Consider the following 57,671-nt stretch of genomic DNA (forward strand, 5'->3'; position numbering starts at 1 on the left):
TCATGTTCATCTGCCTATCCTTAACTCTCTATAGAGTAAATTGAGATAGGCAGTTACACAAAATTAGTTACAGTCTCAATTTTACATATAAGTCTTTTTAGTTACAGGTTTTCAAAAGGTCTACTAGGGTTAAACTTCCACTATTTGAGGTGGTTCATTGAAGTTAGATCGAACGACTTGATCCCTTCCACTGCGTTTCGCCTCATAAAGAGCTTGGTCAGCATCATTTAACCATTCGTTAAGAGACTTAAATCGATCATCAAATGCTGATACACCTATGCTTACTGACACTTTTCTTTGTCCAAGCAAAGTACAGTCCTCTAGCTCTCTAACTTTAACTCTGATCCTCTCTGCTATATCCATGGCTTGCGCAGCATTTAGATTATTAAGTATTACTGCAAATTCTTCACCACCGTAACGACCTGCATAATCTCGCTCTCTAATACAGTCCATCACTTGCCCAGAGACCATAGAAATAACTTTGTCACCCACTGTATGACCGAAGTTATCGTTAATAGATTTGAACATATCGATGTCAATAAAAAGCAGTACTGCCTCTTCGCTTCTACGACTCTTACTCAACATGGAGAACGTTTGCTCCAGTTTCATTTGCAAGAATCGACGGTTGAGCATTCCCGTTAATAAGTCTGTTTTGTTTGCGATTTCAAGCTTTTCGTAAGCTTTTCTCTTGCTTACAATCATTTTGACTAAAAATATCGCCATCAATGAAATGGAAACGATACAGAAAACAAGGAGTTGATTAGTTTGTTCTAGCTGACGTGCTTTGTCTCTTGAATCAAATAGTGCCTTACGCTCCTGCTCTTTCGCATTCGTTAGCTCTTCCAAGTAATTCAAACGGTCCATTGTTACGTCAAAGCGGAATCGCCTAAACTCGGCTTGAATCTGCTTTAATGCACTCGCAACGTTACCCTGTGACGATGAAAGCAGTGTGTTGGCAATTTTGAATTCTGAAGGCTCGTCCAAGCCATTCGAATTAAGTACGTTACTTAAATATTCTGACAATTGATTTGCTCGCTCTAGTTGACCAAGGGAGGCGAGTAACTCAACTTTCAAAAACTTACCTTGTAACTTCCAGCGCTCGGGTACTGAATTGTGGCCATTTTCAGCCTGCTCCAACAGTACGAGAGCTTCTTTGTTTTTGCCTAATAAAAATAATTGTTCAACTTTCTTTAGTGAGGCAAAGTAGATCTCGTTTTGATCCTCAGATGCGGTCGCGTAGGCCAAATATCGATCGGTGTAAGTGCCTACAATATTGGGGTCACCTATTTGCTTTAGAAAGTAGCTAATAACGTTGTAAAAATGAATGAAGTATTTAACGGGTATATCATGAGCTTCACAGAAGTCTATATACCGATTTAAAAGCTCAATTTTGATAGAGGGAACGTTTTCTACTACATAGGCAGCGTGTAAACCCATCATCAAATCCCCCACTCCAGAGTTATTTTCTGATAAATAGTTTACTTCCGTGCCAAGAAGCATGGCCTCTCGACTACTCCTTTCAGATAGTGCGACAAAAACAATATAGTTGAACTTGAGTGCGTCTTTTACCTGTGAAGAGAGACCGGAATAGTACCTTTTTAAATCATCACTTCCAGCGCGCTTCCCTTTGACCCTGTCCAAACGGCTGAGAATAGCGATTTCGGATAGCTTCGCAAAAGCGAGTTGGCTTTCAGACTTCGTATTCAGAGCGTTTTGTTCAATTGCCTTTACTTGCTCTAGAGCGAGTGAATATTCGTCGTAAGATATATAGTAATACATCAACAGTTTACTCAACTCGAACTTTGATTGAAGCGGCGAACTCAATGCACCGAGTTTATGGAGTTTATCTTGAGAAGATGCATCTAAATTATTGGCTAACCGTTCCAATAATTTTTCAGCGCTATCGGCATAAGTCCTATCAGCATTCAATTCAGAAAAATCATTGATGTTAGCTAACGCCTGTAGACTGAAAAGACAGGTGATCAATAGATAATGTTTGAGGCGCATTTGAGTTGACTTCATTTGAAGGGAATATAAGGACTGAGAATGCTTCACGACGTGCTCCCCTATTTTAGTTATAACTTAATGTATAGCACTAAAACTTCTTTAAGGAGCAAACGCTTACCTATACTTCAGCAAAAACGTCGAAAAAGAACCAACATTTTCATCCTTGCAAACTTTTAACTAGCCTCTAGGCTCGAAGCATCAGCAAACCCTTATATTACTCTAATTCGTCAACTTAAACAATTAAGTCATGCATCCAATTTAGTGAAGGCAACTGCTGCTCTGGTTGGTAAAAGAGCCGATTTAGTCTACCTAATAAATTAACCGAACGGCTGGGATCGTGCGCTTTAACCCTATGCTCACTTTCGGTTAGCATGAACTCCCAAGGCTGAAGATTGAGTTCGTCTACTTCTTCCTGACTAACGCCCAGTGATTGCAATGTTGACAAAATTCGCTCCGTTTTACTTTCGGCAATAGGAATGATTTCGTTGCCGTATAAATCATCGAGCGGCGCATTGATAGCTTCTAACGTGTGATTTATTGCTGCCCACACTTCATCGTGGTCAAACGCCCAGCCTCGCGGAGCATAGTACCCCTCTATTTCCCACTCAAACTCTGCGTTGCTTACAGCAATAGAGCTTTCTGCTTCAGGAGAATAAGCTAGATCGGGTTTAGCGCCAATGTTGTAGGCGTCTACACTCATGGCGACGCAAATTATCAAATCACCACAATGTTGCTTGTTTGTGTAAAGCGCTTCAAATGCTGCCCGCTTAACCCCCATCCAACCGTGTACTCTCGAGGGTTGTTCAACAAAGTGTCTTACATCATCGGGTAAGTCTTCGCCATAGGCATTGATGAGCAGAGGAAGCGGATTTTGATCTGGCGCTTCGTCTGGCATCCACACTTCGTATTCTTGTCGGTTGTCAGCTTTTCCGCGACTTTTAATTCCGAACGACAAATTCACAGGGCGGCAAATACTTCTATCTTCATCCACTTTGTGAAAATACTCAGAACGCATGCGTTTAATAAATGGCGCGTCTAGCCCAGCCAACGCTGCCGTTGGGTAGCGATAGCCTATTTCACTATGCTCAACCATATGTAACGTGGGAATAGCCTGTGTCAGCTTATTCTTCAAGCCCGACAACGCATGAACTTTAGGCAGTACAATGCTTCTCTCTGGCTCTATGGTAAGCCGACTTCCATCTTCGGTTACGAACTTTGGCGTTTTATGAAATTCATACCCCGTAAACCCCAAGGTATCTACAGCGGCGTTTCGATACTGAGAAAGCTCATTGAAAAGCGCTGTATGATTGCGAATATGCTTAAATAACGGTCTTGATGCGGTCATCTTCTCTCCATTTACGCTACTTCCATTAGAGCTAATTACACTTAGCGTTCTATGCGGCCAAATAATTACTTACCGTCTCATCTTTCTGACTGTTCTCACACAATACATCTATATGTGAAATTTACGCTCAACTGTGTGTAACGTATCTGTAACCCTCTTTTTGAGCTGTTTACCTTTAATCTCGCTTAGTTTTGATTTAAAAAGCGGTGCCAAATTTGTGCGCCAGCATCATCGTACCGTTTTACTAGATTACGATAGCGCTCACGCATTGCTACATCTGCAAGTGGCGATGGCAATAAGGGGTCAAACACCAAGTGGTATAACGCCCTGTCTCCTATCACATAAGATTCTTTGGTTGCTTCTTCAAGGGGTAAAGACGTTAATCGAGCAAGAGATTCCTCTATTTCGATGCATCCGTCTTTATAAAGTACCTCTAGGTTTAGGTGGCTCCATAATCCCATCGCCCTGCTGCGTGCTTTAGTGTCAAAGTCACTGGCACTAAACACGAGCGCCTTTCTCGATAGACCAAGCGTGTAAAGTTTGTCTCTTACTTCGCCTGCTCCGCCTGAAAAATTGTTCGGTCTGAGGTAAACGTCGTTTGTCAGCTTTCTCATCCCCAAAAGCTTCAGCGCTCGTTCATTATTTCTGAGCTGCTTTCTATCACTTTTAGGAAGCGTGCTGGTTTGAGCGACAACCCAATCGTTTTGCCAGGGTACAAGCCCATCCTCATCCTCTCGCCACTGATGAATTTCCTTTGCAAAACGAATGCCTTTGTCGCCCAGCTTGTAAAAACCGCGTTCAACCAAGCTAATAAGCTGTGCAGACTGTAAACGCGTGAGCGTTACCCGAATGTTATTTTCAGAAATACCAAACAGCGCCCCTACGCGAACTGCTGCGCTGGCATTCATTTGAATATTGTCACGGGAGCCCAATAGCTTTAGCAGTAGCTTTCTTGCATTGGGCTTTTTCTGTTTTTCTAATTGCAAACTCTATTTACTTCTTTGTCTCAGATAGGACGTAACTCTAATTAAAATATAAGTTGGCTTAAGGCCAAACATATACGCATTCATCATTATATAAACACGCGCTGCGCACAAACATTACATGAAATACCAATTTACAACTATTAGTGTAATGTTTTAAGGTAGTACTTGGAGATAGTGCTTTAACGTAGCCCTTTAAAGTAAAAGCCCATTTCAAGGGTACACCTTGTATATTCACCAAGTGGAAATGCCATGACTTCATCAAATCGATTTGTTACGCACGCTGTAGAAAACCAACCCACCATTTCCACGCCCTACAATTTGTGGCGTGATGACACCTTACTGCGCGTGTTAGTCGATCAGCATATGCCATCATCCCACCAACATGATGAAGGGTTATTAGGACAGTATGGTCAAATCGCGGGGGATGCACTTATGGCTCACGGAGAGCTTGCTAATAAGAATAAGCCAACTCTCCACACATTCGATCGCTATGGCCGCCGCATTGACGATGTTGAATTTCATCCCAGCTATCACGCGCTTATGGAAAGTGCGATGCAGCACAATGTACACAACTATTCGTGGAAGCATGAAGGCATTGAAGGCGCACACACCTTCAGAGCGGCGCTAATGTATATGCATTATCAGGCTGAGTCTGGCACGTCTTGCCCGCTTACTATGACCCACGCAGCTATTCCGGCCATGCGGTATGGAAAACAGCTGCCGCCCGTATACCTAGAGAAAACCATTAATGGTGTTTATGATCCTCGTTCCCTGCCAGCTAGTCAGAAACATGGACTGACTATTGGTATGGGGATGACTGAGAAACAAGGTGGGTCGGATGTTAGGCGTAATACCACTACAGCGGTGAAACAGGCTGATGGAAGTTACCATATCGTAGGGCATAAATTCTTTTTCTCAGCCCCCATGTGCGACGCTCATCTTATACTTGCGCAAGCGGAAGGCGGACTAAGCTGTTTTTTGCTACCAAGGTTGTTGGAAAATGGTGCACTCAATAACGTGCGAATTCAGCGTTTGAAAGACAAGCTGGGTGACTGGAGCAATGCATCGTCTGAAGTTGAATTTCAGGAAGCCACGGCATATTTGATTGGCGAAGAAGGCCGCGGTGTGCCGGTGATCATAGATATGGTGTCGCTTACGCGGTTAGACTGTATGATTGGCTCATCAGCACTTATGCGACAATCACTGATTCACGCCTTACACCACGTAAGTCATCGCGACGCATTCGGCAAGACCTTAGTCAATCAGCCTTTAATGCAGAATGTATTGGCAGACCTCACCATTGAATGTGCGGCTGCTACTGCACTCACTATGCGCGTTGCCAAAGCGGTTGATAGTGCATCGAGCAATAATCATGAAGCTGCACTGGCAAGGCTGGCTACCGCCATTGGAAAATACTGGGTTTGTAAACGCACGCCTATGTTTGTTAACGAGGCTCAAGAGTGTTTAGGCGGTATTGGTTACGTTGAAGAAAACCCCATGCCACGATACTATCGCCAAGCGCCTCTGAACTCTATTTGGGAAGGAAGCGGAAACGTACAATGTTTAGATGTACTGCGCGCACTCGCCAAAGAGCCCAATGTTAAAGAGGCTTTGTTTAGTGAGCTTAAAACACAAGCAGGCAAAAACAAGCACTATGATATTCATCTTAGTAAGCTATTCGACGAGCTATCAAACACGCAGAATATGGAAACGCGCAGCCGATATTTAACAGAACAAATGGCGCTAGCGCTACAAGCATGTTCACTTCTTGCTACGTCACTTAATAACGACAACGCCCTTATCGACATTGCCCACACCTTCTGTGAATCAAGGCTTGGCAATGCATGTGGTTTTGCCTTGGGGACTCTGCCAGACACCACGCCGTTTGAGAAAATTATTGCGTTTGGGCAGGTATCGTCTAGGGCCTGTTGACCTTTGGTGTACGAATTTTGGTCTAAATGGAAGCCTTTTAATCGCGAAACAGTCCTGCAAGCCTAGCGGGCTAAGTTAAAGGACTGTGACAAAGAGTAAAAGGCTTCCATAACGACCCCTTCGGGCAGCGCCTTTGTGCCATCTATACTGCGTTGAATGTTCTCGATTTAGAACCACTAAACCGTCGAACATTCGCCTTGTCTAGATGGCACACAGACCGCTGCAAAAATGTACAGCAAAGGTCAACAGGCCCTACCTAGCCAATGTACAGGAGCTATAGTTAAGCTCCTGTGCGCAAGAGGAATTAACCCACAACTTAAAAAGGGTTAACCGAATACCCTTTTTGTGCCAGGCGCGCGTGGGCTGTCATGGCTGACAAATCCATTTTCACTCCGTCTATCAACGCATTTTTTTCAACGCCATGGGCAGCGGCAGACTGCCCACACACTATTACGTCTACACCTTTCTCCATCAACGCTACAAGTAGCGTTTCGTTTCCATTAGGTAAGCCCTTACGCTCTTTGAAGTTTGCAGTTTTAAGCACTTCTTCTGTGGCAGAGCCGTGAACGACAAGCGCAAGCGAAAGATTTTCCTGCTTAACGCCGTTGGCTACGTGCATATTGATAAACCGTGCCAGCGACTCAAACTTGCGGTTTACCTCACCAGGGCTTGCCGATTTGGCTACGTCAAACGCAACCTTGAACGTCTGATTTTCAGGAAAACTTACGCCCTCAACATGAGCATGCTTGCCGAAAGTGTCAAACACAGGGCCATAATCAAAATCTGATTTAGCTGAAGCTTGCCCGGTTACTAAGAGTGCTGCTGCAAACCCCAGTGACGCGCTGCCAATCCCTTTTGTGATGCTCATTGCTAATTCCTCGAACTTTAACGCGCAGGTAGCGCTGTCTTATACACTTCAAATGTCATGTCGCTAACATCACTACCCGCATCTTGTATTTTGCTATTGGTATAGTAAAGCGCATTATTGTAGATACTAAAGGTATCAGCCCAATTCACCACATCACCTTTCACAAGGGTGCGAAGGTCTAGACTTGGCGTAAGGTACTGTACTTCTTGCTTTTCCAGGTCAGCTAAATAAACATTACCTTGATGAAAAATCATGCCATCTGGTGCGCCTGTCGTCGCTACTTTTCGCACTTTTTCTGCCAACACGTCATTTGACGATTTCTCGATGTCAGATGTGTTAATGGCATACAGCGAATAACCAGACAATGCGTGAAAATATAGAGTGTCGTTTAACGAATCTAGCGCGATCCCGTCAGACTGAACAGGCATAGTAAAGGGTTTGCCCTGAATACTTAACGCATCGACTTCAGCTTTAGTGGTTTTATGGTTATCTAAAATACGATAGCTGGTATTGTCATCAAGGTTATATACCACTAAACCCGCGTGAGCCGAGTCGGTCATATAAATGCGATTCGTTTTTTCGTCTACTCGCAAGTCATTAATATACGAATCTGGATGATAAGCGTCTTCGCTAAGTATCAAGGTCCCTTCGATTTCGTTTGAGGCTAAATCAACAACAAATAAGCGAGGTGCATCCACTACACCTTTAAACTTAGGGTTTCGGGTGTCCAACACATACAGCTTATCCTTGTGCGCAACCACTGACTGCACCGCTAAAAAGCAGTCTTTTCTTACTTCGCTTTGTGCCACACATTCATTTGTTTGGCTATTAGGGTAAGCGACAAATTCTCCAGTGTCGGTAACCTGAGCTACGGAAAAGCGAACGCCGTCACGCCAGTTGGGCGCATTCACAAATACACGACCATCATTACTTACCGTAACACCGGTAATTTGCGTGCCCTTTATGTCACCCACTAATTCAACATTCGCGTCTGGTGAATGTTGCGCGATTGCATTTACAGAAAAAAGTGCGGCGACACTCGTGGCAAGTACCCCTTGTTTTATACGCTTTGTATTCATGTCCTTTTACCTTTAATTAGTGGCTTCGCTTGTCAGCACACACCACAAAGCGGTGCGCATTAACAAAACTGAATGGAATAAAGCATACGGTCTTATTGTGAATGTGGAAAACCTTTTAGCGGCTTATCTATGCAGGCTGACGAAAATCAAGTGATGAAACTAGCTTTACCACTTATGAGATCCAAAACACGGTATGCGCTCGTTTAAGTTAAGAGCTAACAAACTTTACTGAAAATTATGCACAGCAGTATGATGAAAAAACGTGAAACTGGTTTAATGCAAAAGGCAAAGTATTTGAAAACAGTGCTACTTTTAACAGCATGTATGGTCGTGGTTGCCGCATGCAGTAGTAGTAAGCCTCAAGTAAATATGGATGAAACACAAAACTTTGCCGATATTAAAACGTTCTATATTCAGCCTCCTTTAAACCCAATCAACGCGACGCTGGCCAATCATCTTTCCTCAGCCATTACCCAGCGGCTCATTGAGAAAGGCCTCACCCCATCTTCGGAGGAGGACGCCGATATTGCGGTGGGATACCTACCTTCCACCACCACTAAAGAGGATGGCACCACCTTGAATCTAGGGCTGGGCACCGGAAGTTACGGTCGCTCTGGCGGCATTTCATTGGGTAGCATTTTTAGCATTCCGGTTGGAGAGCAAACCACGCTTCAACAAGGGCTTCAAATTGACATGGTTAAAGACGGTACATTTGTTTACAGCGCGTCGGGAGCGGTAGAGCTGGAGTCGAAAGACAGTATCAGCATTCAAAATAAACTTGATGAACTCGTCATCAAGCTCCTTGAGCAATATCCGTCGAACAGGTAGCTCACACCTGGGTCAACAATTAAGAACCGACTTCTTCGCTAAGGGCTCGCAAGAGCCCCTACTCCATAAAAACTCTTCATAACGATGAACTTGGCGCTGATTTTGCGTATGAATGCCTATATTAGGTCCCCCACTTTTATGCCCCACGCTATGAAGTGAGCTACACAGAGTCAGAAATGGATACCACATACAGCCACTTGTCATCTTCACCTTCACTATTCAATTACTTGGGCGACACAGCAAATGCCCAAAGCGCACTTCAAGATGTTGTAGAAAAATCCAAGCAGGCTAATGCTCTCGGTGATGCGTTCAGTGCGTTTAATGGTGAACTACAGGGCAATCAAATTGACACATATCTTGAAAAAATAGAAAGCGGCGAGGCCTCACTCAACGGCAACACAATTGCAAACTACCTCGATTTTAATCGGCAAAAGCTTGCCTCGGAATTAAGTGATTTAGCGGCAAAACTTGGTATTTCAGACGATACAAAGCTAACGGTGAGTAAAGGCGAGCTGGTGATTGAAAGCAGTCAGGGCGAGCAAGAGCTTGATAAAACCACGTTGCGCCTACAACAGTACCTAGAAAAGGACACCAACCTTACGTCACTTATTCAACAAACATCTCGTCTGTCTCAGTTCAAAGAATGGGGAGATGCCACGTCATTTGCATCAACACTACAAGAGAAAGGCACTGACGAAGCGACTATCCAGTCATTTTTAAAAGAAGCCCGAACGTCAGTGACGTCTGACAATACGCTGATATTCAATAAAAACGGGTTCGGCTTTTCTTCCGATGGTAAAACTGATGCGCTAATTGATGCATTTGATAAGCAGTAAGGGCAATCTTACAAAGTGAATAAGTCACTATTCATTACCTCCCTCTTACACGAGAGCAGATAAGTACGGAATATCACAAATTAAGAATCACTTTTTCTGTGCGAAATTAGAGGAAGTCGACGCGAAATAACGCTATGCTTGGCTGCATGATGAAGTGCAGATTGACATAATGGCAGCGCAACAGCCGCTTTCCGTTCAGCAAAACCTTACCATTAGGTTATTGCGCGTATTGCGATACAACAAAGCACGCATTGAGCGTGCACTCACGCTCATGCCTGAAAAGCACAGGCCGCTTTTTCATGTGCTTCCCTTTCTTGTACATGTTAACCACGAAGCCCTTCCAGGATATGTGGCCCCACTCACCTCGGGTGAAACCGTTCCATTTGGTATCAACAATTACTCGTTTAGACCTGATGTAGAACAAGCTTTGCAGCGCTGTTTTCCTGCACAGAGTCACTTGTTTTCAGACATTAAGCAAATTTGGCCAAGACAGCGGGCGGTTGATGCACTGGTTTTAATGGGTAGCGTGGGGACTATTGCTCAGACTGACGACTCAGACTTTGATTTTTGGGTGTGTATTGACGGTAAACGTTTTTCGACTACTGAGCTGACTTTACTTCAACAAAAGCTAACAGCCATTGAAAAATGGGCGGATAACACCTTTGGTATTGAAGTGCATTTCTTTTTATCTGAGATAGATAAAGTTAAGCAAAACGATTTTGGCGTCGCTGAAGGTGAAAGCGCGGGCTCGGCGCAAGCCCTGTTTCTAAAAGCTGAGTTTTACAATACCAATATAGTAGTAGCAGGCAAAGCGCCGTTTTGGTGGCTTACTCCAGAGAAAACAACAGAGAAGCAGTATCAGGCTATTTACAATAGTTTGGAAAAAGGCGGCTCACCAGACGTAGACTGGTTCATGGACTTGGGTCACTTAGAGCGACTAGACGCAAGCGAACTTTTTGGCGCCGCCATCTGGCAATTAGGCAAAGCCATGGACTCGCCATTCAAGTCCGTATTAAAAATGGCAAAGCTTGAAGTATACCTTGCCAATATCTCTCACGGACAACCACTGTGCAACCTTTTGAAAAAGCATGTACACCGCGGTGCTGAAGCTCCAGGGCATGTTGCAGATATCGACCCCTACGCACTCATGTTTGACGAACTCATCGCTCACTACAAAGCCAATGGTCAGGCGGAAGATATTGCTGTATTGCAGCAGTGTTTATATTTGAAATGTGGGTGTACATTGAGCCTCCCGCTTGTAGAAGGTGAGCAAGCGAATTTCAAACGCAAAATTATGGCCTCGTATGCAAAACAGTGGGGGTGGAGCCGCAAACTACTTGCCCACTTGGATAACCAACAAGATTGGACATTCAATGAACGTGTGCAGCTGAGCCGTCGAATTCACCGCTTTTTATTAAAGTGTTACCGCCGTATCTCCAAAGAGATCAGTCATCATCAACAGGTGATGGATCAAAAAGACATGACCGTTCTAGGTCGCCGATTAAGTACCTATTACGCTAAAAAGCCGGATAAAATTGAGTTTTTGCGACGCGCTTTTGATGAAAGCCTTTACTGTGAAAAGATCACCATTGCTATGCGTCAGCTCAAAAATGGTGATGAAGTATGGTCAGCTTATGCTGGTGATTTACTGAGTAAATCGGGCATTATCGACGATTCGCAAAAAGTTACTCAAGCGGCTAGCGCCATTGCACTGATGGTCTGGCTTGTGTCGAGCAAAATAATAGATACAAACAGTAAGGTTTATCTCGATTACAATTACGGTGAAGTGAGCGAACTAGACTTGAACGATTTGCTTAAGCATTTGTGCAAGTATTTTCCTCCTGTCAAAGTGTCGTCACTACCGCGTAATGACTTGCTGGCGCCAGAACGCATAACGGCATGTTTTGCCATTGTGAACTTCCCCACCCTACGCCAAAAAGCCACGGTAGAGAATGTATCCATTCTTTATACGACGTCTTGGGGTGAAACCTTTTTGAGACACGGCAGCGACGTGCTGGATACGCTGTGGTACGACTTACAAGAAGTAACCCCAAAGCCGCCGTGCTATGTAATGGTGCCACGTGGAAATCAACAAGCACGAATACTCGGCGAGTTCTTAGAAGCTAACGAGCTTAATTTCACCGTTTTATACTGATACGTCCAACGTAACGCTTTCAAAGAAGCGCCAAGCGTAGTACTCCATCTCACACTATCTCTCCGTTTAAAAAATATGCAGAAAAAGCTTGCGCTTTAGAATTACAAGTGTAATCTAAAAACATGGACTACAAATGTAATCAAAATAACAGACGTCGTAATTATGAGTAAAATGTCAGACAAACCCGAAATTTCAAACGCTGAATTTGAAGTGCTGGACGTACTGTGGGACGACCATCCTGCCACGTCGAACGAGGTTATTGCGCGACTGAATGACAAAAAAGACTGGCACGAAAAAACCGTCAAAACCTTGTTAGGCCGCTTGGTAAAAAAAGAAGTGTTAGGGTTTGAAAAGCAGCAGCGCCAGTATCTTTATTATCCACTGATTGCTAAAGAAGACTATACAAAGAAAGAAACCACGAGTTTTGTTAGTCGACTGTTTAAAGGCAAGATCGCCCCTATGGTCGCTGGTTTTGCAAATCAAAACTCGTTATCTAAACAAGATGTGGACGAGCTCAAAGCCCTTATCAAGAAATGGGAAGAAAACAATGATTGATTGGATTATTGCTCAGCAGGGTGTTTTGTCGCTAGCGCTTGTTTTACTCATGGTGTGCGAACACTTTTTCACTAATAAAATTGGGGCTTCGCTTACCTATAAGCTATGGGCGCTGATACCAGCTTGCCTCATAGTCAACAACCTTCCAATGTCGCTGGTTAACATTCCATCGAATAGCTTTGCTCGCTATGTGGTTGGCGTTAAGCCCACATTAAACACCGTAGCGTTCGAAACCTGGTTTACTGTATGGGCAATTGGCGTAAGCGCAATTACAGCCTATGTCTTAGCGCATCATCTTAAAATATGGGCATCGATAGGAAAGCGCAACGCTATCCACACCAATGCCTACTATTCCAGTAAAGCTACCACACCTATGCTATTTGGTTTTATCTTCCCAAAGGTGCTTATTCCCTTCTCATTTAAAAGTGCATTTTCGATTCAACAACAAGCACTGGTATTAGAGCATGAGAACGTACATCGCAAGCATTACGATCACCTGTGGAACGCGTTAGCGCTGGTTATCGCTATTGTATTTTGGTTCAACCCACTGGTTTGGCTTGCGCTAAAATCCTTCAGAATTAATCAAGAATTGGCTTGTGATCACGCAGTACTGAAAGACAAGACAGACAACGAAAAACTCACCTATGCAAAAGCACTCGTGCAGTGTGCCGAGCATGGTTCAGACGCCCTGCACTTTACACGCGGGCTTTACCCAACCTTTGGAGAAAAAAGGACTATGATCAAACGTTTAAACGCGATAAAGCAACCTATGCGTAACAATAAGGTACTGGCTGCAGGCGTACTTTCAATTGCCGCCATGCTCACCATCAACACGGCTTTAGCCAATGCGCCAGTAGCAGAGACCAAATCTGAAGCTAAGATTAACCAGGCATCGCCGGTTAAACGCGTTCCACCAAGCTATCCAGAAAAAGCAGCACAGCAAAATGTTGAAGGTTTCGTTGTACTCTCCTTCGATATTACTGAAACGGGCGCTACAGATAATGTAAAAGTAGTAAAATCAGTGCCTGCTGGCGTGTTTGATAAAAGCGCAAAAGTTGCCCTGAAACAATGGGAATACAAGCCTCGTATTCAAGGTGGCAAAGGCGTGAGGCAGACCGGCCTTCTGGTGCAGCTAGACTATCAACTCGGAGCCTCTCTTGATACGGCGAGTGTTGAAAAGAATGCTTCCCCTGATGTAGAGCGTATAATCGTTCCACCCAAACAGAGCAAGTAAGCCCCAAAATTATCAGAATACTAAAAGGAGCGTATCGCTCCTTTTAGTGTTTTGTCTAATTGACTTAGTTCCTGCCTACTGCACACTACCACTCGATCACCCAAGTCTCTTATAAAATGTAAAGTGCCTTTACAATTTCTATAGAGAATTTACGACCTCACTACGTTAGAATGTGAGTATTTACACACCTGAAAACTTCTAATTTATGGAAGGTTTAAATAGTCGATAGCGCAATTGCTATGGTTATTTTCAATCAAGTTACTCCAGACGGGCTTTCGCTGCTGGTGTACAAAAAGGAAATCTATAATGAATCGTATCGTTTTAGCACCTACAGTGCTTGCCCTTACTTTTTTTACTACTTGTGCTAATGCCAATATTGATCAGCTTAAAGGTCTGTTAGGCGGTAAGAAAGCGGAATCGACAGTAACTTCCAGTAGCCTAACTGAAATGGCAACCAGCGCAGCATCTAATATCGACTTGGCTAGCTTAGTGAGTTCAGTTGCAGGTAACCTTAACGTGTCTGAAAACCAATCAGAAGGTGGCATAGCGTCAATTATGAACTATGTACAAGGCAACCTTTCAGGCGCTGATTACGCCCAGTTGGCAAGCAGCATTCCAGGTATTGATAGCCTGCTTGAGGATGTTCCCTCTCTTAGTGGTAACTCAGCAGCAAGCTCAAGCTCTTCACTATCAGGCTTACTCAATAAGGCCTCTGAGTACAGCTCTACACTTAAATCGGTAAACGACTTAAAGCAACAATTTGAAGCGCTAGGCCTTTCAACCGATATGATTGCCAGCTTTGTCACTCAAATCAGCTCGTATTTAAATGTAAATGCAGATGAAGAAACACAGGCGTTGTTTAAATCTGGCCTAGATAATTTGCTAACCGCTCTGTAACCTGTCTAAGGCGTATTAATTCTCTTCTACAACCCAAATTAATACGCTTTAACTTTTTTGCAGGGGCTTTTAGCTTGGTGAAATAGCAACTCCTGTTTATCTTTTTACACTCAAATACACAGCCTAATCGCCTATGCAAAATGCAATGTCTCGGTTTTCTACGAAGCCCAAATGGTTTCGACTATCCACTTATCTTGTTCTCATCTACCTTACTTACGCGCTTCTTATCGGCGTAGTTACGCCTGCGGTATTAAAGGCAAAGTTACCCAACATAGTGAAAGAAAACACTGGAAGAGATGCTGCTGTTGAAGATATTGCAATCAACCCTTTCTTGCTAAAAATAGAAGTGACTAATTTTGTTATCTATCCAAATATACACTCTTCAAATGAAAGCGAAGATAACGCCGTAATCCAGAACCAAGAAAATCATTTTTTTAGCGTAGGCAATGTTTCACTGGACGTTGGATTCTGGCAATCACTTTTCACCTTCACTCCTGCCGTTGAATCGCTAACTATAGACGAACCTTTTGTTTCCATTGCACGTTTAAGCGAAAGTGAAGACACACAAATCTTCAACTTCTCTGACATTCTTACCCACGTAGAGAAACGCAGTACAAAAGCACCTGAAGAGCCTAATGACACTAGCGAAGGGCAAATTCCCCGAATTACGTTACGTGATTTTGCACTTAACGAAGGGCGAGTGGTTATTGAAGACAAGGTGACCAACACCCTACTTGATTACCCAGAATTGAGCGTTGACTTGCAAGATTTGGATACTCACGCTTTGATCAGTTCAAGCAGTGTTGGCAACAAAAACGCTAACCCTAAAAGCGATAAAAGTGAGAGTGCTCAATCAAAAGGTAAGTTAGCGTTCAACCAATATCAATTTAACTTGCTCACCGCAGAGAAAGGTAACATCGCCATTGATGGCGAGTTTCAATTATCTCCACTAAAAGTTACGACAGACATCACGATAAACGATGTAGCGCTTACGCCGCTTTGGTCACTTTCGAAAGATTTGATAGAAGCAGATTTAGTAGACGGCAAGGTTAACTTAAGCTTACATGCTGAAGTTTTTGAACAAGATACAGCCTTCCAGTTTATTCTAGAGCGTGGCGAATTTGGTGTTAACAACCTTGTGTTTAACGCTGATCCTTCGCCAGCCACAACAGGCACCGCCAAGAGTTCGCAAGAGATCATTGCCATACCCGCGTTTGCCATACACGATATAAACGTAAACGCATTAGAACAGCAAGTTAGCATTGCTGAAGTTGCTTTTGACAACGTTCGAGTGTCGGGTCTATTTGACAAGTCAGGGCTTGATTTACAGCGTCTGTTTACCCCAAAAAGCCCAGCGGCAGATGCTACATCAGCTAACGCTAACCCCAGCGCAGCGCAAGAAGGAAATAGTGAAACAGAAGATGAGGATGTTTCCAACGTAGCAACCGACAGCGCAAATGAACTAGCACATGAGACCTCGTGGTATGTTGAGCTTCACCAATTTGCATTTAATGACGGTAGCATTGATCTTTTAGAGCGTAGCGTAAGTGACGGGACCTACTACCGCATCAGCAACCTCAATATTAAAAGCGGAAAAGTCACTACTGACTTCTCTAAACCCATTTCCTACACCACAAGTTTGCATGTCTCTGCCAATCCACAAACGTTTAGCGATGCACCTAACGGTGTGCTAAGCAGCAGCGGCCAAATAGTTATTGCCGAACAAACCATAAAGGGCAAAGCAGCGATTGAGCAACTGGTGCTAAGTCATTTCCAGCAGTACGTTTCCCCCCACGCAAATGTGACCCTTGAAGAAGGGCTATTTAATTTAAACGTTGAGTTTGATGGGGCATTTATGAACGCCGCTGATAAAGAAAATATCGACTCACTAAACGTTAAGGCGAGTACTAGCATTAATAATTTAAGCGTACTGGATGACGACAGCTCTCCCCTACTACAGTGGCAGTCCTTAAATGTAGACAACATCGAATTTGACCACGCATCGAACCAGCTAAGCGTAGACAACATTCACCTACAAGCGCCATTTGCACGACTTATTATTGATGAAGCTAAACAAACCAATGTGAGTAAGCTGATTGTCGCTTCATCAGACAAGTCCGCTAACAGTGAAAGTGCCAGCGAAAATGGCAGCGCAACCACGTCGAAAGCATCAAACGCAAACGTGCATGCAAGCACTACAGCTGAGCCTTCACAAGCCAACGAATTGGCCATTGCCGTTAACACCATATCAATAGAAAACGGCAAAGCGTACTTTGCTGACCATTCATTAACGCCAAAATTTGCGTCTGCTATAGAAAGTTTAAATGGCAGAGTTTTGGGAATTGACTCTCGCTCAACTTCCCCTGCCAATGTTGATATCACCGGAAAGATAGACAACTATGCTCCGGTCAAACTAGCAGGCACTATTCATCCATTAAAAGATGATATAGACCTTGATTTAGATTTTTCAGTCAAAGGCGCCGAACTGACTTCAGTTAACCCTTACTCAGGCACCTACATGGGCTATTACATTGACAAAGGCTTGCTGTCATTGGCTGTGCAATACAAACTAAACGGTAAGGCACTGGAAGGTAAAAATCATGTTGTTATTGACCAATTAACGTTGGGCAAGAAGTCGAACTCTGATCAGGCATTAAGCCTACCGCTTGGCCTTGCTATTGCGTTATTAGAAGACAGAAACGGCGTTATCGATTTGGGTTTGGATGTGTCTGGCGATATCGATAGTCCGGACTTCAGTTTCGGCTCCATTATCCTCAATGCTATTGGCAATATTATTACAAAAGCTGTTACTGCACCCTTTTCGCTACTTGCGAACCTGGTTGGCAGTGACGACGAACTCGACAACGTTGAGTTTGGGTTTGGAGAGCATTCGCTAAATGCGGACGCTCAAGAAAAACTGAATACCCTTGCCAAAGCACTTAAAAAACGTCCAGGACTTAGGGTTAATATCGAAGGTACTGTCAACGCCATGTCTGATGCAAGTGCCCTAGCCCAACGTCAGTTAAACACTACACTTTTAACAAGAAGCGGCGATGCTGATGCATCTGCTACTTCCGGCAACGCTAGTACCAACGAAAATTCTCTTGCTGGCGGTGAAAATGAAAGTTCCAACACCCCTGGCAGCGTACAGCGAGACTCAATAAGTGGCAGTAATATCCCACTGGAAGGCCCGTTAGCCGATGCGCTTTTATCCTACTATGTTGAGGTGTTTACACCTGACCTTAATCAAGAATATGACAACATGGTGGCGCAGCTTTACCCTGAACTCGCAAATTCAGACAATGAACAGAGCCAAAAGAGTGCTGATAACAATAAGGAAGTCATTAACGAAGAAAGTGTAAACCGAGCATTAAGCATTGCCCGATACAACAAACTACGTAACAACATTGATATCCCTGAAAGTGACTTAATCCTTCTGGCTGACGCGCGCAGTAAAGCGGTGAAAGGTTATTTGGCAAATGAAGCTGAGGTAGAAGCGAATCGCTTATTCTTGCTTAATACCCAGCACGACTTACATACCGAATTTAGCGGTGTGGAATTAACGTTAGAAGCGAAGTAATGAACGGGTTGGCTTGAAAATAAAACCCTATAATTTAGGGTTCCATAAGGTCACTAAACAAAAAAGGGTAGCTTATTCAGTTAAGCTACCCTTTTTTGTAAACAGTGACTTCTGATACTACTTGCTACTTAAAACCCAGCTAGCAAATGGTACCGTAGTGCGTGCCTCGCCTACTTCTTCAAATGGGGCGCGCAAGTTGCGGATACGTTAGACGCGTTGAAAATTTCGATCCAATAGCCGTCTGGGTCTTTGATAAATGCGATCCCTTTCATAGAACCATCATTAAGCCCTTTCTGAAAAGGAACGTCTAGTGATGCAAATCGTGCACATGCAGCTTCAGCATCAGGCACATGAAAACCAATATGCCCAAAACCTTTTGGCTCTGTATTTCCGTTATGATAATCCACTGTTTCTGGTGTATCGCCCCAATTGTGGGTTAGCTCCAACATGGCCGGGCGACCAAAAGTTTGCTGAGTACGTTCGTCTACATCGTCAGAAATATCAGAGAAATCATCACCTGCCGCCAAAAAATAAAGGCTGAACTTCATTTCTTCAAAATCTAGACACTTAATTAGCGTCATTCCCATAACTCGCGTATAGAAATCTAGCGAACGCTTGGGGTCGGCAATGCGCAGCATAGTTTGGTTGAACACAAAACCTTGTGTCGCGGCATCTTTCTCTTCATACAGGCCTTCGGCCTTATCGAAATGTCGGCTCATAATAGTCGTCCTTAGCGATATAGATAATTAAGGCAAGGCAATCTTGCTTTGCCTAAAAACGAGTGCATAGAAGTGAGGGGTAATTTTCTTTTCACAACAGCACTTAGTCTATCCTCTTACGCGCTTTACCTCAGATGCGTTTTATTCAACGCCTATTTTTACAGCGCTTTTATTTTTTAGGGAGCTTTCCCCAAACCGAACCTGCATCACTTTTTTTCACTGGCGACACTTTAGTATTGGTGTTTTTGCCAGCCGCTTCTTTTTGTTTGCTAGCGCCTTTATTAAATGAGCTTGGCTTAGTACCAGAAGTACTTGAGCTATCTGATTTTTTATGCGAAGTTTGTCGCGTGGACTCCGGTCGATATTTTTTCACCATACCTTGCAACAAATTGCGAACCACTTGATCGCCAGCAGGTTTAAAGTTGCGATGGTCTGGCTTTCTAAAAAACGCCGACAGCTCACCTTTACTCATTCTAAAGTCTGCTAATTTAAGCACCGCTATCATATCGTCATCTTTATAACTCATCGCAATACGGATTTTGCGCAGTACTTCATTATTACTTAATCGCTCTTTTGGCCCCAGCTCTTGTGGCATTTGCCCTTCTTGACGACCACGATTTTTAATAATCAATCCATCTAGAAACAGCGCAATAATCTTATCGCGACACGGCAGATAGCCCTCTTCGCCTTCCCGCTTCATCACAGCATGTAAATAATCAATTTCCATGTCGTAGTTCACTAATTTAAAAATACTTATGGCGGCGGTATCGTTGATAGCTAATGCATAACGAAGGCGACGTAAAACATCGTTGTGGATCATGAAAATGGGCCTGAAAAGTGGAGTAGCCAATAATTGGTATGGATTACAGTGTAGCGCTACGTGCGCTTTCGCATATTTTACACTACTTGGCCATTTGCATCTATCGCTGGCTGTCGGGTGCGTAATTTCTACCAACACATAGTGAAACCAAATTAACGTACTTGGCGTAACGACATTGTACATCTGGTTTCGCTCATTTCATCGGCGTACCGAAATTGAGCTCATTGGTAGAAGGATACTTCCATGGCAACATTAAATCTCAACGGGAGAGACGTCAGTCTTCCCGATGATCCACGAACGACTTTGTTAGATTTTCTCCACCAGCATTTATCACTTTTTGGCACCAAAAAAGGTTGTGACCACGGACAATGTGGTGCTTGTACCGTTATCGCTGACGGCAAGCGTATTAATGCATGCTTAGTGTTTGCATTCCAGTTAGAAGGCGCTGAAGTCACAACTATTGAAGGCATCGGTGAAGGTGAGAGTCTTCATCCGCTGCAAAAAGCTTTTATCGAGCGTGACGCGTTTCAGTGTGGCTATTGCACATCTGGTCAAATATGTTCAGGCGTATCCCTACTTAGGGAAATGAAAAATGAAGACCCTAGCGCAGTTACTTATAGTCAAACTCGTCACAGTAAAGCTTCATTGAAAGAAGATATCAGCGAACGCATGAGCGGTAACCTATGCCGCTGCGGCGCCTACCCTAATATTGTGGATGCTATAACCGATGTCATTGCTTTGGAGAGACAATAATGCAGCCATTCACTCTTCATCATTATAACGGCGAAAAGCCGTTGAGTAGCCTGCCCCTGGACACAAGATCACGTTTTTTGGCCGGAGGTACAAACCTAATAGATTTAATGAAACTACAGGTAGAAACGCCTAAAACATTAGTAAGTCTTGCGAAATGGGATAAAGCTAACACTATCAGCGAAGATGACAATTACTATTATATTGGCGCCATGGTGACTAATTCTGACTTAGCGAAGTTCGCTCACACGCAGCCCAATGTGTCTTTACTTGCGCAAGCTTTATTAAGCGGTGCAACAGTTCAACTTAGAAATAGGGCAACCACTGCAGGCAATTTGCTACAACGCACCCGCTGTTATTATTTTTACGACACCACAAAAGCCTGTAATAAACGAGAGCCAGGCACTGGCTGTAACGCATATAACAGCATGAATAGAATTCATGCCATATTTGGCACTAGCGAGAGCTGTATCGCCACACACCCTTCCGACATGGCCGTAGCCATGATTGCGCTTAACGCACAGGTACATACGCAGCAACCTGATGGCAAAACGCGTCGAATCGCGCTACGAGATTTCTACTGTGAGCCGGGCGAAACGCCGCACATAGAAACCCAATTAGACGAAGATGAACTTATCACCCATGTCAGCATAAAGAAAAAAGCAAACGGTACTCAGTACTATCACAAAGTACGCGACCGTTCTTCCTATGCGTTTGCACTCGTTTCTGTTGCGGCTGGATTGAAAATTGAAGATGGTCGTTTTAAAGACCTTTCTCTCGCCTTTGGTGGTGTGGGCACCAAGCCTTGGTATCCGCAAAAAGCAATCAGTGTTCTTGAAGGCGCGGAACCAACCCAAGAAGTCATATTGCAAGCCGCGGAAGCTGAGTTATCCGAAGCAAAAACGTTTGGCAGTAATGACTTTAAACCAGAACTATTGCGCAGGACGTTAACAAAAGTGCTTTTAGAGTTAGCAGAACATCAGGTAAAGCACCCAGGACATGAAGGAGCTTTATATGACAACGCATAATGCCAAAACTGTAGGGACGCCAGTTAATCGAGTTGATGGTTCAGCAAAGGTGTCAGGTCAAGCAAGGTACGCTGCGGAGCATATGAGCGATCGCACTCCTTTGATAGGCTGGGTTGTATCAAGTGATACTGCCGTAGGTAAAATCACATCCCTTAATACAGAGCAAGCGGAACAGGCCGAAGGCGTACATGCAGTTATCACGTATAAAAATGCAGGTACTCTTAAGCCATTTAGCAAGCCTGCAGATGAAAGCAGGTTTACTCAAAGTCGCGCCGTACTTAACGAACCTAACATTCGTCATTTCGGTGCGCCGGTCGCTCTAGTTATTGCTGATACGTTGGAGCAAGCACGCTATGCCGCAAGTCTAGTAACCTTCACCATAGACGGTGAAATACCAGATTTGCTGACAGAATTCGATGATGCAACGCAAAAACCAGCGTCGCTAGATGGTGGGTTTGAGGCAGATGCGTCTAGCGGTGATAAACCGCAGCAAAGTGATATCCAAGCAAGCATTAACGAAACTTATACTACACCCAGCCAAATCTCTGCTGCTATGGAGCCTCACGCCACGGTTGCCGACTTTAAAGATGGAAAGCTTGAGGTCTATTGTAGCGTTCAGATTATAGCGACGGCTGTTGAGGCGCTTGCGATTACGCTTGAAATGGATGAAGCAGACATCGTAGTGCAGAGCCCCTTTGTAGGTGGCGGGTTTGGCTCTAAGCTAGGTCTTCATTACGATGCAACGCTCGCTTGTATAGGGGCCAGGTATTTAGAGCGGGCTGTCAAAGTGGTGTTAAGCAGGCGTCAGGTCTTTTATAACACCCCTCATCGAGGGCACAGCATACAGAAAATCAGCCTTGCTTCTGGTGATGATCATGCACTGTTAAGCGTACAACACAAAAGCGCTATGCCAAAAGCCAAGGGCTATGAGTTTGCCGAAGCAACAGGGGCTGGCGCACGGGTTACCTATAAATCTCAGTTCATTGAAAGTACGCATAGGGTCAAAGACGTAGACCTGCCGCTTATCGACTCTACCCGTTCTCCTGGAGACGCCATTGGCTCCCTTGCTTTTGAATCGGCCATTGATGAACTTGCCCACGAAGCTGGTGTCGACCCGCTTACGTTTCGCATAAAAAACCTGCCGGTAGTTCACCCTATGAAAGGCACGCGGTTTACCACCCACAACTTAGGTGAGTGCCTTCGTCAAGGCGCGCAAAACTTCAAGTGGCAGCATAAAACACAGCCCACACCGGGTAAACAAATCGGCCATGGCGTAGCGAGTGCTATGCGTATGAATGTGCTGGTGGAAAGTTCCGCTGAAGTGGAATTGAGTGCTACCGGTGAGGTAACGGTTCGCACTGATATGACAGATATTGGTACAGGCACCTACACTATTCTCACACAAATTGCCGCCGATACTTTAAATACGTCGGTAGACAATGTCACAGTAAAACTCGGTGATAGCCGCTACCCTGCTTCATGTGGTTCAGGTGGCTCATTTGGCGCAGCAAGCTCTGGTTCGGCGGTTAAAAAAGCCTGTGAAGCGCTTATCGATAGCATAAAAAGTGCGTTGCCCCCAGCTCTTAGCCAAGCTGAAGTACAAATTTTAGATGGGCAAATAAAGTTAGTCTCGTTTGCACAAGGTGATGATGATGAAGTAAGTAGTCCGGTATTACTCGCCAACTTTATGTCCGACAGCGAATTCCCCATATCAGCAACCGGTAGCGTATCCGAAGATGACACCAGCGATGATGAGCAGTATTCATGTGGCGCTCATTTCGCGGAAGTAGAGGTAGATGAATACACGGGTGAAGTTAGGCTACTTCGCCAATACGGTATGTTCAGCGCGGGGCAAATCTTGAATATGAAAACAGCTGCATCTCAAATAAAAGGGGGAATGGTATGGGGCGCTGGCTACGCACTTACTGAAGGGATCTATCACCATAGAGACACGGCAAGCTTTGTAAATCCAGATTTTGGTGAATATCATGTGGCAGTCAATCGGGACATTGCCGAAGTTAGCCTGGATTTCTTACAAGAGGCAGATTATGCCGCATCGCCAGTGGGTGCAAAAGGTATTGGTGAACTAGGCATTACTGGAGCAGGCGCCGCCATCGCTAACGCAATTTATGATGCATGCAAAGTGAGAGTACGAGACTTCCCCATTACCATGGATAAAATAATCGCAGGTAAAAACTAAGCAAAAAAAGCGGCCTAACAAGGCCGCTTCACATTTTACTATTTCAAATGGCTATCAAAAAAGTCTACCGTTCGACGCCACGCTAGTTCAGCATCTTTGGGACTATAACGACTTGTTGAATCGTTGTGAAAGCCATGCTGTGCTTTAGCGTAAGTAAAGGCCTCGTACTCAGCAGCATTTTTTTCTAATACTACTTTGTATTCCTCCCATGTCGCATTCACTCGCTTATCGTTTTCAGCAAAGTGAATCAATAAAGGGCCTTTTACTTGATCGACTAAGGGCTGTTTCGCTGGGGTCCCGTAGAAAGGAACAGCAGCGTCCACCTTGTCAGGTATGCTGGCTGCTAGAAAATTAGCAATATACCCACCAAAGCAAAAACCTACTACACCAAGCTTGCCTGTGGTTTTTTCGTGCTCTTTTAACCACAGTGCTGCCGCTACCATATCTTGTTCTATCTTGTCCTTATCAAGGCTCTTTTGCATAGCACGACCATCGTCATCATTTCCCGGGTAGCCACCTAACGGAAACAGCGCGTCAGGTGCAAACGCTACATAGCCTTGCATAGCGAGCCTTCTGGCTACGTCTTTTATATAAGGGTTAAGCCCGCGATTTTCGTGTACCACTAAAACGCAAGGCGCAACGCCAGATTCCGGCAGACTAGTGGGCTGCACTAAATAACCGCCGCCTTCACCATGGCCTTTGGGCGAGGAAAAAACTTCGTAAGTCGCTTTAATTGCAGGGTCGTTAAACGAAACCTGTTCTGCTTTGGCATAGTCAGGGATCAGTGCGCCACCAATAGCGCTCACGGTCAAACCTGCAACTGAAAGCGAAGCAAGCCTGGTTAAAAACGTTCGACGGTCTATGTCCCCGTGGGCGTATTCATCGTACCAATCAAACGCTTCTTGAGGGATACTAAGTGATGCTTCTTGCGATAATTTTTGCGGTTTTGGGGTGTTGTTTCGCTTCATCTGTTTTAACCCTAATGTGGTAGCACAAACCCCGTGCTCCGAAAATTGTCGATAACATCTACTCTACGTGGGATAACTAAGAAAGCAAAGCGCAATTCATTTTTAAAACAATAACTATCTACGTCACATAGACTCAGAACCTTGTAACCACCAAGACGCGGCAACTTGAAGTGGCGAGGGGTCGTTAGTATCAGAGACCCAAACAACGAGGGCGTGTTTTTTGGCTTTTATATGAGTATTACTGGGCAAGGGCAGACTAGCCACATATTGCTGAGTATGAGCATTGTCGCCGTTGCTACTCAATAACGCGTTTTCATAATCGACTACTATAAAGTCGTGAGTGAGTTTACGCCCAGCGTTTTCTCCCCGCTTGACCGAGGTTTCTATGCCAAAGCCAATTAACGCAGCGTGAACAACTAGCGTGTTCGATGTACTTCTGTTGGTATTGTTGAAGGACACATCAACGATGTTGTTTTGAACCGAAGCATGAAGCGCACCAGACAGAGGGGCGACTCGGTTAGGTAACGACTGCCCCCGAAACCATCCATTCCAAGCACGACCATTTAAAGCAAAACCTGGCGTGGCAATGGTGTTTGCTTTGCCTACACGCTTGTAGTCTCGCTGCCGTTTACTAAAAGTACTGTCAGCAAATGGATCCTTCCAGCCTAGATAATCCCAGTAGTCCACGTGAAAGTTTATGGGAACCAGTTCTGTCCATAATTTATCGCTCTCTACAAACCCTGAAATCCATTTTTCCGCAGGCGGACAGCTGCTGCAACCTTGGGATGTATAAAGTTCCAAGACGATTGTTTGGTTGGGCGAACTGGTAAGTATAAAGGGCACGTCTGTTGATTCGGTCATGGCTACGTCTGTCGCTACGTCTGTTTCTAGCAGCGGCGTAGATGACAGCGTAGTTAATAGCGCTGATTCTGACGCTAGTGCATGGGCTGAACCTGACACTTTGCTTTCGTTAGAATGCAGAGTAAGGGCAGCTTTAACTATGGGGTTCGTTGTGGCTTGACTTGAAGCATTATCAACGTCGCTATTTGTAGATGTTGAAACCTTCGGTTTTTCCGGTTGCGCATTGATACGCCAGTCATAATCAATGAACCGCAGTTTATAATTCTTAGGAATAGGTTCGGCTAGATACTGGTTAATGTATTGAGGTAAGTCCTTTGCTTTTCCTGAAGCGACAAAGTCTTCAGTATAAAAATCGAGGATTTCCGAAACGTACACGCGCTTGCGTTCGTCATCAAAGTAAAAGTGTTCCTTACTCCCAAAGAACTCGCGGGTGGCTTGCTCAAGGGTGTCGTCTAAGGTTTCTGCGTAAAACGGCGTTTGCGGTAGCCTTGGGCAATCTTTTACCATGCAGTTAAGCGCGAAGTGGGCTCTGGGCTCGTTAAGCGGTCTAATTACATCGTTTTCAAAATCATATAAATTTGTGACTTTACCGCCAATCACCACATCGCGAAACTTGAAAAAAGCTGCTCGTGAAAAAAAACTGGTAAAGCCATCGGGAATACCTTTTTCAATGACACCGTACATGGCTAACGCATTATAGCTATTGATGTAATAGGCCATTATGGATTGTGGTGAGTCAAACAATTCAGGGGTCATTTCAGGGCTAGCAAAACTAATAAAATTAATGACGTTTTCGAGGGGCGCTATATCTTTAGATAACCCTTTGAAATCGGTTCGCCCCTGCTCATCTACATAGTGTTGGAGTACATATTCCCAGTCTTGCGATGCTTTTCGATAGGCTAGCTTAAGCTCTTTTATCGCTGCGGTTTCAACACTGTAGTCAATTATCTGCTTATCAGACGCCTGGCTACTGTTGGCAGCTGGTAAAATATACAACAGCAGCATGGACAAGATAATGGCTAACACACTCCCGAATTGAGGAAATCGGCGAGGCTTCATGATTTTCTCCTTACACGCTTTTGGCTGGATGGTGACGCTTGCCATTTGTACTAAGCGCATTTGCTGACAGCAAACTAGGTGTAGCTGTATCTGGGATTTCGCGAATGGGTATTACATTATTTTGTTTGTAACGTTCTCCCAATGGCTGGTACTGCTTTTTCTGCCCATGGCGGTCGGTATATGTCAGAGGTTTCAATATATGTTCATCGCGCTCGGCGTTGTGCTTGCACATAGAGATGGGACCATCTGCGGTCATAACCATGAATGAACACGCATCAATTCTGTCTTGCTGAAGGGCGTTGGCATCCATAAAATTTTGAACAAAAAACGACAGTTTGTGCACACGTCCTTTGCTTTTGAAAAGGCTGCTACGCATTTCAAACAGCTTCAATGAGGTCGCTTTTGCAAGCTTCCAAATCCACTTTGGCCTAGCAAGCAGTGCTTTACTGTAATCCCATATGATCTGTGCCGTGCCGTGCTGCCGGGTTGTTTGTATGTGCTTAAAATCCTCAATGAACTGCGCAAATAAGTGTGCATCATCAACGACGGAATAAACCTGTTTATCAGCCACTAACGTTGGCATGTAGCTATGACAGTCGTTATGCCCAATACGTACTTTTTCCCACGGCAGCGCTTTGCTAATTGTTTTTTCTATAGCGGCTTTCACCGTTACGGGGTCAATTACATCAGCTCTTGCTCCCCATTCCCCTCGGCCTGTTTCTGCCTGTAGCTGAAATGAGGCGAAACTTACGGCGTCTGCATGCTGCACAAAAAAATCCACCAGCATGGGCAATTCTTTGAAATTATCGGTGTGCACGGTGGTGTTAAAAATAATCATAAGCCCCAAGCCTTTGGCCCGTTCTATGTATTCTTCGCGAATAGCATTTAGCGATGCTTCATCAGGGAAACCTTTACGTTCTTGGGTGGTATCAACGTGAAAAGCGACATCGTTTAAGCCAACTTTAGCTAAAGCTGCAAGCAGGTCACGGGAAGCTGCAATACCGTTGGTAAACAGTGCAGTGTGTAAGCCGAGCTTATTGGCATATTCGACAATTTCAATTAGCTCGCTGCGCTTTCTTAACGTAGGGTCACCACCGGTTATTTGTACACTGGTACCAGGACCATAGTGAGGAAAGACATTGTCTAATCGCTTAATCACTTCTTGAATGGGAATGTCGCGAACCGCTTGCGAATGCTCAGATAAATAGCATAAGGTGCAATCAAGATTACACTTTTGCGTGATTTCAACAGCAACACAACCTATGGTGTGCGTGCGGCCCAGCAGCTGATTTGGGGTGAAATGTTCACCCATGCGTTTTTGGGTATGAAGAAGTTGTTGATTTCTAGTGATACCAGGGGAGCACGCCATGTCAATGCGCCTTTTTCGAACTACACAGTATCAACAAAGACCTATTACATATAAAAATACTTTCACGGCGTGCCGTTTTTTTGCACTAGTTTTATTGTCATGCAACGCACTCGCTTCTTCTGATACAACTGAAAACCAATCGCTATTCACAACAACGTCGACTTCGTTCGAAGAAGTAAAAAGCCGTGTTTTTTCAGATCCCTATTCGGCGCTACCGCAATATGCAGTGTCGCGGAAACACTTCGATGCTGACGGTGAAAACCTGCTGCTAAGTCACGCTAAAAGAACCCTTTCTTCCAACGCAAATTTTATAGAATTAGGTACCAAGCATAAGCTACTTCAAGCTAATGGTATTTGCTTCGCTGGCACATGGAAAATTAATCACAGCAGCCCTTACTCCGGGCTTTTTCAAGCACGCACAAACGTGCCGGTTATCGTAAGAGCGTCAGTCAGCTTAAGCGGCACAAAGCAGCGAGATAAGCGTGCTTTTGGTATGGCAATCAAGCTTTTCCCCAATACCCAAAGTACGGTTACTGAAAACATATTTTTAATGCACTCGCTGGGTGGCACTAAAACCCAGCACGTGGCCAACTTACCTATGACCAACGAGCCCGCTCTGGGCGAATTGCCGCCTTTCAGTCAATTACTCACCGCTTATCGCTTGGAAAGCGATCTTGAAGAAGCAGATCAAGCGTTTAGCGGAAAAAATGCGAATGCGCGTTTCAGATCTGTTTCACATTTGGCAGAAGTATTGCTCCCCAACGACGAAATAGCGAATAACGTGAGGCAAGGTCCTTACTGGCTAAAAGCGTCGTTAAAACCTGATACACCGCTAGTGAATAAAGATGATTTTAGGGATGAATTGTCGTTGCAGCATTACCCAAATAAGACGCTATCTTGGGTTTTATCTGCTGCCAATTTTAACGATGCAGGGATAGATAAAGCCCAATGGCAAGAGATAGGTGAAATGACATTGACTGAATCTGTGGCCTCCCTTACCTGCGACACGAAACTTCACTTTAATCACCCTGCAATCAAATGACGCTAAGCAATTCCGTTTAAATGGGTAAACCTCGCGTTAGAGTGTTTTTACTGCCTATTGAGATTACCGTATAGTGAGCAATGTTTTCATTGTTTTAGTATTAGTGTTGTTTCATGTCCGGTTCCTTTCGCAAGAACAGTCGCAAATACAGCCGCAGTATTCACTTGTGGCTGTCGCTGGTTATTTTTATTCCTGTGATCATTGTTATTGCGAGCGGTTTATTATTGCAGGTTAAAAAAGAATTCGACTGGATCCAACCACCAACACAAAAAGTGCAGAATACCCAAACCAACGGGCCTACGATTTCCTTCGACGACGTGCTACACGCTGTAAAACAAGTGCCTGAGGTTAATTTAAACAGCTGGGAAGATATAGACCGATTAGACGTGCGCCCCACAAAAGGCATCATTAAAGTGCGAGGGAAGAACCATTGGGAAGTTCAACTGAATGCACAAAATGGTGATGTACTTCAGGTTGCGTACCGACGCACAGACACCATTGAAGCTATTCATGACGGTAGTTGGTTCTTTGAGGGCGCTAAGCTATGGCTGTTTTTGCCCGCTGCCCTATTGCTTTTTGTGCTGTGGGTAACTGGCCTTGTCATGCTGTACACCACCATGAAAAGTAAATATCGAAAGAACAAATTTCGTCAGCCCTTAAACAACTCATAACGGATAAGTTATCGCCAGTTGAACACTTTCGCCCTGCGCAAATGCCGCTTTGTCATCGGCACTGGTGTAATACTGTTGATTGGTTAAGTTGCGCCAGCTAACTTGAAGCTGAACCCGCTCGTGTAACTGCCAATCAGCGCCCATGTCCAGCGTAAATACCTCATCAAGAGCTCGCTCTCCGTCAGCAATATCCGTCTTACTTGCACGATAGGCAAATACCGTAAAAAACCGCACAGCTTGCCATTGAACGCCTAAATCAAGCCTCTGACTGTTTGCAGGTATATCTGCGATGCTATTACCCAAATCGTCTTCACCGCTAATCCACATTCCGCTAAGTCGAGCGTCTATTGCGTCATTGTGCGATTGCCAACTAAGTTGATAGCTCACCCCCTCTATCGTTGCACTGTCTAAATTAGAATATTGAAGCACATCTTCAGCAACCATAATGCGTTCAATATAGTTATCAATTTTCTGATTAAACACCTCAATCGAGCCTTGCAGTTGCTCACTGCTGTAAGCAACACTGGCTTGCATATTTAACGCTTGCTCTGTTTCAAGTTTGAGGCTGCCCAACACAGTACCGCGAGGCGTTTCGCCAGCGAAGAAACGTTCAGTTAAAGAAGGATTTCGAAACGCGCTAGACACATACATACCGGCCGCCCAATGCTGAGAAAGCTGATAATTTGCGCCTAAATACCCGCTTAGATTAGTGTTAGTCTGAGCAGTGCTAGATTGGAATGTATTGGCATCTGAATCATCAGACTGGCGCTGCCAGTCAACCCGTGCGCCAAGGGCGAGCGACAAGCTTTGCCACTGTCGTGAGGCATCAGCAACCGCTGCGGTAGTAATCTCCCTTGCATCGAGAGTACGCACTTCATAGGCAAGCTCTGCTTCAAATGCGTTTGTTATGAAACGGGGCGATGTGGTGTCAGGTAACGCGCTTTCCGCTGGTGTTAATGTGAATTCTCTCTCATCTGCCACTACGCCGTCTCGACCAGTAACTTGCAGCTGCCAGTTCAAATCCCAGTCTTTCAGCTGCGTATCTGTGCTTATGTTAAACCCATAGTCAAACGCCTTGTTTTCGCTGTCGTTGATGCGGCTTTCTGGTCGCAACACCGAGGTTTCTAGGCTAGATTTATGCCACCAGACATTTCCAGTAAATAGATGACTTTCAAACGCTATTTTGCCAAGCCAGTGCGTGTTGTCCGGGTAGGTGGTTATTCTGCTTTCTGGGAAGTCACTGCTCGACTTACCAATGTCGTTATTATCAGAATAAAGCGTCCACGCCTCTTTTATGACGCTATCTACCGGCCTGTGTCTAACAAATAGCCCTGATTGTTCGAATTGATCAAACAGCGAGCCCCCATTCGCATCTTCTCCATTGTCGGCGCTTCTGTATGAAATGTTCCAGTCTGTCTCGCTCTCTTCAGTTAGGCTGTTGCTATTGTCTGCACGGCGTGTGCTGCCAGCATAGCTCAGCGCCTTCATTTGTTGATTGCTGCTGTAGCCAACGCGTAGGTGAGGCTTTTGAATTTCCCCAAAATGCAAGTTCACCGCGCCACCTATCGCTCCCGAGCCTAGGTAAGTGGAAGCGGCGCCCGGTAACACAGATACTGTTGAAATAAAGTCAGGTGGAATAAAGCCTATGCTAGACCCTGCCCGCCTGTCGCTCACAATCGGTACGCCGTCTAGCAGGGTTTGAATTCGCCACCGCGAATACCCTCGGATACTGATGCTTTGTATTTGCCCGCCCTGCCCATTTAACGACACAGAAGGAGATTGAAGTAAGACATCATTGGTATGTAACGGCGCTACTAGGCCACTTTTATCAAACTCATATTGCGGAAAAATGCGCGAAAGCGTCTCGTCGTAATAGGGTCGTGCAGCCGTTACTGTGTAGCGCTCTACCTCGTTGAGCGGTGCACCTTGGGCAACGCTAAAAGATGATGTAAGCAGTAAAGGTAGTGCAGCAATAGATACCGATAAACCAGACGAGGATTTAGAAGACACTGAAAAACTTGAATCTAGCAAAAAAGAAAACAATGATGATCTCACTACGCGATACATACCTGTGAAAATAAGTGTGCACCGAAAAAGTTGGCAAAGAAAATGAAAAACGCGGCAGTAAAACTACCGCCGCGTACTAAGCAAAATGATGATTAATTACCGCTATTTGGCGATTACAGGAAGACCCGTAGTCCACGGTCCACCAGCATCAATCACCGCTTGTTGAAGTGATGGTACAGTACGCTGCTGCAATGTACCGATTCGTTTCACTACATCATCTAGACCATCGTTGGCGTAACCGAGCTGGCCTTTATGCTGCTGTGTTGGTCCGTAAGAAGACCCTAGTGCAGAACGGGCATAGCTCAATCGGCTCAACACATTTGCAGGCTTAATACCCATTTTATCGCGAGATGAAAGGCCAAACAGAACTTTGTTTACCCCGTTAATTTCATCTTGAATAGCAGCGTATTGCGCTTCAAGACTGTTCACATCACTTGGCGTGCGATCAATCGCGGTACGCAAAAGGTCCATGGTTTCTTTTAATTGCTTCAGTACAGTCGTCGATGATAATGCACGTTTTTGCGCATCGTTCACCGCATTACCATATGCTTCAATTTCAGCATGCGTAGCACCTTTCAGCGCGCCGTCGTAGATAGATTCCAATACAAATGACGCTGGCTCAGAAAGCGCTGTTACCGTGGAGCCTTCTCGCTTAAATAACGTCGCGGTATAGCTGCCTGGTAGCGCCATGAGTCCATTGTTCTTGCTGTCTTTGTCAGTAAGCGGAATAGTGAGTGAATATTTCATATCCCAGGTAATACGGTGTAAGCCTTTCTTTGTGTTACCTTCTACACGCTTCACTAAGTCACCATCACTGTCGCGTACTTCGACATACACTGCTGGGGCAGCTTCTTGGTTTTCAGCTTCAACCGCTTCCCAGCTTGGATACTTAGGGTACTTTTTGTCTTCTATAAGTTTCTTTTCGGCTTCTTGGCGCTTTTCTTTGGCCGTTAGCAGACTGTCTTTCAAATAGTAGGTGAAGGTTGCACCGTGCTCGGGGTTCTCGGCGACAAAGCGATCGTCACCATCAGAGTCTGTGTGATTATCATCTAACTGGAACCACTTAACCGGTCGACTTGGCGCGAACAAGATGGCGTCTTTTTGCATCGACTTCTCGGTTAATGAACGCAGCGGCGCATAATCATCAAGTATGTAGATACCGCGACCAAACGTACCTGCGACTAAGTCATTCTCGCGACGTTGAATTTTCACATCGCGGGTTGAGATGGTCGGCATACCACCGTCTAACTCAACCCAGTCTTTACCGCCATCTACCGAGAAAAACACACCGAATTCAGTACCGATAAACAATAAATCCTTATTTACGTGGTCTTGTACAATACGCCACACTAAGTGCTTTTCAGGTAAATCATCAGCTAATGAAGTCCAGCTTTTCCCTAAATTAGTCGACTTGATTAAGTAAGGTTTGTAATCACCATATTTATGATTATCAAGGGCAACGTACACCGTATTGGGATCAAACAAATCTGCGCGAATATCGTTCACGTAAGAGTTGGCTGGAATGCCCTTAATGTCATCTAGCTCAATCTTTTTCCAAGATTTACCACCATTAGTGGTCACTTGGATAATACCGTCGTCGGTACCTGCCCACAGAATATTTTCATCTACTGGGCTCTCAGCAAAGTTGGCAATGGTATGAAACTCTGTCATGGCATACAGGTCCCAGCCGGCTTCTACTGACCACGTGCGCCCCATAAGTGGCGAATGCATGCGATTGCCGTTTTTAGTGAGATCACCCGACACTGCCGTCCAACTGTCACCGCGATCATCACTTCGCCAAACCCGCTGTGAGGCAAAATAGATACGCGCAGGATCATGTGCAGATACATTAATCGGCGCATCCCAGTTAAACCGCTCTGCAGGGTCGCCTGGTAGTGGCTGAGGCTTAACATACACCCCTTCTCGGGTAGTCGTATCGACACGCACCAAATTTCCTTGCTGCCACTGCGAATACATAATGTCAGGGTTACCAGGCTCTACCGCTGGGCCGTGCCCATCACCGCCCAAGGTTAAGAACCAATCTTTGTTCTTTATCCCCTCTTCACGCATAGTGCGCGAAGGACCGCCTTGGGTGGAATTATCCTGTGCGCCAGCGTAGATCTTATAAAATGGTTTAGAGTCATCTGGCGCTACTTTATAGAACTGGGTTAATGGAAGGTTCGCCATAAAGCGCCAATTCGCCATTCTGTCGTGAGACATATAAATACCACCATCGGATCCCATCAATACGAAATCTGGGGCGGTAGGATGGAACGCCATGGCGTGGTCGTCTACGTGCTTGCGTTTAGTGTTGATGGGCGTCCACGTTTTGCCGCCGTCATCCGACACTTTGCTGTAGTTACTGGCAATATAAACACGGTCAAATTGATGTTGGTCAGCGAATATTTCCTGATAGTAGTGAGGACCTGTACCACCGCCTACTTCATCTGACATTTTAGTCCAGCTAGCACCTTGGTCGGCTGAACGGTAGAAGCCACCACCGCGATTATCGGTTTCAATGGTGGCATAAATCACATCTGGGTTCATGGGTGATATAGCCATACCAATTTTACCCATGTTGCCTTGTGGTAAACCTGTTTTAAGTTCAGTCCAGGTTTCGCCTCCGTCGCTGGAAGTATGGATACCTGCGCCTTCGTTCGTTCCCACATAGGCACCAATTGAACGCTGACGCGCCCACGTTGCAGCATAAAGTTTGTCTGGGTTACGCGGGTCAATAAGTAGTGATGTTACCCCGGTCCATTCGTCAGCTGGCTTAAGCACTTGCTTCCACGTTTCACCGCCATCGGTCGTCTTATAAAGCCCACGCTCGCCGCCGCCACTCCACAATGGCCCTTGGGCAGATACCCATACAATATCTGGATTTGTAGGGTGAATAATAATGTCAGAAACGTGCTCTGACTTCTTCAGACCCATATTCTTCCAGGTTTGACCGCCATCTAGCGATTTATATACACCGTCGCCAAAGCTAATGTGACGGCCACCATTATTTTCGCCCGTTCCTACCCAAATAATATTTGAGTTGCTTGGCGCAATGGTCACGTCACCAATGGAGTAAACTGGCTGGTCGTCGAAAATTGGAGTCCAGGTCGTACCCGCGTTGGTAGTTTTCCACACGCCACCCGAGCCCACCGCGGTGTACCATGTTGAGGGATTGTTCTGATCGACTGCGATATCAGCGATACGCCCAGACATGTACGCAGGCCCAATATTTCTCAGCTCCATGGCTTTGAATGTTGAACTGCTGAAGACTTCATTCTTGTCGTTTTTGTCTGCAAAGGCGGGGGTGCACGCAAGTGCAACTGATACAGCAACTGCCGCTTTAAGAAGCTTTTTCATTATTGTTATCCAGTGTGTTTGATAGGGCTCAAAACCCTTTTTTAATTTGTAGTACTATCACTCTATAGCATTACTAATAAATGCTTAAAGTTACAATGTAACATACGACCAACTGCCCATTACAAAAGTTGAAAATATTGTGCACCGACTTAACATTACTTAATATCTTGATGGTCATTAGCCAGTGCATTTTTTCAAAAAGTAGTTTAGCCCTACCGACTCAATCTGTACATTTATTCAACAAATCGTATATTATCCAATCTGGATCTTTGTTTTACTATTCAGGGCGTCAGCCTAAGAATACTGATACTGATTCACAGGATTCAAATAGACACGAAAAAGCTTAAAGGCTCGAAGGGAATACATAAAAATAATATGCGGATTAGACATCTAACAATTTTACTCGTCGTTGCCAGCGTTCTACTTAGTGCCTGCACACCTTCACAACCTACAAACAAAATTCTGATCAGTGGTCCTTTTGAACCAGTCAATAACGACCCGGCAAGTACCGGCTACATGTTTACGCGAATGCAAATTCTGGAAACTCTCATAGACGTGGACAACCAAGGTCAGCTTATCCCAGGACTTGCTAGCTCATGGTCAAATGATGAGGACTTTACTGTTTGGACATTCAATTTACGTCCTGATGTGTATTTTCATGACGGCACGTTAATGACCGCCGACGCCGTCTACAAAAGCCTTTCGGTCGCGTTTGGTAAACCAACGCCATTTTCAAAAGATATGATCGCCAACATGGAGGTGGTATCAGAATATTCTATCAAGTTCACCTTGAACCAAAGTTACCGTCCTTTCCCTTCCCTGTTAAGTAATTATGCAACTGCGATCGTGGCACCTGCTACCTTCGGCAAGTTCAATCGAATTAAAACCTTAATAGGTACAGGCCCCTATCAGATTACGCACTTTGAACCTCCCCACAATATTACAACCACGCGCTTTGACAATTATTGGGGCGAGCCCGCTGTTATTGAAAACGTTGAGTACGTAACGGGTCACCGCTCTGAAACGCGGGCGCTTATGGTACGAACGGGGCAAGCAGATATTGTGTACAACCTCGACCCTGCCGCGGTTAGCATGTTGCGCACTGACTCTGACGTAAACGTGTTTAGCGACAGGATCCCTCGCACCACTCTAGTTAAGTTAAATAGCGGCCATCCTATCCTCTCAGATGTAAAAGTAAGGCGAGCATTGAGTTTAGCGATTGACAGAAAAGGCATTGCATCTGGCGTAATGCGTATATCGAATATCTCTGCTGATCAGCTATTTGGCCCAAATATTCGAGACTGGCATATTCGGTCTACTGCCACAGATAATGCTACCAATACTATTTCAATGGGTGACGCTGACAATAATCCAACAATTAAAAATAGCGTTGAAAATGGCGACTTATTATTAAACAGGAAAAAAGCGGCACAGCTGCTAACCGACGCGGGATGGTTAGTAGGTGAGGATGGAGTGCGCTACAAAAATGGCTCACCTTTAACGCTTGACATGATTACCTACGCCAATCGGCCAGAACTCATTACCATTGCCACGGCAATTCAAGATCAATGGGCTAGCATTGGAGTGAAGCTCTCTGTCCATATGGAAAATGTAAGTGCCATTCCTTCAGGGCATGCTGATGGTACATTGCAAACTGCACTTATGGCGCGTAACTTTGCTAACATCCCAGACCCTCTCGGTATAATGCTGGCTGACTTTTCTTCAAAAGAAGGCGGCGATTGGGGGCCAATGAACTGGCAAAATGAAAAAGTGTTTAGCGATTTAAAGACCTTGAGTCACACCACGGATGAACACGCTTACAAATCATTGATATCATCAATTATGCAAGAAGTTCAGCAAGACGTTCCTCTTATCCCCGTTATGTACTATGTGCAGCAAACGGCGACATCTAGCCGACTAAGAAACTTCAGCTTCGACCCTTACGAGCGTTCTTTTCGCGTATCTCAAATGAGAATAGCCCCATAATAATGAGAAAAATCCTACTTCAACGGCTGCTTCAAGCTGTACTGATGGCGTGGAGTGTAGGCACACTCACATTTATTATAACCCGTTCACTACCTGGAGATATGGCTTACAAAATAGCGGCTGGCCGCTACGGTGACGATGCGGTAAGCACAAGTGCCGCTAACGCCGTAGCAGAAGAACTTGGTCTGCACAGAAGCGCTTTCGAACAGTACGTAAGCTGGATGACTGATTTAGCCTCACTGGATTTAGGCAATAGCTTGGTCACGGGGGCCCCCATTGTTGTTGAGCTACAAAATCAGCTTTCTTACACCCTTGTTCTCGCTGGACTCGCTATTCTGGTATCCGCATTAATTGCGTTTCCTCTGGGAATTTATAGCGGCATCAGAAGCGCTCGAAAAAGTGAAAATACTCCTAAAAGCCGTGCTTCTCTTTTTGATAAAGCAGTATTAGTGTTTTCCACGTTCGTGCGCTCTCAACCGGTCTTTTGCTTGGGGCTAATTCTCATCTTTATTTTTGCTCTAGAGCTCAACTGGCTTCCGGTTGCGGGCTCTTCAGGCTTTGTCTATACCATATTACCTGTAATGACCTTAGGGTTAAGCCTGGCGGCTATATCAAACCGCGTAATTCGCAATAGTACTGTTAATGCGGTTCAATCGGGTTACTTCCATTTCGCCAAGATAAAAGGGTTAAGCGCTCTAGAGGCGTTTAGGTGCCATGCGCTACCTAACATTGTAATACCTGCTCTAGCCTTCATGGGCATACAGCTTATCGGGTTAATTGAAGGCGTAATTATGATTGAAAGCCTTTTTGCTTGGCCCGGCATAGGACACGGACTTTCCCATGCTGTCTTTGCCCGCGACATCACTATGTTGCAAGGCACAGCTTTGCTGATGGGCATTTTATTCGTATTGGTCAACACACTAGTCGATTTAAGTCAGTATGCACTCGACCCAAGGGTGAGAGAGAATCGAGGGTATAGCCAATGAAGACACCCGCCTTACCTGTTGAAAAAGTGATTGGCTTTTCACTTTTGATGCTGCTCTTATTACTTGCGTTGGGCGAGCCTGTTCTATTGGGAACAAACGGTAATCAACAAAATTTAAAGCAAGTGCTCGAAGCCCCAAGTGCGCAACATTGGTTAGGTACAGATCAGTTCGGACGCGACATGTTAGCCAGAATCTCAGAGGGTCTGCGCATATCACTTTCTCTCGCTGCACTGTGTGTACTAAGTTCATCAATCATTGGCGTGCTAACGGGCGTAATTGCAGCGTGGTGTAGAGGTTGGGTAGATACGACGTTGAATTTCATTGCCAATACAATATTGGCGCTCCCCGGACTGGTACTTATTCTTCTTTTCGCGGCGCTAGTACCAGGCTCTTTCATTATGCTGTATTTAGCCATTTCCTTAGTACTGGCCGTCGAGTACTTCAGGCTGGTACGTGCTATCACTCTACCAGTAGTGACAGGCCCTGCACTGGAAAACTCTGCGCTAATGGGTTTTCCAAAACGCTATTTATTTAATAAGCATATATGGCCCGCCATTCGACAAGACGTGTTATCACTTGCTGCTTTTGGTGCCTCCTCCTCAATTATCGCCATGGCATCGGTGGGCTTCGTTTATGTTGGTTTAAAACCACCCAGCCCTGAGCTTGGGCTGATGATAGTTGAGCTTTTTCCATACTATCACGAAGCACCTTGGCTGCTCGCACAACCTATTTCCACCCTATTCGTTCTCGTACTGGGCTTTCACTTACTTTCTGCGAAGAGTGACAAAACACCTCGTTTAAATAAGTTCATTTTTGACAGCAGCAGTAGACTATCAAAGAATGATGCATTGGAGCGCAAACTGTGAGCCAATACATTGCTATTGAACACTTATCAATTTACGCGCAAGACACCATTATTGTAGAGGATCTATCCCTTAGCCTTGAACAAGGCGAGACACTGACTATATTGGGTGAAACCGGGGCAGGTAAAAGTCTGCTAGCGCAAGCAATTATGGGCGACTTACCGTCTGCACTGAAGGTTACGGGAAATGTTCTGGTAAACGGTGTAGATATGCTTCGTGCCAACCGACGTGAATGTGAACAATTGTGGGGGCGAGACATTGTTATGCTGCCGCAAGAGCCATGGCATTCTCTAAGCCCAATGATGAAAATTCGCCAGCAAGTCGCCGAAGTTTTTCGGTTTACATTGGGTAACGGTGCTCGCGAAGCACAAAAGAGTGCGAAGACACAGCTAGAAAACCTGGCTCTTAAAGACGACAGTGATAAGGTCCCTTCTCAACTTTCCGGTGGAATGGCACAGCGTGTCGCTTTTGCCTGTGCATCAGCGACTAATGCACCTTTATTTCTAGCCGACGAACCCACAAAAGGGCTAGATGCCGGACGCAAACATCATATTATTGAGCAACTAAAGCAAAAAGCTAACGACGGTACGCTACTTACCATTACGCACGATGTTTCAGTGGCAGAGGCACTGGGTGGTAAATGTATGGTGCTTAAAAACGGGAAACTGGTTGAAACAGGTGATACCCGCAAGATACTGTCCTCCCCGTCTTCAAACTATACCAAAACCCTTATTGCGTCGGCTCCGCAACACTGGACGGCTACCACAAAAAAAACGCATAGGTTTGCACCGCTGGTATCGGTGAATGATCTCACAATTATGAGAGGTAACCGTACACTATTTACTGGCCTTAGTTTTTCTTTAGGGGAAGGCGAAATTGTCGGGCTTTGTGGTGATAGCGGCAGTGGAAAAACGTCTCTAGGTGATGCTCTACTTGGGCTTCTACCCTATCAAGGCAATATTGCGTTTCATACGCTTTTACACCGTTATCAAACCCTAAAGCTGTATCAAGATCCCCCCAGTTCATTTGCCGATCACACTACGCTTAAATCATTGATTGATGACGTAATAAAGCTCCACAAGGTGTCTAAAAAGCGTGCCGATTTACTTTCATCTCAACTAGGCCTTAACCAGCGATTGTTTGAGCGCAGCGCCTCTGAGGTAAGTGGAGGTGAGCTTCAACGCATTGCATTGCTGCGCGCGCTGCTACTAAAGCCCAAGCTACTTATAGCTGACGAGCCAACATCTAGGCTCGACCCCATTACAAGTAAGGCAATTACTCACTTACTTGTCGATCAATGCAGAGAAGAAAATTGCACGGTGCTCTTTATCAGCCACGATAGAACACAGCTAGAAAAAGTCTGTGACCGCGTCATTGACCTTCAGACTCTCACAACATCAAAAGCCGTTATATAACGGCTTTTGGAAGACAAGTTTCAGGGGACTTTCGTGTGTTTATACGCAAACCGTAGCCGCGAATGAACTAAAAAGTCACGATTTCATCATCAATAAGATGACCTACAGCCTGACTCTGCTCAGCATCGACAAAGGCGCTATCAATCGCGCTAAAGCGCGCCGTAGTAACCTTTCGATAATTCGGGTGGGTATAAATATAAGTTTGCTCTGACTGAAGCGCCTCTATCACGCGTTCAGCTAGCACAGAGGCATCGATTCCCGACTCTACTGCTTTAGTGGCTGCTTGAGCTCCGGCTTTAAGCTTCTCTTTATCAATGCGTTTTTCAGCGGCTACTGCATATTTTTGCTGCCTATTTCTATACGACTCGTGAATGCGGGTTTTCACGAATGCTGGACACAATACAGAAGTATGGATTCCAAAAGGTTTTAATTCTGGTACCCAGCTTTCCGTCATAGAGACAACCGCAGCCTTTGATGCGCAGTAGGCCGCCGCATATGGCATGCCCATCATTCCTGCCATCGACGCCACGTTTAGCACCCAACCTCCTTCGCCGTGCTCTTTAATAGCTGGCACGCATGCTTGTGCGCCATAGAGTACGCCCATAACGTTGACGTCCATTACCCAGCGCCAGGTCTCATGCTCCGAATCTTCGACTTTCCCCGGCGTACCGCCAACACCAGCATTATTGATGACCATATGAACCTTGCCAAACTTCTCTTTGGCGTTAGCTACAATATCTTCCCACTGAGCGTAATCGGTAACATCAAGGGCGCAAGTCAATACATCAAAACCTTTCTCTCGTAAGTCGTTACCCGATTCGGTTAATGCAGCATTATCAATATCGCCCATGACGATATTCATACCCTGCCTTGCCAATGCCTCTGCCAGCGCTAACCCTATGCCGCCAGCGGCGCCAGAAATAATAGCGGTCTTACCCGTAAATTCGTTAGACATCTTACTCTCCTGTTATTGTTATTGCGCCGCGGGCCCTTTGGGAAAGCCATTTCAATGAGGAGTTTGCAATCGCCTATCTCACTCAACTAGCGCTTATCTACACACCTAGATTAGGGGTAACAGGATGGGGAAAATACTTTATTTGGCTAATCTGAATAGCTTCATGAAATTAATAAGTCAGGTTAAACGTAAAGGCGGGGCAAATAAAAAAGGGCAGTGACTAACCCTGCCCTTTGCATTACCCCGCTACTATATTTCTATGTTGAAAACTGTCTCATCCGTTCTACATCAACCTAACCGACTGTTCGATTTTACTCTGGTGCTACTAATCTAATTCTCAACAATGGCTTTTGACAGAGCGTACTTACAGGAGTCGATATCTTCACGCCTCAGTAAATACTTCCGCTTGTTTGTTAAGCCGCGAAATCAGTATATTTGATGATGTCAGCCATTTCGAAAGCTCCAGCGGGTTGACTGCCCTGTACTTTTAGTTCTGGATACCATGAAGGGTTAGATCCTAAGAACGAGTGAGGGTCACTTTCAATCAAACCTATAAGCACTTCAGCTACAATATAACCTCCAACAGACCCCAAATGATTGCCTCCTGAGAGGCTTCCCTCGCAAAGAATGTATAACCACAGCGGAGTTGCTTGAGCTAAGTTGCCCGGCAGTTCGAACATCGACATATCGGGAGAATCCAGGCTTACGCCTAAAACAGACTCCATGTATTTGTGCACTGACTGGCCTGATGGCAGTGAAAAGCTCTGACCACGTTGCAAATTTCTTACGGCAAGCGATGCCTCAGCATTTTTGATAAACGGCAACTCCAGTAATTCTGAAGGAAGTTTTTCATCGACCGCCCCCGCTTTCTGAGAATCTTCTCCAAAAAACCAACTCCAGTTAATCGCTCCTGCCGTATTCTTCTGGAACCCTGTACCTAACTCGCTACCAAACATCGTTACGCCTTTATGACTTTCGTTAAAGTCTAATGGGTTGGTAACCATTGTATGACCAAAGCGATAGGCGGCGACGGAAAATTCAACCGGAATAAATGGAGAGTTATCTTCAGTAAAAAATCGTCGACCGTTACACATAATATCATCGACGACCGTTTGACCTACTAGCTTGGGTAAAAAGTCATAAATAACGACCCATTGGTAGTGCCAGGTCACGATCTCTCGCGCCTTTTCGAAAAGAGCAGTTTTCGTCGTATAAGTGCCCTTCGTTAGTAACTCATTGACAACCGTATTATGAAAATAGTGCATCAGTAATTGAAGCTGAGAGACTATTCGGTTTTCATCGTTACGTGGATCGCCAATCAACGCCACTTGGTTTAAATGCCCCTGAGGAGTACTCTCTGCTCTAAGTAAATCATCACCGTTCGTCAGCAGGTGCAACTTGTCTATTTGTTTAGGTTTGCCGGAGGCGTTTGGTGGTGCGTGATAGTAGAGATGCGGTGTCCCTTCAACACCCGAACCATAGATACAATCCAAATCCAGGGTAGGCGTTCGGATATTATTGATGTCATCAGGGGTATTTCGTGAACTTAAACTCGATGTAACATCAAGGGTAATATCATGATCGATGAATTGGCCTAAGAATACGTAACCCAGGTCAATATTTGACAACTTGGCTTCTGCTTCGGAATCCATGGGTCCGTTCTTTTTACCGCATTCACGAAGATCATGCGAGTTACTGATAAGTCGAGGGAGTTGAGGAAATAGACGCCTGAATCGGCCTTGTGATTGATGATGGGTGCATTTAGGGGTCATACCGCTAGGTGTATTGATGCCATGATGTATCATATTCAGTCTCCATTTTAGTTATCACCTTTTCACTGATAAACACTAAAAATGGGGAAGTTATTGATAATCTATTGCTCGGAAACATCATGAGCATCCATACTCTGCTTTCCCTTTTTGAACAACAAGACCAGCTCAAGGCTTATATTAGACTATCTCGATGTGTTCATTTTTTCAACAATTAAGATAACCTTAAGCTGTTATAGAAAATGATCGTTGAGTAAATTCACCAGCGAATACCCCTTCGTTTGTCTCCGTTTCCTTGGCTCCAAACTCAAAAAAAAAAGATGGACGGTTTAAACTCAACCGTCCTCTGCATGAGGTTTCACATAGGCCAAAAGCTACATAAAATTCAGTTCTGACCCATTTGTTAACGTGCTGACGCCAATTAAGAACTGTAAAAACACGGTACATCATTATACTCAACTAGCCTTTTGCTTTACTTCGCCGGCATAACATAAACCTCGCGAACGCAGGCTGACTCTTCTGCGCTTAGGGCAAACAATACCGATTTTGCGATATCCGCTGGCTGAAGCTTATCTTCCTTAGGTTCATCGAAAAATGGCGTATTCACCATACCAGGGCAGATAGTTGTACAGCGGCCGCCCCACTCGCGCATTTCTTCTGCGAGGTTCTGACCGAAACCATAAGCAAACCACTTACTTGCCCCATATACAGAGCCTTTGAGAGCTATTCGACCGGCGACCGAAGACGTAATGATGAAGTGGCCTTGCGTATCGCGCAAGTACGGCAATCCGGCTTTTGCGGTATAAAGCAGTCCATTTACGTTTGCGCCCAGCATGCCATCCCAGTCATCTACGTCCCCCTTTTCAATGCCGGCGGCTTTCGCGCCGCGCCCTGCATTGGCGAAAATGCCGTCAATACGACCGAAATGTTCGCTTACCTGTTTAAACGCCTTATCTAACTCATTAAAGTCGCTTACGTCAGCTTTGACAGCAAATGCATTATCATTGCCAAGCTCTTCAACCAAGGCACGCAGTTTGTCCTCACTTCTCGCTAAGAGGGCAACGTTAAAACCGTTATCTACCAATTGCTTTGCCGTTTCTTCGCCAATGCCGCTGGAAGCCCCCGTTATCGCGATAACCTTTTTATTTGTAGCTGAGGTGGACATACACTTCCTCCTTTTTTTACTGGGCAACCAATTCACTAATTTTGCTTACGAAAGCTGGAATATCATCTGGGTTTCTACTAGTGACTAGTTTTGAGTGGGTCACCACTTCTTCATCAACCCAGGTCGCACCAGCATTTTTGAGATCTGTTTGGATACTAGGAAACGAAGTGAGTGTTGCACCTTTCGCTAACCCAGACTCCACCAGCAACCATGGACCATGACAGATAGCACCTATAGCTTTAATACTTGCCGCGCTGTTTGCATTTTTGATGAAGGCAACTGCATCTTCGTTGGTACGCAGCACATCGGGATTGATTTGACCGCCAGGTAGCACAAGGGCATCGTAATCTTCAGGATTAACGGACGTAACTTGTTTATCAACATTGACGTCCTTCCCCCAGTTGTCTTCGTCCCATGCTTTAATTGTTGTCTGATCATCAATAGATAGCACATCAACTTCAGCACCTTGCTCAATAAACTTGTCTCTTGGTTGAATCAACTCACTTTGCTCAAAACCATTGGTTGCCAAAATAGCGATTTTTTTGCCTTTAAGGTTTTGGGTGTTGCTCATAATGTTCACTCCTTTTGAAAGACGAAATGTAAAGCTAGTAAAAACAGGGGGCGCCACACAATAGGAATAACTGTCCGCCTACCACCTTTAGCAAATCCCATCAGGTGAACGCGTTAGTTTGTGCATGGCATAACCTAGCTCTTACTATCTAGCTACGATGCTGTTGAAGGTGCAAATTACAAACCATCCAAACCAAGAAACGCAAACCATTGATTCAATTACAATAAATGAAATACCAACAATTTCACCACCATTGATAGCCACGCACATATTCAGATTTTGTGAACGATTTACAGAGCTTCTTTCTCGCTCCTTTTTTAAGTTAATGTAAGCCGACAGCGAAGTTTTCATGTATCAAGCTCTAAGAGTTCTATCGTTTAGGCAAAACATGAGGACACATGAGCAAGGAACGTTTCAACCACGCTAAATCTGCATTCGAGCTTTCTTTGAAAAGTTGGTGGAGTATTTCAAAGCGTATTTTCACTAGCCTGCAAAAAGACAACATTCCTCTTATCTCCGCTGGCGTTGCCTTTTACTGCTTGCTGGCTATCTTCCCACTACTAGGGGCAACTATTGCTTTGTATGGGCTCGTTGTCTCTCCCGATGAACTGCAACGCCACATGGCATTGCTGGTAAATGTAGTACCAAATGACAGTCGCTACATCATTGAAGAACAGCTTAAAAATTTAACCGAGAAGTCGAATACTGCATTGGGCTGGAGTTTTTTATTTACTCTGCTCTTATCACTGTGGAGCAGTAGCAAAGGCGCCAACGCACTGATAAAAGCATGCAACATTACCTATAGCGAGGCGGAAGGAAGAGGCTTTTTCAAAGGTATCCTGGCACGCATCACCTGCACCATATTTATGATCCTTACTGTAATTGTGTCCCTTGCCTGCATCACTATTTTACCCGAAGCATTAAACTGGATGACGTCAAATGCCCTTAGTACCGAGCAAGCCATGTGGGTGACTTGGCCAGTTATGCTGGCCCTATTTAATATTGCGCTTTCAGCCCTATATCGATATGCCCCTCACCGAAGAGAAGCCCAGTGGCGCTGGGTGACGCCGGGGTCAGTTTTTGCCACCTTATTATGGGTGGTAGCCTCGTATGGTTTTTCGATATACCTCAATGAATTTGGAAGCTACAACAAAACCTACGGCTCCGTTGGGGGCATTATTATTTTGCTTATGTGGTTGTATTTAACCGCCTATATCATTCTAATCGGTGCAGAGGTGAACTCGTCGATAGAGCTCCAAACTACTGCAGACAGTACGGTGGGTGAAGACAGACCCATGGGCGAAAGAAACGCATTTGTGGCAGACCATACACCGGATGATTTAAGGCGCTAATGCTTAAACTATCTGAGGCGCATGCACTATCTAGCAGCGCCTTCCTCACCATCAATTTTTAGCATCTTTACGAGCATTTCTTTTCATTTTACCTATATCTGAATTTGCCTCATATTCGCGCCGCGAAATTATCTTCTCTTTCCTTTGATGTAAGGCATTACCTTGGACAACACCCTTATCCCGCCAGCCAAAGCGCGGGTTTCTGTTCCCGTTATTGCGCTGGGTATGTACGCAGTTGCGTCTGGCTATTTGATGAGTCTGATCCCACTAATGCTCAGCCATTACAACCTAGACACGGCTATCGCCAGTTGGCTGGCTAGCAGCTTTTACGCTGGACTACTAGTGGGTGCCCTTAGTATTGAACCGTTGGTAACCCGCGTTGGTTACAAGCACGGTTTTGCGCTGTGTTTAGGCGTACTATTACTAACTATTGTAGTAATGCCTTTGTTTGCTCACACCGCAGTTTGGCTTGTGGCTCGGTTAGTGGCTGGCGTTGCTGTAGCGGGTGTATTTGTTATCGTAGAGTCGTGGCTTTTACACGGCGACGAAGCCGATAGAGCCAAACGTTTAGGCTTGTACATGGGCGCACTGTACGGGGGAAGCTCTTTAGGTCAGTTAGGTATTGGCGCTATTGGCGTAGGCGGCATGCTTCCTTTTGCTGCCATTTTCACCATGTTGATTTTAGCCATTGGCGTACTTTTGTTTGCAAAGAGCGAGCAGCCTGAAGCTTCCCACAGTACGCCACTGTCGCTAAAGCAAATATCGAAACTAAATCATGCCGCAATTATTGGTTGCATAGTGTCAGGCTTAACCCTAGGTGCCATTTACGGCTTAATGCCTCTTGAACTATTAAACCGGGGCATTGCTCATGACGATTTGGGTAGCTTAATGGCCTTAATTATTTTAGGCGCTATGGCAGTTCAACCTTTAATTCCTGCGTTATCCAAGCATTTAGGCCGCACGTTACTCATGGCGCTATTTTGTTTACTAGGTGTCGCCGCCATAACATTAACCGCAGCGGTTAGTGGTATATACGCTTTGGGAGCTGGTCTGTTTCTATTAGGGATGGCAATATTTGCCCTATACCCAGTGGCAATAAATCTGGCCTGCGACAAACTCGATGCTAGCTTCATTGTATGCGCCACACAGGTCATGCTTTTCAGCTACAGCGTGGGTTCAGTAGTAGGCCCACTTATTGCCGATAACTTTTTAGTAGGCCCTCAAGGGTTGATGGGTTACTTATTTGCGTGCTTACTTGCTACCAGTATTTATATGCTGATAGCCAGTGTTAAAACCAAAGGGCGCGCCATGGCAGGCGAGTAACACACTCGCCTTGTCCATCTTACTGCCCCTATTCTGGGGCAGATTCAAAATACGACACCTTATCGCTTCCTTTTCGCGACACTTTCAGCCGCTTTTTACCGCTTACTGTTTCAAGAGAAAGTCGGTTTGGATAACCTTCCACACCAAATTCTCCGTCACCAAGGTAAACAAGCTCCCCACTTTCAATATGACTCCACAGCAACAGTCTTCCTTGGTAGAAAAGCTGGTTATTCTGCTTGCTGATTTCGATGGTTTCTCCAAAGCCTGCGAGGTATTTACCTTCAAAGTCATTTAACAGTTTAAGGGGAATCTGTTGCTTTACCACGGGCAAGCTTTTCTTCCAGTCGAGCTTTTCCACAACCGTTGCAATAACTGTTTCAATAACCGGAATTCGAGCAGGGTTGCCGCCGTTACCGAATATAGCGATACCTCTACCATCGCGCATTGTGCCCATGATTTGCCCTCCTGTTCCCGTGTTTGAACCACCATGAGAGAACCACTCTAGGTTGCCTTTAGCCTCAAGACGCATCCAGCCTAGTCCCCAACCACCTACAACATCGAGGGTTTCAATTTGAGTAGTATTACGCGCCACTGCTTGCGAGATTACCTTTGTATCATCGCCATTTAGTGCTCTTTGCATTTCAATAATCAATGTTGCCATATCAAGAGCATTACTCCACATTCCCGAAGGCGCGATTTGCGGGCAAATTGGATATCCAGATTGGATCACGCTCAAATCGTCGTGATGAACGCTTGCCACATTTTGCAAAAATAGCGGGCTGTCAGGTTGATACATTGTGGTGTTAACCATGTTAAGCGGCTTAAATAGCATTTCTTCTGCTAATTCAGGCAATGTCTTTCCAGTTAGATCTTCCAGCGCAATTTGCACAATAACGTAGCCACCGCCGCTATACGACCAACTTTCACCAGGCTTAAATGCTAAGCTAATGGGCGAGTCATAACGGGGGACGTTTACTCCATTTAGGCTATCGATAGCCGTTGGCACAGCGTCTCCTTTATAAAAGTCAGCAAACCCACTTTGTGTGGTGCCCGCAGTGTGGCTGAGCAACCGACGAAAAGTAATTTCCTCAGGGTTGGGAAACTGCTCTTTTTGCAGTGTCCAACGGGTGAGATACTTAGCTACAGAGTCGTCTAAACTAAGCTTGCCTTGATCTTCGAGCATAGCCGCTAGTAGCGCGGTAACCGGCTTGGAAATAGAAGCGGTAGAAAAGGCCGTTGACTGGTTAATAGAATCACCTGAACCGAACACCTTTTCCCCAGCTGTGGCGGAATAGACAACATTGAAGTCGTCGATTACCGCGACGCTTACGCCACTTAATTTGTATTCTTTTAAGAGCTCGTTGAGTTCTGCTTGAGACAACAGTTGGTTGTCATTTGCGTGGGCTATTTCAAGTGGCGCATACCACAAAAGTAAAAGGATAAAGGCTACTAGTTTATTAATGGGTGTCATACATTACTCTCCGTATAAATTTCAGCCAAATTTAGCGTCAATTATTCGGTTTACGGCAACCTATTTCCTGAACTGCATCAGGCATTCCCCAAGTGCATTACTTCGACTTCATTAACAGTTAAAAACTGTGTACTGTGTTAACAATAACAACAAACAACACGCCCTAACTTCCCGTGCAAAAACTCAATTGGTTCTACTTAATGCTTATGACAATGCTCATTTGGGGCGTTGTACTTTTGCACGAACAGCCCACCCATTCACTGACATTTCCTTCTCAGGTCAGCATCCTCTATTCTGGGCAAGAGGAAGTACCAGCGGAGAACGATCCTCGATGGCAGGCTCACTCCCAGTCGGACATCGAACTGTCTAATGAAGTAAGGTGGCTCAAGTTCACACTTGCGTTCAACGCAACATCAAATGGGTCACAAGGTGTACAACAAACCGAGAGTGCGCCTAAAGGCTTGTTTGTTTCTATACTTGGCGCGTTTTCTGTTTATTTGAACGGTTATCACATTGGTGATAACGGCATGCCTGCAACAGCCGAGAGCAAAGAATTGCCAGGTGAAATAGACAGTATATTCATACTACCTTCACAGCACCTGAATACTGGTGATAACACGGTGATGGTAAGGCTGAGCAGCAAATTTCGTCCAGATACCGCGCAAAGTAGTGGATATTGGGTATTTACAGACGACTTCGAAACTCTTGCCGCCATTAATGAGTGGCGTATCCGATTGCCCTTAATGATGCTAAGTGGCTTGGTTCTTGTCGCCATGTATTCATTTGTGGTGTACTTTTCATCGCTCAAAGAGCCTGCATACCTGTGGTTTAGCTGCCTATGCACCATGCTGATTCTATTAATCTTGGCCGAGTCATGGCGAGGTCTATTCGGTTACAGCTACCAGTGGCACATCCTTAGAATGGAAATCGTCCTTGGCTTAACCCTTGTTATCAGCCTGGTGCTACCGCTCTTTTTCCTGTCTTTCTTCCGCTATTCAAAAACATGGTTTATCAGTACCTTGCTTGTGTTGGTTATGGCTAGTTGTGGGGTATTGTTATATTTCGATGGTTACGATTACCGCAGCTTTTTGTTGTTCAGTGTGTCTTTGCTCATTAGCTTTATTATTGGTGTGGCCAGTATTTATAAACGGAAGAAGTACGCGTGGTTAATGACCATGGGAATAGTGGTATTTGTTTCACCCGTTCTCATTAACCGGTTTTCGTTTATGGACCAATATTTCTTTGTTTCGTTTAGTGGCTTAGCGCTTTTATTACTACTCGTGCTAAGCCAAACCCATGCTGAGAGACAGCGTGCACTTACGCAGTCAACGCTTACCACCCAGCGTCTGCAGCTTGAGCTTATAAAGAAGCAGCTACAGCCTCACTTTATTCTCAATACCCTGACGGCAATTGAAGAGTGGATTGAAATCGCCCCAAAAGAAGCCATTGGGTTTATTCAGGCGTTAGCATCGGAGTTTCGCCAAATGGCCAGCTTAAGCGATAGAGCCTTAATTGCTTTACAGCAGGAAGTCGCCCTTTGTGAAAGTCACCTTAAAATTATGGGATACCGCTTCGACGCCCACTTTTCACTGCAAAAGCCGGAGATGTCAGAAAACAAAGGGCAGCAGCTTATTCCTCCCGGAGTATTACTCACCCTCATAGAAAATGCGTTTAGCCACAACAGATACGGCTCGGGAGAGTATCTATTTAGTCTCAGCTTTTCTGAACAACAAGAGGATGAAGCACAGGGTGTGTCCGTAGAGAATGCCAAGCATGATAAGAATAAAAGACATTCAACTACCTTGCTGTTTAAAGCTCAGCTTACTCAACACTATTCTTACCAGACATCAGCATTAGAGAATAAAGAAGGAACCGGTGTTGGCACCAAGTATATTAAAGCCCGGCTCACAGAAGCGTTTGGTAATAACTGGAAGCTAGTGGAATTTATTGAAGATAAGTATTGGGTAACTAAGCTCACATTTCCAACAACGTTCGTTTCGGGTGAGCAAAGTAACGCGCACGCCGAGCAGACCGAACAAATCACCTTACAAACGCTATGATGAATATTACCCTAGTAGAAGATGAACCCATGGTTGCCAAACGACTTGCTCGTTTTATCGACCAGTGTACCGACGATAAAACCACTATTCATCGCTTTTCCAACCTCGATGATGCAGAAGAGCATTTGTCTAACCGCGACACAGACCTGCTTTTTCTAGATTTGAATTTGCATGGAAAAGACGGTTTTTCATTAATTCATCAACAGCTTGCCGCCCCTTATCACACCGTGGTGGTGTCAGCGAATACCGACAGGGCTTTAGAAGCGTTTGAGCTTGGCGTACTCGATTTTATTGGTAAGCCATTTACTCAAGAAAGAATAAGTAAAGCGATAGAACGCTTTTCTCTGCATCAATTTAAGGGCCAATGTCAGCGGTTGTCATATCGCAAAAACAATGTGCTCTGCTTTCTTCAAGTTGATGACATTCAATTCATTCAAGCCGCTGGGCACTACAGTGAAATAACCACTAAAGACAATCAAACCATATTGCATGACAAGCATTTAGACAGGTTAATGCAAATTCTACCTCAAGGATTTATGCGAGTTCATCGCTCTTATGCGATACCTCTTGATGAAGTTAAGCATATTGAACAACACTCAGGCGCGAAGTACATTGCACACCTGCACTCGGGCGCGAGTGTTCCAGTAGGAAGAACTAAATTCAGTACGCTGGTTGATGCTCTGAGCAGCTAAGACTTCTACACTGTGCGTAAACGTTGAATATCTTTTTGAGGCGGCATGCCAAACAATCGGCTGTATTCTCGGCTAAATTGAGATGCACTTTCATAGCCAACCAATGAGCTTGCTTGTGTCGCGTCCAAACCATTCATCAGCATTTGATCCCTTGCTTCTTGTAATCTTAGTGTCTTTTGATATTGCAAAGGGCTGGTACCAGTAAGTGCTCGAAAGCGCTGCCTGAAAGTAGAGGCACTCATGTGGGCTTGATCCGCCAATGCGTCCATTCCCACTGACTGAGTAAAATTCTGTTTTAACCACGTCACCACTTTTAAAATATGTGCATTTGGCGCGCCTGACGACACAAGGTGGCGAAGGTGCAATCCGTGTGGTCCATCAAGTAAACGAATAACAATTTCTTTTTCAACCAATGGGTAAAGGCTATCCAAAAACTTTCCCTGGGCACACATTTTAATAAGGCGACCTAGAGCGTCGTACAAGCCTTCATCCACATCTTGTGTCGATATTGGTTGATAACGAATATCTCTTGGCGGTTTTGACAGATTAAGCTCGGCGCAAACTTGCAGAATGAGGGTATAGTCTAACTTCAGAACCAGCGCTACAAAGGGGTTGTGCCTCGTCGCTTCTGACACATGAGAAATTACCGGCAAATCAAAGGTAGTTAGCATAGATTGGCCAGCAGTGGACTGATGGAGCTGGTCTTCATAAGAAAGGAGCTTTGCCCCTTGCAAAACGACCGCTAGGCTAAGCGTATAAATACAGTGTAAAGGCTCTGTCGGCGCATTTCTTACGTGAAAGGTAAGGCCTGAAATCGGCGTTTCGTGGTCGCCCTCTTTTCGACTGTAGTCCAGCACCATTTCACTTAACGCTTTTTTCGCATCACTGATTGGAAAAAACACCGTTCGATCTCCCACAAGTATTACTTCGAAAAGAAAAGAATTAAACAATAATTACGCCCTTCGGCTGTTTGCCTTGGGCGCAAGTTGTCATTACTTATTCTTAGTTAGTTACTAACCTACATGTTCTTTGAAGAAAGGTACAATTTGCGCCATGGCCAGCCCAACAGGTTCACTTTTATCATAAAGGTCGTAATGCGACCAATCTTCTAATTCAACCAATTGGCGATCTTTAGATGCCGCTGCGCGCCCGTAAATTTCCATGCCGTCACGGTAGGCACCAAATGCCCCAACCTTCTGACCAATAACTGCCATTACGGGTTGCGTCATAAGGGTCTCTGCAAAAGAAAATGCGTCCCACGCCAGTGTCTTTTGCGCATGTGAAAACAACATTCTTGTAGCACCACCCGGCTGTTGGCCTCGCGGGGTTTTGTAGTATTCAGTTGCTTCATAAACATCGCGTTCCGTCATTCCATTGTCTCTGGCTTCAGCGAGACTTGTAGGGAGCAGTTCATTTACTAGTCGCTCACCACCTCGGGCTTCTGCCGTTCGCTGTGCAGCCATTCCTTCTAATGCACCAATGGGGTTATACATGCTAAAGCCTTCTCGAAAGAGTCGACCAATGTTGACAGGTGTGATCCCCACTACGGCTTTGATTCGCTTTTCAGTTAAAGCAGCATTAAAAACATAGCCACCACCACCGCATACACCAATGCCTGCAATTTTTTCCGCGTCAACGTAAGGCAAGGTAACCGCATAATCAATGACTCGACTCACATCCTCTACCCGTTGGGTGGGATCTTCCACAAAGCGAGGTTCACCTCCAGACTCCCCTTGAAAACTTGCGTCAAACGCAATGACCACATAGCCTGCTTCCGCAAGTGCCTTCCCATAGGTAGCGCTTGATGTCTGCTCTTTACAACTACCAAATGGATGTACACTAATGACTGTCGGGTATTGTTTAGCCTCGTCAAAATCGGGTGGAGTTAGAATAAGGGCTGAAATATCCCATGCCATGTCTGAGTTTCTAAAACTGACCTTTTTCATTTTATGCTCCTTGTCTCAAGCATTGTTTGCGCCGTCATCGCAAATGCAATGTCGGCAACAGAAGTTCTTTAGGAATAACTGCTTATAGCGTGCGATTAAAGAAGGTTTCTAACGCACTCATTGCGTTTGTAATTTCTGCTTCGCCGTCGTACAAATCCATGTGGTTTGCGCCATCAATGACATGCATGGTTTTATCCGATGTTGCAGCACGCTCCATTAAGTCGTCACTCATCCATTTGCTTCCAGCATTGCTTCCGACCACCGTCAACAAAGGCTGGGTAAGGAAAGCTTCTGCCTTAAAAAAGGCGTCATAACTAATTAGCTGCGTTAAACTTCTCGCAGTACCAAATCCTGGCGCTGTGCAGTATGCTGCGCGATCGGTATGGTAGTATTCCCACGCTTGGCGAAGTTCTTCATTCGGAGCATCTTCTTCTTTTAAAGGCGCCATTGGCATAGTCGCTATATCGTTACCGCTGGCATCAGAGGTTCTAGACGCAGAGCCCGCTTCTAAGTAAGGCAATGCCTCACTGTCTTTTACATTGTTGTCCCAACCATTTCGGAACATTTGACCAATGTTGACCATGCTTACTGTGCCCACCGCTTTTATACGTCTATCGTTGATGGCAGCGTTTGCGGTATAGCCAGCGCCCGCACAAATACCCATTGCGCCAATACGTTCATTGTCGACGTAATCTAAGGTTGTCAGGTAATCAATCGCTGCACTTACATCCTCAGTTCTAACATGAGGGTTTTCCAGTTGGCGTGGTTCACCACCACTCTCGCCCTGATACGATGCGTCATACGCAAGAGCGATATAGCCTTTTTCTGCTAGTTTTTTTGCGTAGGTTCCAGCAGTTTGCTCTTTAACGCCACCGCCTGGATGTGAAACCACAATGGCTGGGTAAGTTTTAGTTGAATCAAAATTCTCTGGAAAATTTATTAGACCAGACATAGTAATGTTTAAACCGTTGGTATTTGGAAATGATACTTTGTTCATGATGTCTACTCGTCGTTAGGTGAAAATGATGTTCTTGCCTGCTTAACGATTACCTCGTCAAACCATGAATTAAGTATAGGTGTTGGGAGATAGCGAACCTTGCCTAAAACGACGCATTAGTTGCCTGAACCGGTTACTTTGGAATTTAGCAATACAAGGCGTGTTACCTTCCACCTTTAAAAGCGCCGCCAATTCAACGAACAGCCTGATTAAATTAACAACGACACAATTCATCACAAACTTGCCCCATTGTTTCGCCTATGAACGCCCTATTTGTTTTTTTAAATAGAAGTTACCGTTCGTTAACTCAGTGCCACTATCATGCTATTTTCCAAAACACCCAAACGGGATTATTTAACGCCTGCCAATACTCACAAACCTTGGTTGAGGGAACGGCAACATGCAGCCAAGCCGCGTAATCACAGGTTGCTTATCCTTACTTCCTTCCTCTGCTTTCTGCTTGGTGTAGTAGTTAGTCCGCTAAGTCGCGCTGAGTCTGGCGAATTGATGCTGCAAAGCGTGGACGGTGAGTCTTCCCCCGCTCTATTGCATTCAACTGACGTAAATTTACAGGTGAATGGCATGATTGCGCACGTTACCTATTCTCAAAAATTCACTAACACCAGTAATGAATGGAAGCATGCCGTTTACACCTTTCCGCTTAATGAAAACGCGGCGATTAACAGTATGGAAATGCGTATAGGAGACAGAATAATCCGGGGTCAAATTAAGCCGAAGGCAGAAGCGAAAGAAGCATTTGAAGCGGCCAAAAAAGCGGGAAAGAAAGCCAGTTTAACAGAGCAACAACGCCCAAATTTATTCACCCAGCAGGTCGCGAATATAGCGCCAGGTGAGGAAATAATGGTGACACTTCAGTATGTCCAACAGGTAGACTACCGCGATGGAAAATTTACTTTTCACTTGCCTACTACGCTCACTCCTCGCTATTCGCCCGGCATTCCGCTAAATCAGTTTAACGAGAATATAGAGGCTGAAATATCAGGTACAGGTTGGGGAGAACCCACAGATCAGGTACCCGATGCCAGAGCTATCACGCCTTATATGAGAGAAGGCAATGAAGGCCCGCAACTTACGTTCAACGCAACACTAAATACTGGTTTAACGCTTAATAGCGTCACTAGCAGAAATCACCGTGTGAATTTGTCAGAATCGACAGGTAATTATCTTGTCACCTTTAATCAAAGCAATATCAAAATGGACCGAGACATTTGGCTAGAGTGGCAGCCCTCGCCCTCTAGTGCACCACAAGCAGCTATTTTCACTGAATCGAAAGGTCAGCATGACTACGCCCTTGTTATGCTAATGCCGCCACAAGTGAAGAGCCAAGATTTACAGGATTTTGATCGCGATATCACCTTCGTTATCGACACGTCAGGCTCTATGGGAGGTCGCCCGATTGTCGACGCAAAAGAGAGTTTACAATTAGCGATAGACCGCTTGAGTGAGAAAGACCGATTTAATGTTGTTTCATTTAACAATGATACCACGCGTTTGTTTGAAACCTCCGTAGAGGGAACAACACGAAACAAGCAATATGCGAGGGATTTTGTAAAGCACCTCAATGCAGGGGGCGGCACTGAAATGGCGCCAGCGCTTAATGCCGCACTTAAGCGCACGACAACTAAAGATTTTATAAAACAAGTTGTCTTTATTACCGATGGTGCGGTAGGCAATGAAGCTGCATTGTTCTCGCAAATAAAGAACGAACTGGGTGATGCGCGCCTTTTTACAGTAGGCATAGGCAGCGCGCCTAATAGCTATTTTATGACCCGAGCCGCTCAGTTTGGTCGCGGAAGCTATGTATTTGTTAGCAATACGGCAGATATTAAACAGCAAATGGATAGCTTGCTTTATAAATTAGAAAGCCCTGTGTTGAGTGATTTAAGCCTCACTCTACCAGCTGGCTATGCACAGTCAGCAGAGATTTACCCTTCTAAGATCCCTGATTTATACGCGGGAGTTCCTTTGCTTTTGAATGTGAAACTGCCTCATAACGCCGGTACAAGCGGAAAAATAACTCTTCAAGGCGCACTTGTAGACAAGCAGGGCACTACTCGCGAGTGGACCCGTTCGGTAGCTATAGCACCAACGTCGACAGGTTCTACTCAACACCTTGGCGTAGCGACTGCTTGGGCAAGAAAGAAAGTGGCGGCGTTAATGGATGAAAAAGCGTTAGGGCGAAATGTAGATGAAGTAAAACAGGACATTCTTGCTGTAGCCCTGCCCCATAAACTTATAACAGAGTTCACCAGCTTCGTTGCTATTGAAGAAAAAATAGCAAATACACAGCGCATACCGTCTTCCACCGAAAACGTAAGAAACCTAATGCCACAGGGAACGCAATTCAGACAAATCAGTTACCCCCAAACCGCAGCGGGTGTATCTGAACATGTCGTATTAGGCATGATTGCCATACTTTTATTGTCGCTTTTTCACAGCATCGCCTTTTTGCGAAACAAGGGGGGGACGAGGTTAGCACCTTAAACTCATTTCTTTATTTTTTGACTTAATATGGCTTGGACAAACAATGATTAAATACTCTTTTACCATCATCTTAGTCTTGATCGCCACAGCCAGTTTTGGCAAAGCTGGCTGGATATTATTGAAAGCTGAACTGGCGCAATATTTAATTCAATCTTCGTGGGAAGAAACGCTAGCCACTGGCGCTAACCAGAAGCCTTGGCGTTGGTCTGATACTTGGCCAGTGGGCAAGCTGGTTCATGCAAAAAGCGAGACGCAGCTGTATGTACTAGAAGGCGCACAGGGAAACGCCCTTGCATTTGGCCCTGGACACCACACCGACTCGCCCCCACTCGGACAGGGTGGTAGTGTGATTGGCGGGCATAGAGATACTCACTTCACGTTCTTAAAGAAGGTGAGAGCCAG

43 protein-coding genes (1 of these 43 running past the window's edge) are annotated in these 57,671 nt (G+C 45.1%); 23 read left to right on the plus strand and 20 right to left on the minus strand.

Annotated features, from left to right (window positions below; translation table 11 throughout):
- Positions 1-129: 129 nt before the first annotated feature.
- From WA381_RS15935 to WA381_RS15945, 3 genes are all read right to left on the minus strand, one after another.
- Positions 130-2,055, minus strand: coding sequence for a GGDEF domain-containing protein (locus tag WA381_RS15935; RefSeq protein WP_156086715.1), 1,926 nt, complete (start codon positions 2,053-2,055; stop codon positions 130-132).
- 184 nt (positions 2,056-2,239) lie between these two features.
- Positions 2,240-3,352, minus strand: a complete 1,113-nt coding sequence (locus tag WA381_RS15940; RefSeq protein ID WP_156086716.1) for a hypothetical protein — start codon at positions 3,350-3,352, stop codon at positions 2,240-2,242.
- A 185-nt stretch (positions 3,353-3,537) separates the two neighbouring features.
- Positions 3,538-4,338, minus strand: coding sequence for a PaaX family transcriptional regulator (locus WA381_RS15945; RefSeq protein WP_156086717.1), 801 nt, complete (start codon positions 4,336-4,338; stop codon positions 3,538-3,540).
- 249 nt (positions 4,339-4,587) lie between these two features.
- Between WA381_RS15945 and WA381_RS15950 the strand changes: the two genes are divergently transcribed.
- A complete protein-coding gene (locus WA381_RS15950) occupies positions 4,588-6,270 on the plus strand; it encodes an acyl-CoA dehydrogenase family protein (protein ID WP_156086718.1) in 1,683 nt (560 codons plus the stop codon).
- Between the two features lie 316 nt (positions 6,271-6,586).
- Here the strand turns inward: WA381_RS15950 and WA381_RS15955 are convergent, their stop codons facing one another.
- Together WA381_RS15955 and WA381_RS15960 are read right to left on the minus strand one after the other, a co-directional pair.
- A complete protein-coding gene (locus tag WA381_RS15955; RefSeq protein ID WP_156086719.1) occupies positions 6,587-7,138 on the minus strand; it encodes a DsrE family protein in 552 nt (183 codons plus the stop codon).
- A gap of 17 nt (positions 7,139-7,155) precedes the next feature.
- Positions 7,156-8,217, minus strand: a complete 1,062-nt coding sequence (locus tag WA381_RS15960) for an L-dopachrome tautomerase-related protein (protein WP_156086720.1) — start codon at positions 8,215-8,217, stop codon at positions 7,156-7,158.
- A gap of 252 nt (positions 8,218-8,469) precedes the next feature.
- On the opposite strand from WA381_RS15960, the gene WA381_RS15965 reads away from it, so the two are divergent.
- From WA381_RS15965 to WA381_RS15995, 7 genes are all read left to right on the plus strand, one after another.
- Positions 8,470-9,045 (plus strand): DUF4136 domain-containing protein, encoded by a 576-nt coding sequence (locus WA381_RS15965; RefSeq protein WP_039232433.1) that lies wholly within the window; start codon positions 8,470-8,472, stop codon positions 9,043-9,045.
- A gap of 176 nt (positions 9,046-9,221) precedes the next feature.
- A complete protein-coding gene (locus tag WA381_RS15970) occupies positions 9,222-9,881 on the plus strand; it encodes a hypothetical protein (RefSeq protein WP_039232398.1) in 660 nt (219 codons plus the stop codon).
- Between the two features lie 169 nt (positions 9,882-10,050).
- The gene (locus WA381_RS15975) at positions 10,051-12,036 is read left to right on the plus strand and encodes a class I adenylate cyclase (RefSeq protein WP_156086721.1); all 1,986 of its coding nucleotides are present in this window, start codon (positions 10,051-10,053) and stop codon (positions 12,034-12,036) included.
- A gap of 162 nt (positions 12,037-12,198) precedes the next feature.
- Entirely contained in the window at positions 12,199-12,591 is a 393-nt protein-coding gene (locus WA381_RS15980; RefSeq protein WP_014950296.1) for a BlaI/MecI/CopY family transcriptional regulator, read from the plus strand.
- Positions 12,584-13,825: a M56 family metallopeptidase gene (locus WA381_RS15985; RefSeq protein WP_156086722.1), complete on the plus strand. Its 1,242-nt coding sequence runs from the start codon at positions 12,584-12,586 to the stop codon at positions 13,823-13,825. Before WA381_RS15980 ends, WA381_RS15985 begins: the two co-directional genes overlap by 8 nt.
- Before the next feature lie 306 nt (positions 13,826-14,131).
- Positions 14,132-14,722 carry a DUF2780 domain-containing protein gene (locus WA381_RS15990; protein ID WP_014950298.1) on the plus strand — a complete coding sequence of 197 codons (591 nt, stop codon included), beginning with the start codon at positions 14,132-14,134 and terminating at the stop codon, positions 14,720-14,722.
- A 145-nt stretch (positions 14,723-14,867) separates the two neighbouring features.
- Positions 14,868-18,302 (plus strand): DUF748 domain-containing protein, encoded by a 3,435-nt coding sequence (locus tag WA381_RS15995; RefSeq protein ID WP_231506534.1) that lies wholly within the window; start codon positions 14,868-14,870, stop codon positions 18,300-18,302.
- A 170-nt stretch (positions 18,303-18,472) separates the two neighbouring features.
- Here WA381_RS15995 and gloA read toward each other — a convergent pair whose 3' ends face one another.
- Both gloA and WA381_RS16005 read right to left on the minus strand, forming a co-directional pair.
- Positions 18,473-19,021: a lactoylglutathione lyase gene (gene gloA / locus WA381_RS16000; RefSeq protein ID WP_156086724.1), complete on the minus strand. Its 549-nt coding sequence runs from the start codon at positions 19,019-19,021 to the stop codon at positions 18,473-18,475.
- Positions 19,022-19,190: 169 nt separating this feature from the next.
- Positions 19,191-19,841, minus strand: a complete 651-nt coding sequence (locus WA381_RS16005; RefSeq protein ID WP_061486994.1) for a DUF1456 family protein — start codon at positions 19,839-19,841, stop codon at positions 19,191-19,193.
- 243 nt (positions 19,842-20,084) lie between these two features.
- Here WA381_RS16005 and WA381_RS16010 point away from each other — a divergent pair, with 243 nt between their 5' ends.
- The 3 genes from WA381_RS16010 to WA381_RS16020 are packed head-to-tail and all read left to right on the plus strand — an operon-like array spanning position 20,085 to position 23,819.
- Positions 20,085-20,594 (plus strand): (2Fe-2S)-binding protein, encoded by a 510-nt coding sequence (locus WA381_RS16010; protein WP_039228167.1) that lies wholly within the window; start codon positions 20,085-20,087, stop codon positions 20,592-20,594.
- A complete protein-coding gene (locus tag WA381_RS16015; protein ID WP_156086725.1) occupies positions 20,594-21,619 on the plus strand; it encodes an FAD binding domain-containing protein in 1,026 nt (341 codons plus the stop codon). The genes WA381_RS16010 and WA381_RS16015 overlap by 1 nt, the downstream gene beginning before the upstream one ends.
- Positions 21,606-23,819, plus strand: a complete 2,214-nt coding sequence (locus tag WA381_RS16020; RefSeq protein ID WP_156086726.1) for a xanthine dehydrogenase family protein molybdopterin-binding subunit — start codon at positions 21,606-21,608, stop codon at positions 23,817-23,819. Before WA381_RS16015 ends, WA381_RS16020 begins: the two co-directional genes overlap by 14 nt.
- A gap of 38 nt (positions 23,820-23,857) precedes the next feature.
- Here the strand turns inward: WA381_RS16020 and WA381_RS16025 are convergent, their stop codons facing one another.
- The 3 genes from WA381_RS16025 to WA381_RS16035 all read right to left on the minus strand — a co-directional run bounded on the left by WA381_RS16025 (position 23,858) and on the right by WA381_RS16035 (position 28,076).
- Positions 23,858-24,787, minus strand: a complete 930-nt coding sequence (locus WA381_RS16025; RefSeq protein WP_156086727.1) for a dienelactone hydrolase family protein — start codon at positions 24,785-24,787, stop codon at positions 23,858-23,860.
- Between the two features lie 123 nt (positions 24,788-24,910).
- Positions 24,911-26,707, minus strand: coding sequence for a DUF1223 domain-containing protein (locus WA381_RS16030; RefSeq protein WP_156086728.1), 1,797 nt, complete (start codon positions 26,705-26,707; stop codon positions 24,911-24,913).
- 10 nt (positions 26,708-26,717) lie between these two features.
- Positions 26,718-28,076: a radical SAM protein gene (locus WA381_RS16035; RefSeq protein ID WP_156086729.1), complete on the minus strand. Its 1,359-nt coding sequence runs from the start codon at positions 28,074-28,076 to the stop codon at positions 26,718-26,720.
- On the opposite strand from WA381_RS16035, the gene WA381_RS16040 reads away from it, so the two are divergent.
- Positions 28,075-29,118 carry a hypothetical protein gene (locus WA381_RS16040; RefSeq protein WP_156086730.1) on the plus strand — a complete coding sequence of 348 codons (1,044 nt, stop codon included), beginning with the start codon at positions 28,075-28,077 and terminating at the stop codon, positions 29,116-29,118. The genes WA381_RS16035 and WA381_RS16040 overlap by 2 nt on opposite strands.
- 113 nt (positions 29,119-29,231) lie before the next feature.
- Positions 29,232-29,789: a PepSY domain-containing protein gene (locus tag WA381_RS16045; protein WP_156086731.1), complete on the plus strand. Its 558-nt coding sequence runs from the start codon at positions 29,232-29,234 to the stop codon at positions 29,787-29,789.
- On the opposite strand, the gene WA381_RS16050 is transcribed toward WA381_RS16045, so the two are convergent.
- Entirely contained in the window at positions 29,784-31,799 is a 2,016-nt protein-coding gene (locus WA381_RS16050) for a TonB-dependent receptor (protein WP_231506537.1), read from the minus strand. The genes WA381_RS16045 and WA381_RS16050 overlap by 6 nt on opposite strands.
- A 159-nt stretch (positions 31,800-31,958) precedes the next feature.
- Positions 31,959-35,213, minus strand: coding sequence for a VPS10 domain-containing protein (locus tag WA381_RS16055; RefSeq protein WP_156086732.1), 3,255 nt, complete (start codon positions 35,211-35,213; stop codon positions 31,959-31,961).
- A 375-nt stretch (positions 35,214-35,588) separates the two neighbouring features.
- Here WA381_RS16055 and WA381_RS16060 point away from each other — a divergent pair, with 375 nt between their 5' ends.
- From WA381_RS16060 to WA381_RS16075, 4 genes are read left to right on the plus strand one after another with little or no spacing between them, the layout of a single operon-like run.
- Entirely contained in the window at positions 35,589-37,199 is a 1,611-nt protein-coding gene (locus WA381_RS16060) for an ABC transporter substrate-binding protein (RefSeq protein WP_156086733.1), read from the plus strand.
- Between the two features lie 2 nt (positions 37,200-37,201).
- Positions 37,202-38,185 carry an ABC transporter permease gene (locus WA381_RS16065; RefSeq protein ID WP_156086734.1) on the plus strand — a complete coding sequence of 328 codons (984 nt, stop codon included), beginning with the start codon at positions 37,202-37,204 and terminating at the stop codon, positions 38,183-38,185.
- Entirely contained in the window at positions 38,182-39,051 is an 870-nt protein-coding gene (locus WA381_RS16070) for an ABC transporter permease (protein ID WP_156086735.1), read from the plus strand. The genes WA381_RS16065 and WA381_RS16070 overlap by 4 nt, the downstream gene beginning before the upstream one ends.
- Positions 39,048-40,463 (plus strand): ABC transporter ATP-binding protein, encoded by a 1,416-nt coding sequence (locus WA381_RS16075; RefSeq protein ID WP_156086736.1) that lies wholly within the window; start codon positions 39,048-39,050, stop codon positions 40,461-40,463. Before WA381_RS16070 ends, WA381_RS16075 begins: the two co-directional genes overlap by 4 nt.
- A 67-nt stretch (positions 40,464-40,530) precedes the next feature.
- Here the strand turns inward: WA381_RS16075 and WA381_RS16080 are convergent, their stop codons facing one another.
- From WA381_RS16080 to WA381_RS16095, 4 genes are all read right to left on the minus strand, one after another.
- Positions 40,531-41,418, minus strand: a complete 888-nt coding sequence (locus WA381_RS16080) for an SDR family NAD(P)-dependent oxidoreductase (protein WP_014977153.1) — start codon at positions 41,416-41,418, stop codon at positions 40,531-40,533.
- 413 nt (positions 41,419-41,831) lie between these two features.
- Positions 41,832-43,223: a peroxidase family protein gene (locus tag WA381_RS16085; RefSeq protein WP_231506540.1), complete on the minus strand. Its 1,392-nt coding sequence runs from the start codon at positions 43,221-43,223 to the stop codon at positions 41,832-41,834.
- 436 nt (positions 43,224-43,659) lie between these two features.
- Positions 43,660-44,352 (minus strand): SDR family oxidoreductase, encoded by a 693-nt coding sequence (locus WA381_RS16090; protein WP_156086737.1) that lies wholly within the window; start codon positions 44,350-44,352, stop codon positions 43,660-43,662.
- Between the two features lie 16 nt (positions 44,353-44,368).
- Positions 44,369-44,923, minus strand: a complete 555-nt coding sequence (locus WA381_RS16095) for a type 1 glutamine amidotransferase domain-containing protein (RefSeq protein ID WP_156086738.1) — start codon at positions 44,921-44,923, stop codon at positions 44,369-44,371.
- A gap of 398 nt (positions 44,924-45,321) precedes the next feature.
- On the opposite strand from WA381_RS16095, the gene WA381_RS16100 reads away from it, so the two are divergent.
- Positions 45,322-46,275 carry a YihY/virulence factor BrkB family protein gene (locus WA381_RS16100; RefSeq protein WP_101565449.1) on the plus strand — a complete coding sequence of 318 codons (954 nt, stop codon included), beginning with the start codon at positions 45,322-45,324 and terminating at the stop codon, positions 46,273-46,275.
- Between the two features lie 162 nt (positions 46,276-46,437).
- Positions 46,438-47,598, plus strand: coding sequence for an MFS transporter (locus tag WA381_RS16105; RefSeq protein WP_156086739.1), 1,161 nt, complete (start codon positions 46,438-46,440; stop codon positions 47,596-47,598).
- Positions 47,599-47,626: 28 nt separating this feature from the next.
- On the opposite strand, the gene WA381_RS16110 is transcribed toward WA381_RS16105, so the two are convergent.
- A complete protein-coding gene (locus WA381_RS16110) occupies positions 47,627-49,069 on the minus strand; it encodes a serine hydrolase domain-containing protein (protein WP_156086740.1) in 1,443 nt (480 codons plus the stop codon).
- 200 nt (positions 49,070-49,269) lie between these two features.
- Here WA381_RS16110 and WA381_RS16115 point away from each other — a divergent pair, with 200 nt between their 5' ends.
- The gene (locus WA381_RS16115; RefSeq protein ID WP_156086741.1) at positions 49,270-51,129 is read left to right on the plus strand and encodes a sensor histidine kinase; all 1,860 of its coding nucleotides are present in this window, start codon (positions 49,270-49,272) and stop codon (positions 51,127-51,129) included.
- Positions 51,126-51,821, plus strand: coding sequence for a LytR/AlgR family response regulator transcription factor (locus tag WA381_RS16120; protein WP_231506541.1), 696 nt, complete (start codon positions 51,126-51,128; stop codon positions 51,819-51,821). The genes WA381_RS16115 and WA381_RS16120 overlap by 4 nt, the downstream gene beginning before the upstream one ends.
- A 5-nt stretch (positions 51,822-51,826) precedes the next feature.
- Here WA381_RS16120 and WA381_RS16125 read toward each other — a convergent pair whose 3' ends face one another.
- The 3 genes from WA381_RS16125 to WA381_RS16135 all read right to left on the minus strand — a co-directional run bounded on the left by WA381_RS16125 (position 51,827) and on the right by WA381_RS16135 (position 54,764).
- The gene (locus WA381_RS16125; protein WP_289617982.1) at positions 51,827-52,738 is read right to left on the minus strand and encodes an AraC family transcriptional regulator; all 912 of its coding nucleotides are present in this window, start codon (positions 52,736-52,738) and stop codon (positions 51,827-51,829) included.
- Between the two features lie 96 nt (positions 52,739-52,834).
- Positions 52,835-53,767 carry an alpha/beta hydrolase gene (locus WA381_RS16130; RefSeq protein WP_156086743.1) on the minus strand — a complete coding sequence of 311 codons (933 nt, stop codon included), beginning with the start codon at positions 53,765-53,767 and terminating at the stop codon, positions 52,835-52,837.
- Positions 53,768-53,849: 82 nt separating this feature from the next.
- The gene (locus tag WA381_RS16135; RefSeq protein WP_156086744.1) at positions 53,850-54,764 is read right to left on the minus strand and encodes an alpha/beta hydrolase; all 915 of its coding nucleotides are present in this window, start codon (positions 54,762-54,764) and stop codon (positions 53,850-53,852) included.
- Positions 54,765-55,085: 321 nt separating this feature from the next.
- Between WA381_RS16135 and WA381_RS16140 the strand changes: the two genes are divergently transcribed.
- Both WA381_RS16140 and WA381_RS16145 read left to right on the plus strand, forming a co-directional pair.
- Positions 55,086-57,269 (plus strand): marine proteobacterial sortase target protein, encoded by a 2,184-nt coding sequence (locus WA381_RS16140; protein WP_156086745.1) that lies wholly within the window; start codon positions 55,086-55,088, stop codon positions 57,267-57,269.
- Between the two features lie 43 nt (positions 57,270-57,312).
- Positions 57,313-57,671: the 5' portion of a class GN sortase gene (locus WA381_RS16145; RefSeq protein ID WP_014950323.1), read on the plus strand. The gene runs 211 nt beyond the window's last position; the window shows 359 of its 570 coding nt (coding positions 1-359); the start codon lies at positions 57,313-57,315; the stop codon falls past the right edge of the window.

The organism is Alteromonas sp. CH_MED4-4 (assembly GCF_037029575.1).
GTDB lineage: Bacteria > Pseudomonadota > Gammaproteobacteria > Enterobacterales > Alteromonadaceae > Alteromonas > Alteromonas macleodii.

Coding starts and splice junctions, on each gene's coding strand:
- WA381_RS15940 (WP_156086716.1), bottom strand. CDS start 3,352: ATGACCGCATCAAGACCGTTATTTAAGCATATTCGCAATCATACAGCG.
- WA381_RS15950 (WP_156086718.1), top strand. CDS start 4,588: ATGACTTCATCAAATCGATTTGTTACGCACGCTGTAGAAAACCAACCC.
- WA381_RS15955 (WP_156086719.1), bottom strand. CDS start 7,138: ATGAGCATCACAAAAGGGATTGGCAGCGCGTCACTGGGGTTTGCAGCA.
- WA381_RS15960 (WP_156086720.1), bottom strand. CDS start 8,217: ATGAATACAAAGCGTATAAAACAAGGGGTACTTGCCACGAGTGTCGCC.
- WA381_RS15965 (WP_039232433.1), top strand. CDS start 8,470: ATGAAAAAACGTGAAACTGGTTTAATGCAAAAGGCAAAGTATTTGAAA.
- WA381_RS15970 (WP_039232398.1), top strand. CDS start 9,222: ATGGATACCACATACAGCCACTTGTCATCTTCACCTTCACTATTCAAT.
- WA381_RS15975 (WP_156086721.1), top strand. CDS start 10,051: ATGGCAGCGCAACAGCCGCTTTCCGTTCAGCAAAACCTTACCATTAGG.
- WA381_RS15980 (WP_014950296.1), top strand. CDS start 12,199: ATGAGTAAAATGTCAGACAAACCCGAAATTTCAAACGCTGAATTTGAA.
- WA381_RS15985 (WP_156086722.1), top strand. CDS start 12,584: ATGATTGATTGGATTATTGCTCAGCAGGGTGTTTTGTCGCTAGCGCTT.
- WA381_RS15990 (WP_014950298.1), top strand. CDS start 14,132: ATGAATCGTATCGTTTTAGCACCTACAGTGCTTGCCCTTACTTTTTTT.
- WA381_RS15995 (WP_231506534.1), top strand. CDS start 14,868: ATGTCTCGGTTTTCTACGAAGCCCAAATGGTTTCGACTATCCACTTAT.
- gloA (WP_156086724.1), bottom strand. CDS start 19,021: ATGAGCCGACATTTCGATAAGGCCGAAGGCCTGTATGAAGAGAAAGAT.
- WA381_RS16005 (WP_061486994.1), bottom strand. CDS start 19,841: ATGATCCACAACGATGTTTTACGTCGCCTTCGTTATGCATTAGCTATC.
- WA381_RS16010 (WP_039228167.1), top strand. CDS start 20,085: ATGGCAACATTAAATCTCAACGGGAGAGACGTCAGTCTTCCCGATGAT.
- WA381_RS16015 (WP_156086725.1), top strand. CDS start 20,594: ATGCAGCCATTCACTCTTCATCATTATAACGGCGAAAAGCCGTTGAGT.
- WA381_RS16020 (WP_156086726.1), top strand. CDS start 21,606: ATGACAACGCATAATGCCAAAACTGTAGGGACGCCAGTTAATCGAGTT.
- WA381_RS16025 (WP_156086727.1), bottom strand. CDS start 24,787: ATGAAGCGAAACAACACCCCAAAACCGCAAAAATTATCGCAAGAAGCA.
- WA381_RS16030 (WP_156086728.1), bottom strand. CDS start 26,707: ATGAAGCCTCGCCGATTTCCTCAATTCGGGAGTGTGTTAGCCATTATC.
- WA381_RS16040 (WP_156086730.1), top strand. CDS start 28,075: ATGTCAATGCGCCTTTTTCGAACTACACAGTATCAACAAAGACCTATT.
- WA381_RS16035 (WP_156086729.1), bottom strand. CDS start 28,076: ATGGCGTGCTCCCCTGGTATCACTAGAAATCAACAACTTCTTCATACC.
- WA381_RS16045 (WP_156086731.1), top strand. CDS start 29,232: ATGTCCGGTTCCTTTCGCAAGAACAGTCGCAAATACAGCCGCAGTATT.
- WA381_RS16055 (WP_156086732.1), bottom strand. CDS start 35,213: ATGAAAAAGCTTCTTAAAGCGGCAGTTGCTGTATCAGTTGCACTTGCG.
- WA381_RS16060 (WP_156086733.1), top strand. CDS start 35,589: ATGCGGATTAGACATCTAACAATTTTACTCGTCGTTGCCAGCGTTCTA.
- WA381_RS16065 (WP_156086734.1), top strand. CDS start 37,202: ATGAGAAAAATCCTACTTCAACGGCTGCTTCAAGCTGTACTGATGGCG.
- WA381_RS16070 (WP_156086735.1), top strand. CDS start 38,182: ATGAAGACACCCGCCTTACCTGTTGAAAAAGTGATTGGCTTTTCACTT.
- WA381_RS16080 (WP_014977153.1), bottom strand. CDS start 41,418: ATGTCTAACGAATTTACGGGTAAGACCGCTATTATTTCTGGCGCCGCT.
- WA381_RS16085 (WP_231506540.1), bottom strand. CDS start 43,223: ATGATACATCATGGCATCAATACACCTAGCGGTATGACCCCTAAATGC.
- WA381_RS16090 (WP_156086737.1), bottom strand. CDS start 44,352: ATGTCCACCTCAGCTACAAATAAAAAGGTTATCGCGATAACGGGGGCT.
- WA381_RS16095 (WP_156086738.1), bottom strand. CDS start 44,923: ATGAGCAACACCCAAAACCTTAAAGGCAAAAAAATCGCTATTTTGGCA.
- WA381_RS16100 (WP_101565449.1), top strand. CDS start 45,322: ATGAGCAAGGAACGTTTCAACCACGCTAAATCTGCATTCGAGCTTTCT.
- WA381_RS16110 (WP_156086740.1), bottom strand. CDS start 49,069: ATGACACCCATTAATAAACTAGTAGCCTTTATCCTTTTACTTTTGTGG.
- WA381_RS16115 (WP_156086741.1), top strand. CDS start 49,270: ATGCTTATGACAATGCTCATTTGGGGCGTTGTACTTTTGCACGAACAG.
- WA381_RS16120 (WP_231506541.1), top strand. CDS start 51,126: ATGATGAATATTACCCTAGTAGAAGATGAACCCATGGTTGCCAAACGA.
- WA381_RS16130 (WP_156086743.1), bottom strand. CDS start 53,767: ATGAAAAAGGTCAGTTTTAGAAACTCAGACATGGCATGGGATATTTCA.
- WA381_RS16135 (WP_156086744.1), bottom strand. CDS start 54,764: ATGAACAAAGTATCATTTCCAAATACCAACGGTTTAAACATTACTATG.
- WA381_RS16140 (WP_156086745.1), top strand. CDS start 55,086: ATGCTATTTTCCAAAACACCCAAACGGGATTATTTAACGCCTGCCAAT.